Annotated in this window: 29 protein-coding genes (1 of these 29 running past the window's edge); 23 read left to right on the top strand and 6 right to left on the bottom strand. The window is 68.3% G+C overall.

Going from position 1 to position 41,085, the window contains the following annotated elements:
• On the bottom strand, positions 1 to 1,290 hold a 1,290-nt coding region (locus tag ACQ3HB_RS11930), incomplete at its 3' end, for a DEAD/DEAH box helicase (protein WP_430920273.1).
• A gap of 475 nt (positions 1,291 to 1,765) precedes the next feature.
• Here ACQ3HB_RS11930 and ACQ3HB_RS11925 point away from each other — a divergent pair.
• The 9 genes from ACQ3HB_RS11925 (at position 1,766) to ACQ3HB_RS11885 (ending at position 15,654) form a co-directional block, all read left to right on the top strand.
• Positions 1,766 to 2,872 carry a LacI family DNA-binding transcriptional regulator gene (locus tag ACQ3HB_RS11925; protein WP_430920272.1) on the top strand — a complete coding sequence of 369 codons (1,107 nt, stop codon included), beginning with the start codon at positions 1,766 to 1,768 and terminating at the stop codon, positions 2,870 to 2,872.
• Complete coding sequence (locus tag ACQ3HB_RS11920; protein WP_430920271.1) at positions 2,872 to 3,840, top strand: carbohydrate ABC transporter permease; 969 nt, start codon at positions 2,872 to 2,874, stop codon at positions 3,838 to 3,840. Before ACQ3HB_RS11925 ends, ACQ3HB_RS11920 begins: the two co-directional genes overlap by 1 nt.
• Positions 3,841 to 3,936: 96 nt before the next feature.
• Positions 3,937 to 4,851 carry a carbohydrate ABC transporter permease gene (locus tag ACQ3HB_RS11915; RefSeq protein ID WP_430920270.1) on the top strand — a complete coding sequence of 305 codons (915 nt, stop codon included), beginning with the start codon at positions 3,937 to 3,939 and terminating at the stop codon, positions 4,849 to 4,851.
• A gap of 124 nt (positions 4,852 to 4,975) precedes the next feature.
• Positions 4,976 to 6,265 (top strand): ABC transporter substrate-binding protein, encoded by a 1,290-nt coding sequence (locus tag ACQ3HB_RS11910; protein ID WP_430920269.1) that lies wholly within the window; start codon positions 4,976 to 4,978, stop codon positions 6,263 to 6,265.
• Positions 6,266 to 6,352: 87 nt separating this feature from the next.
• Complete coding sequence (locus ACQ3HB_RS11905) at positions 6,353 to 7,525, top strand: ADP-ribosylglycohydrolase family protein (protein ID WP_430920268.1); 1,173 nt, start codon at positions 6,353 to 6,355, stop codon at positions 7,523 to 7,525.
• Positions 7,522 to 10,992, top strand: coding sequence for an ADP-ribosylglycohydrolase family protein (locus tag ACQ3HB_RS11900; RefSeq protein WP_430920267.1), 3,471 nt, complete (start codon positions 7,522 to 7,524; stop codon positions 10,990 to 10,992). The genes ACQ3HB_RS11905 and ACQ3HB_RS11900 overlap by 4 nt, the downstream gene beginning before the upstream one ends.
• On the top strand, positions 10,989 to 12,203 hold the full coding sequence (locus ACQ3HB_RS11895) for a CaiB/BaiF CoA transferase family protein (protein ID WP_430920266.1): 1,215 nt from the start codon (positions 10,989 to 10,991) through the stop codon (positions 12,201 to 12,203). Before ACQ3HB_RS11900 ends, ACQ3HB_RS11895 begins: the two co-directional genes overlap by 4 nt.
• The gene (locus ACQ3HB_RS11890) at positions 12,200 to 13,075 is read left to right on the top strand and encodes an HpcH/HpaI aldolase/citrate lyase family protein (RefSeq protein WP_430920265.1); all 876 of its coding nucleotides are present in this window, start codon (positions 12,200 to 12,202) and stop codon (positions 13,073 to 13,075) included. Before ACQ3HB_RS11895 ends, ACQ3HB_RS11890 begins: the two co-directional genes overlap by 4 nt.
• 101 nt (positions 13,076 to 13,176) lie before the next feature.
• The gene (locus ACQ3HB_RS11885) at positions 13,177 to 15,654 is read left to right on the top strand and encodes an alpha/beta hydrolase (protein ID WP_430920264.1); all 2,478 of its coding nucleotides are present in this window, start codon (positions 13,177 to 13,179) and stop codon (positions 15,652 to 15,654) included.
• A 43-nt stretch (positions 15,655 to 15,697) separates the two neighbouring features.
• On the opposite strand, the gene ACQ3HB_RS11880 is transcribed toward ACQ3HB_RS11885, so the two are convergent.
• Positions 15,698 to 16,216 carry a hypothetical protein gene (locus ACQ3HB_RS11880; RefSeq protein WP_430920263.1) on the bottom strand — a complete coding sequence of 173 codons (519 nt, stop codon included), beginning with the start codon at positions 16,214 to 16,216 and terminating at the stop codon, positions 15,698 to 15,700.
• Positions 16,217 to 16,378: 162 nt separating this feature from the next.
• Between ACQ3HB_RS11880 and ACQ3HB_RS11875 the strand changes: the two genes are divergently transcribed.
• The 5 genes from ACQ3HB_RS11875 to ACQ3HB_RS11855 all read left to right on the top strand — a co-directional run bounded on the left by ACQ3HB_RS11875 (position 16,379) and on the right by ACQ3HB_RS11855 (position 18,910).
• Positions 16,379 to 16,858 (top strand): EVE domain-containing protein, encoded by a 480-nt coding sequence (locus ACQ3HB_RS11875; protein WP_430920262.1) that lies wholly within the window; start codon positions 16,379 to 16,381, stop codon positions 16,856 to 16,858.
• Between the two features lie 85 nt (positions 16,859 to 16,943).
• Positions 16,944 to 17,582 (top strand): 2-phosphosulfolactate phosphatase, encoded by a 639-nt coding sequence (locus tag ACQ3HB_RS11870; protein WP_430920261.1) that lies wholly within the window; start codon positions 16,944 to 16,946, stop codon positions 17,580 to 17,582.
• 9 nt (positions 17,583 to 17,591) lie between these two features.
• Entirely contained in the window at positions 17,592 to 17,894 is a 303-nt protein-coding gene (locus ACQ3HB_RS11865; protein WP_430920260.1) for a DUF427 domain-containing protein, read from the top strand.
• Positions 17,895 to 17,931: 37 nt separating this feature from the next.
• Positions 17,932 to 18,450 (top strand): DinB family protein, encoded by a 519-nt coding sequence (locus ACQ3HB_RS11860; RefSeq protein WP_430920259.1) that lies wholly within the window; start codon positions 17,932 to 17,934, stop codon positions 18,448 to 18,450.
• Positions 18,451 to 18,487: 37 nt separating this feature from the next.
• Complete coding sequence (locus ACQ3HB_RS11855; RefSeq protein ID WP_430920258.1) at positions 18,488 to 18,910, top strand: VOC family protein; 423 nt, start codon at positions 18,488 to 18,490, stop codon at positions 18,908 to 18,910.
• 40 nt (positions 18,911 to 18,950) lie between these two features.
• Here the strand turns inward: ACQ3HB_RS11855 and ACQ3HB_RS11850 are convergent, their stop codons facing one another.
• The 3 genes from ACQ3HB_RS11850 to ACQ3HB_RS11840 all read right to left on the bottom strand — a co-directional run bounded on the left by ACQ3HB_RS11850 (position 18,951) and on the right by ACQ3HB_RS11840 (position 21,020).
• Positions 18,951 to 19,481, bottom strand: coding sequence for a DUF1697 domain-containing protein (locus ACQ3HB_RS11850; RefSeq protein WP_430920257.1), 531 nt, complete (start codon positions 19,479 to 19,481; stop codon positions 18,951 to 18,953).
• A gap of 34 nt (positions 19,482 to 19,515) precedes the next feature.
• A complete protein-coding gene (locus tag ACQ3HB_RS11845; RefSeq protein ID WP_430920256.1) occupies positions 19,516 to 20,034 on the bottom strand; it encodes a SprT-like domain-containing protein in 519 nt (172 codons plus the stop codon).
• Between the two features lie 134 nt (positions 20,035 to 20,168).
• The gene (locus tag ACQ3HB_RS11840) at positions 20,169 to 21,020 is read right to left on the bottom strand and encodes a spermidine synthase (protein WP_430920255.1); all 852 of its coding nucleotides are present in this window, start codon (positions 21,018 to 21,020) and stop codon (positions 20,169 to 20,171) included.
• Between the two features lie 392 nt (positions 21,021 to 21,412).
• On the opposite strand from ACQ3HB_RS11840, the gene rpoB reads away from it, so the two are divergent.
• The 3 genes from rpoB to ACQ3HB_RS11825 all read left to right on the top strand — a co-directional run bounded on the left by rpoB (position 21,413) and on the right by ACQ3HB_RS11825 (position 29,757).
• Positions 21,413 to 24,904: a DNA-directed RNA polymerase subunit beta gene (gene rpoB, locus ACQ3HB_RS11835; protein WP_430920254.1), complete on the top strand. Its 3,492-nt coding sequence runs from the start codon at positions 21,413 to 21,415 to the stop codon at positions 24,902 to 24,904.
• Between the two features lie 45 nt (positions 24,905 to 24,949).
• Complete coding sequence (locus tag ACQ3HB_RS11830) at positions 24,950 to 28,831, top strand: DNA-directed RNA polymerase subunit beta' (protein ID WP_430920253.1); 3,882 nt, start codon at positions 24,950 to 24,952, stop codon at positions 28,829 to 28,831.
• Between the two features lie 137 nt (positions 28,832 to 28,968).
• Positions 28,969 to 29,757 carry a hypothetical protein gene (locus ACQ3HB_RS11825; RefSeq protein ID WP_430920252.1) on the top strand — a complete coding sequence of 263 codons (789 nt, stop codon included), beginning with the start codon at positions 28,969 to 28,971 and terminating at the stop codon, positions 29,755 to 29,757.
• Between the two features lie 63 nt (positions 29,758 to 29,820).
• Here the strand turns inward: ACQ3HB_RS11825 and ACQ3HB_RS11820 are convergent, their stop codons facing one another.
• On the bottom strand, positions 29,821 to 30,615 hold the full coding sequence (locus ACQ3HB_RS11820; RefSeq protein WP_430920251.1) for an amidase domain-containing protein: 795 nt from the start codon (positions 30,613 to 30,615) through the stop codon (positions 29,821 to 29,823).
• A gap of 277 nt (positions 30,616 to 30,892) precedes the next feature.
• On the opposite strand from ACQ3HB_RS11820, the gene ACQ3HB_RS11815 reads away from it, so the two are divergent.
• From ACQ3HB_RS11815 to ACQ3HB_RS11790, 6 genes are all read left to right on the top strand, one after another.
• Positions 30,893 to 31,984 (top strand): hypothetical protein, encoded by a 1,092-nt coding sequence (locus ACQ3HB_RS11815; protein WP_430920250.1) that lies wholly within the window; start codon positions 30,893 to 30,895, stop codon positions 31,982 to 31,984.
• A 1-nt stretch (position 31,985) separates the two neighbouring features.
• A complete protein-coding gene (locus tag ACQ3HB_RS11810) occupies positions 31,986 to 32,477 on the top strand; it encodes a DUF6121 family protein (protein WP_430920249.1) in 492 nt (163 codons plus the stop codon).
• A gap of 180 nt (positions 32,478 to 32,657) precedes the next feature.
• Positions 32,658 to 33,842 (top strand): FHA domain-containing protein, encoded by a 1,185-nt coding sequence (locus ACQ3HB_RS11805; RefSeq protein ID WP_430920248.1) that lies wholly within the window; start codon positions 32,658 to 32,660, stop codon positions 33,840 to 33,842.
• A gap of 193 nt (positions 33,843 to 34,035) precedes the next feature.
• Positions 34,036 to 38,559 carry an FtsK/SpoIIIE domain-containing protein gene (locus ACQ3HB_RS11800; protein ID WP_430920247.1) on the top strand — a complete coding sequence of 1,508 codons (4,524 nt, stop codon included), beginning with the start codon at positions 34,036 to 34,038 and terminating at the stop codon, positions 38,557 to 38,559.
• A gap of 502 nt (positions 38,560 to 39,061) precedes the next feature.
• Positions 39,062 to 40,531 (top strand): HNH endonuclease signature motif containing protein, encoded by a 1,470-nt coding sequence (locus ACQ3HB_RS11795; protein WP_430920246.1) that lies wholly within the window; start codon positions 39,062 to 39,064, stop codon positions 40,529 to 40,531.
• Positions 40,532 to 40,799: 268 nt separating this feature from the next.
• Positions 40,800 to 41,085, top strand: the 5' portion of a protein-coding gene (locus tag ACQ3HB_RS11790) for a WXG100 family type VII secretion target (RefSeq protein WP_430920245.1). 11 nt of this gene lie beyond the right edge of the window; the window shows 286 of its 297 coding nt (coding positions 1-286); its start codon is at positions 40,800 to 40,802; its stop codon lies beyond the right edge, outside the window.

Here is a 41,085-nt window from a genome sequence, read left to right as displayed (position 1 = left end):
GCCGCGACCGCCACCGGCGGAGTCGCCGCGTGCGGACCGCTTGCGCTGAGCGTTGGCGCCCTGCGAGCGTCCGCCGCCCTGCGGCTCGGCCTGGCGGGGAGCCGGCTTGACGTATGCGGCGACCTCGCCGATGAGCTCGACGACGGGAGCCGACGTCGCGGTCACGGCCTGCGGGGTCACGGTGATGTCGGCCTTGCGGAGGAGGGACTTGAGGTCGCTCATCTGCGCGGGGAGCGCGATCGTGACGACGTCGCCGGCGCTGCCTGCGCGAGCCGTGCGGCCCGAGCGGTGCAGGTACGCCTTGTGCTCGGTCGGCGGGTCGACGTGGATGACGAGCTCGACGTCGTCGACGTGGACGCCGCGGGCTGCGACGTCGGTGGCGACGAGGACCTTCGCGGTGCCAGCGCTGAACGCGGCGAGGTTGCGGTCACGGGCGACCTGCGAGAGGTTGCCGTGCAGGTCGACGGCGGGGATGCCGGAGTCGGTGAGCTTCTTCGCGAGCTTCTTGGCGTGGTGCTTCGTGCGCATGAAGAGGATGCGACGACCGCTGCCGGACGCGAGCGCCTGGATGAGGTCGTTCTTCGACTCGACGGACGGCGTCGTGAAGACGTGGTGCGTCATCGCGGCGACGGGGGAGTTGGCCTCGTCGACCGAGTGCAGGACCTCGTTCTGGAGGAACTTGCGGACGAGCTTGTCCACGCCGTTGTCGAGCGTCGCCGAGAACAGGAGGCGCTGGCCGCCGCGGGGCGTCTTGTCGAGGATGCGGGTGACGACGGGCAGGAAGCCGAGGTCGGCCATGTGGTCGGCTTCGTCGAGGACGGTGATCTCGACGGCGTCGAGGTTCACGAAGCCCTGCTTCATGAGGTCCTCGAGGCGGCCGGGGCACGCGATGACGATGTCGACGCCGGCGCGGAGGGCTTCCTCCTGGCGCTTCTGCGAGACGCCGCCGAAGATCGTGGTGGTCTTCAGGCCGTATGCGCCCGCGAGGGGCTGCATGACGGCTGCGATCTGGGTGGCGAGCTCACGGGTCGGTGCGAGGACGAGGCCGAGGGGACGGCCCGGGCGGCGCTTGCCGCCTGCGAGGGAGCCGCCGAGGCGCGCGACCATGGGGATGCTGAAGGCGAGGGTCTTACCGGAGCCGGTCTTGCCGCGGCCGAGGACGTCGCGTCCGCCGAGGGTGTCGGGGAGCGTGTCGATCTGAATGGGGAACGCGCTCGTCTTGCCGTCTTTTGCGAGGACGGCGACGATCGGCGCTGGGACGCCGAGGGCGTCGAAGGAGATTTCTGTCATGGTTGTGTCTTTCAGGCACGGCCACGCAGGCAGACGGGCGGACACCGGTGGCGTTCCGCCGGCGTCGTCGCTGGTGGGGATTGGCGAAGGCGCAGGGTCGCGCATCCGTTCGCCGTATGAAGTGTCATCGACCCGTGATCCGTGGCGCTGCTCGTGCTGTTCGCACTGGAGCCGGCCGTCGTTCCTCGGGGAGAGAGGGAGCGTTCTACGACGCAAGCGATGGATACGCCGAGTGGCGCGGAACATCCGCAAGTACTGACAGCCTAGCGCACGGGGCTGAGAATCGGCAGATTGGCGGCGGATGGCGGTCCGACGGCTGTCCGGTGACGAGGCCGCGAAGGTGATTCGAGGTTCCGCACTTGCATCCGATGGTCGCGACGGCTATCGTCTGTAAACGTTCTCGTAAACGTTTACAAATCTCGTGAACGTCTCCGGGACGACGCAGCCCCACCCCTCACCGCAGTGCAAGGAAGCCATGCCTCAGACGAAGAAGTCAACGCTCGTGCTCGTCGCCGAACGCGCCGGCGTCTCGATCGCATCCGTGTCCCGCGTCATGAACGGCCTGCCCGCTTCGGAGCAGCTCATCCAGAAGGTACGCCGGGCCGCCGACGAACTCGGCTACGTGCCCGACGCCACCGCCCGGTCGCTCAAGGCGGGCCGGACCGATCAGATCGCCCTCGCCGTCGCCGACGTCGGCAACCCGGTCTACGTCGCGATGATGCACGAGATCTCCCGCGTCGTCACGAAGGCCGGCTACCGTCTCGTCGTCTCCTCGACCGGCAGCGAAGCGGCCGAGCAGGTCGACTTCATCAACAGCCTCGACCGCGGATTCGCGGACGGACTCATCCTCAGCCCCCTGCGCGTCACGCCGGAACTCGTCGATCGTCTCCGTTCGAGCCGGCTCCCGATCGTCGTCATCGGTTCCCTCCCCGACGACGTCGAGCTCGACAACGTCCGCGCCGACTCCGCGCAGGGCGTCGGCCTCGCCGTGCACCACCTGGCCGAGCAGGGACGGCAGCGCATCGCGTTCCTCAACGGCCCCGTCGACACAGTCCCGGGCGCCGCGCGCCTCGGAGGGTACCTGCAGACGATGGCGGAGCTCGGTCTCCCCGTCACCGCCGACGCGCAGATCGCCGCCCGCGACTTCACCTTCAAGGCCGGTCTCAAAGCGACCGCGAAGCTGCTCGACCGCTCGACGCCGGACGCGATCGTCTGCGCGAACGACCTCCTCGCGATGGCAGCGCTCAAAGTGGCTTCGCGCCGCGGCATCCGCGTCCCGGAGGACCTCGCCGTGGTCGGCATGGATGACACCGATCTCGCGGAGCTCGCCAACCCGTCCGTGACGAGCGTCAACCTCGGCTCGGTCAAGCGTGCGAGGACTGCCGCCAAGCTCCTCATCCGCCGGCTCGAGGACCGGGACGCGAGCGTCGAACGCGTCGTCATCGAGCCGAGCCTCACGATCCGTGAGTCGTCGGCCCACACGGTCGTCCGCGATGGAGCCGCCCCTGTGCCCGCGGAGCCCCTCACGGCAACCCCGGACACCACCCCGACCCTCTCCCCGAATGGAAACCCGGCGTCCTGATGACCACCACCGCACACCCGGCAGCGTCGCCGGCAACGCACCAGACGCCGCCCCCGAATCGAACCGCCGTCCGTCGGCGCCGCGGCGGAGGAGCGCCCGGCGGCGGCAGCGGACGAGACGCCTGGCTGCTCGTCCTGCCTGCCCTCATCCCCGTCGTCCTCTTCAGCGTCTACCCGCTCGTTCAGGGCATCCTTCTCGGCTTCACCGATGCGAAGGCCGGCCTCGGCCAGGTCGTCTCGTTCAACGGCGTCGACAACTACACGAAGCTCGCGACGAACGAACTGTTCTGGAACTCGTTCCGCATCGGGCTCATCTGGGCGTTCAGCGTCACGATCCTCCAGTTCCTTGCATCGCTCGGCCTCGCGCTGCTGCTGAACCTCAACCTGCGGATGCGCTGGCTCGCGAGGACCCTCGCACTCGTCCCGTGGGCGATGCCGCCCGTCGTCATCGCGATCATGTGGCGCCTGATGCTCAACCCGAACTACGGCTCGGTCAACGGCGCGCTCGGCGCACTCGGGCTCCCCGACGACATCAACTGGCTGGGGAACTTCTCCACGGCGCTCCCGGCGGTCATCGTCGTCGGCGTCTGGGCCGGGATGCCGCAGACCACCGTGACGCTGCTCGCGGGTCTCCAGAACGTCCCGACCGACCTCCACGAGGCCGCATCGATCGACGGCGCCGGGACGTTCCGCCGCTTCTGGCATGTGACGCTTCCCGCGCTCCGGCCGATCATCGTGGCGATCACGACCCTCGACCTGATCTGGAATTTCAACTCCTTCGCACTCGTCTACGTCTTGACCGCCGGCGGTCCGGGCGGCCAGACGATGCTGCCGATGCTCTTCGCCTACAACGAGGCCTTCCGCTACGGGAACTTCGGGTACGCGGCAGCCATGGGCAACGTCATGGTCGTGGTCATCGCGGTCTTCCTCTTCCTCTATCTCCGTTCGCAGGCAAGGAGTCGGTCATAACCCAGTCGGCAGTCACCTACTTCCGTTCGCAGGCAAGGAGTCGGTCATGACCCAGTCGGCAGTCACCTACTTCCGTCCGCAGGCAAGGAGTCGGTCATGAGCCAGGCAGCACTCGCCCCCCGCCAGGCCGCTCCGCTCGGAGGCGTCGCCCGCACCCCGCGCGCGCCCATCGGCAACACCGCCCGTCGACGCATCTCGAGGCCGCTGCAGTACCTGGCGCTCCTCGCGTACATGGTCTTCCTCGGATTCCCGCTGCTGTTCCTCATCACGACGGCGTTCAAGACGCCGGCGGAACTGCAGTCGCCGACGCCGAGCCTGCTTCCGCACTCGCTCAACTTCGACAATTTCGCGGCGGCGATCGAGAAGGCGAATCTGGTCCAAGCGGCCGGGAACAGCCTCATCGTCGCGCTCTCGACGACCATCATCGTGACGCTCATCTCCCTGCCGGCCGCCTACGCGCTGGCGCGGTTCCGCACGAAACTGCGGGGGATCGCGACGGGCTGGATCCTGCTCAGCCAGGTGTTCCCGTTCATCCTGATCATCATCCCGCTCTTCCTCGTGCTGAAGCAGATCGGCCTGATCAACAGCCTCGCGGGCCTCATCCTCGTGTACTCCGTGTGGTCGCTGCCGTTCGCACTGTGGATGCTCCAGGGGTACGTCGCCGGGATCCCCGTTGAGCTGGAGGAGGCCGGGGCGATGGACGGCGGCTCGCGCATCCGCGTCCTCTGGTCGATCGTCCTCCCGCTCCTGGCCCCCGGTCTCGTGGCGACGAGCCTCTTCACGTTCATCTCGGGGTGGAACGAGTTCTTCTTCGCCCTCGTCCTCATCCAGGATCCGGCTCTGCAGACGCTGCCGCTCACGCTCGCCAGATTCGTCGGCGCGGAGGGACAGGTCCAGCTCGGGCAGCTCGCCGCCGCATCGCTGCTCGCCACCATCCCGAGCCTCGTCTTCTTCGCCATCCTGCAGCGCCGGCTCACATCCGGCCTGCTGAGCGGCGCAGTCAAGGGCTGACGCAGCGCACCCGGCCGTACCGCGAACCCGCACGGTACGGCGGTCCTGCACACCCTGCACACCCCGCATCACCCCACAACAGCACCACGGCATCCCCCAACCAGATCACGAAGGAGTGGACACAATGAGGAAACAGGTTCTCCTGACCATAGGAGCGGTCGCGATCAGCGGCCTGCTCGGCGGCTGCGCATTCGGCGGTTCCGGCGGCACCGCCGAGAGCTCGGACGGCCCCGTCGAACTCACCTTCCAGAGCCTCGCCTACCAGGACTCGACCGTCGCCGCGACGAAGGAGATCGTCGACGCCTGGAACGCGGCCAACCCGGACATCACGGTCAAGCTCACGCAGGGCAGCTGGGACAACGTCCACGACCAGCTCGTCACCCAGTTCCAGGGCGGCACCGCACCCGACATCATCCACGACGAGGCGAGCGACATCCTCGGCTTCGCGAACCAGGGCTACCTGGCCGACCTCTCCTCGACGCTGAGCGACGACGTCACGTCCTCCGTCAGCGACGACGTCTGGGACACCGTCACCACGGCCGACGGCAAGATCGTGGCCGCGCCGACGCTCATGCAGACCTATGTCGTCTTCGCCAACAAGACCGCGTTCGCGAACGCGGGCGTCGAGGTCCCGAGCGGCGACGACCTCAGCTGGGAGCAGCTCGCGAGCACCGCGAAGCAACTCACCGCCGGCGGGTCGTTCGGGGTCGGCTGGGGACTCAAGCAGCCTGCAGCCGCGGTCATGAACACCGCGATCGGCTTCGGCGGCACCTTCTTCGACGTCGCAGAGGACGGCAGCGCCACGATCTCGGTCGGCGCGGACGAACTCGCCGTCCCGAAGGCCGTGCACGACATGGCGTACACGGACGGATCGCTCGACCCGGTGACCCTCACGCAGAGTGGTTCCGATGTCCTCCCCGGCTTCCTGGGCGGTACGTACGCCATGTACATCGGCGGCAACTTCCTTGCACAGCAGATCACCGAATCGGCGCCGGAGGGCTTCGACTGGGCCGTCCTGCCGCCGCTCGCCGGTTCGAAGGGCGCGGTGCAGGCCGCCAACCCGCAGACGATGTCGGTGGCCGCGGAGAGCAAGCACCCGAAGGAAGCCGCGAAGTTCATCGACTTCTACATGGGCGCGGAGAACCAGGCGAAGCTCGCCCAGGGCGACTGGTTGATCCCGACGTCGTCGAAGGCGCGCGAGGTCGTCGCGAAGGACACCGCCGATCAGCGCGGCTGGAAGGAGATGCTCGCGACGGGTGAAGACCTCTCGGCGGCGCCGTTCCAGAAGGCGACGAGCTACCCGCAGTGGAAGGACCAGTACGCGACGCCGCTGCTCCAGCAGTACTTCGCCAACACCCTGACCGAGGACGAGCTGGCCAAACAGCTCGAGGCCGGTTGGTCATCCGTCGGCTGACGCACGACGACCAGGGCCGGCCCGTCGTGGCCGGCCCACCCACCGATGGCCCGCACGGGCCGGAGACACGATCGAGGAGACACGCAGATGGATCTGCTGGCAGACAAGGCGACGGGTGCCCTGGCGGGCGCGGCGGTCGGTGACGCATTGGGCGGAGCCGCGGAGGGCAACACCCCGGAGGCGATCCAGGAGCGCTACGACGGCTTCATCGAGGGCATCGTCCCTCCGTTCCTCCCGGACTGGCGGACCGCACGGCCGATCGCGCCGTACCACAAGGGCGATGGCCACATCACGGACGACACCCTCATGACGGCCGCGCTCGTGGAGGTCTATGACACCGTTCGCGACCACCTCGACGCGTACTCCGTCGCCGATCACCTCGTGCCGCTCCTCATCGGCGACCGGCGGTGGATCCCGGAACTCGAGACCGAGACGATCCTGCTCCACCGCATCTTCCTCGCAGAGAAGTGGCTCGTGGCCCGGTTGCATTACGGGCACATCGATCCGCGTGAGGCCGGCGTCGGCAACATCGTCAACTGCGGTGCCACGATGTACGCGGCGCCCATCGGCATCGTGAACGCGGGGGCACCGGACGGCGCGTACGCGGAGGCGATCGACATCGCCGGCGCACACCAGTCCAGCTACGGTCGCGAGGCCGCCGGCGTCTACGCCGCGTGCGTCGCCGAAGCGATGCGGCCAGGCGCCGATGTCGCGTCGGTCGTCGAGACGGCTCTGCGTCTCGCGAAGGACGGCACGCGGGACGCGATCGAAGCGGTCGCACTCGCCGCAGACGGACTCGACGGCTGGCGCAGCTCGCTGCCCGTGCTCCGCAGTGCGGTCGAGCCCTTCGACACGGTCGGCCCGCAGTACCGCGCCCCGGCGAAGGACGCACGCATCCCGAGCCGGACGAAGGCCATCGAGGAATTGCCGATCGCGATCGGCATGCTCGTCGCGACGGGCGGCGACTACCGCGAGAGCGTCCTCGGCGCAGTCAACTACGGACGCGACTCCGATTCCATCGCCGTCATGGCGGGGGCGATCGCCGGTGCCCTCGGCGGCACGGCCGTCGTCCCGGACGCGTGGGTCGATGAGGTGGGGGAGTCGAGCAAACTCGACCTCCGCTCCTTCGGACCGACGATGGCCGGTGTCGCGCGCGACGTGTGGGCGGCCGACCAGGCCCGGTTCGCCGCTCGCGCCGCCACGATGAGCGCACTCCGCTCGGAAGCGACGTCGGTCGCCGCCACGGAGGCTGCACGGTGATCAGGCTCAGTTGGTCGCAACCAGAGGACCTCCTGCCGCACGCGCTCGTCGCCGCGGAACTCGACGGCATCGACGTCACCGAGCAGCGGGCTCGATGGGAGGACGCAGGCGGATCGCCGACGGCTCCCGTGAGCGGCGCCACACCGCACCCGGCGGATGACGCGCTCCGCGCACTCGCCCGCGAACTGCTCGTCGAACTCGACGCGCTCGAGGCGCCGGACGCCCTACTCGCCGCGGAGCCGGACGGACTGGAAGCGATCCTCGCGCTCGCTGCATCTGCGGTCGGGCCCCGCGTCGTGACCGCTTCCGCCGCTGCCACGGCAGCTGCGCTGGAGGACCGGGTGCTGGGCGCCTGGCTCGGGCGTGCGGCCGGATGCCTCCTCGGCAAGCCGGTCGAGAAGATCCCACGGGACGGCATCCGCGCCATTGCACAATCGACGGGCAACTGGCCGATCAGTGGGTACTTCACCGAACGCGGACTCGATCCAGCCGTTGCGGAGCGGTATCCGTGGAATCGCCGCAGTCGGCCGACGAGCCTCGTCGAGAACATCGAGGGCATGCCGGAGGACGACGACCTCAACTTCCCGCTCGTCGCGCTCGGCCTCCTCGAAACGCACGGAGCGGACTTCACAACGGACGACGTGGCGCAGAGCTGGCTTGCGAACCTCCCCGGCGGACGCGTCTTCACGGCCGAACGCATCGTCTACCGCAATCTGCTGGAGGGCATCGAGCCCGAGGACGCGGCCTCCGTCATGAACCCGTTCCAGGACTGGATCGGAGCCCAGATCCGGACGGACGTGTACGGCTGGACGAACCCGGGCGATCCGGTCGCCGCGGCGCGCGCCGCCTGGACCGACGGCCGCCTGAGCCACCACCGCAGCGGGCTCTACGGGGCGATGTTCGCGGCCGCTGCATGCGCGACGGCGGTCGTGGCCGACTCCGTCGAGGAGGTCATCGCTGCTGGGCTCTCCGTCGTCCCGGCCGAGAGCCGTTTCGCGCAGGCGATCCGCTTCGGTGCATCGCTCGGGCGCAGCGAGCTGGGCGCCGAGGAGGCCATCGATGCGATCGTCGCCGAGTACGGACACCTCCACTGGGTCCACGTCCTCAACAACGCCGCACTCCTCGCGTTCGCACTCGTGCGCGGCGACGGCGACTTCCAGACGACCGTGACGACGGCCGTGAGCGGCGGCTGGGACACGGATTCGGTCGGGGCGACGGCGGGTTCCATCGCCGGAGCACTCACCGGGGCGGCCTCGTTGCCCCTCGCCTGGATCGACCCACTGCACAACCGACTCGCATCGAGCATCCCCGGCTTCGACGGGATCGGCTTCGACGAGTTGGCCAGGCGGACCGTCGCCGTCACCGAAGCAGTCCGAGGCGCCGTGGCATCCGACGCCACCCGGGACGCCCAGCACGGTTCGGACCTGCACCACGACCCGGACGAAGCGCCGACCAACACGCTCGATCCGCTCGTCCCCCGCCCCATCGATCGTCCGACCGAACTGCCGCTCGACGGCGCACTCGACCCGGAGATCGGCGACATCGCGAAGATCTTCGCCGCCCCTAGCGACCCCGCGGACTGGCCGGCCTGGCGGGCAGCGTTGCACGCCTGGAGGGACGAGGCCCGCGGACGGCTCGCATACAGCGGCTCCGCCTACGACGACGAACGCGCCGCCTGGGCCGCACGGACGTTCAGCGTCTCGCTGCTCTGGCTGTGGGACGAACGCCTCTTCGACCGAGCCGCCCAGCGCTTCGACGTCGACCGGTACCTCGCGGCGACGGCCCATCACGGCGGCTACGACGCCGTCGTCCTCTGGCACGCATACCCCGTCATCGGCATCGACGAGCGCAACCAGTTCGACTTCTACCGGGAGGTCCCAGGGCTCCCCGAGCTCGTCACAGCCTTCCACGAGCGCGGCGTCCGGGTCTTCATCGACTACAATCCCTGGGACACCGGCACACGCCGCGCGTCCGGGACCGACCCAGAGGAACTCGCCGCCGTGAGCCGTGAGCTCGGCGTCGACGGCGTCTTCCTCGACACGATGAAGGAGGGCGACAGCGCGCTCGTCACGACGCTCCGCTCCCTCGACCCGCCCATGCTCCTCGAGGGCGAATCGCGGGTCCCGAACCAGCGGGTGGAGGACCACCAGTCCAGCTGGGCGCAGTGGTTCGCCGACAGCGAGGCGCCCGGCGTCATGCGCGCCCACTGGTACGAACGCCGCCACATGATGCACTCCACCCGCCGATGGAACCGCGACCACAGCGACGAACTGCAGTCGAGCTGGATGAACGGCGCCGGGATGCTCGTCTGGGACGCCGTGTTCGGCGTCTGGGTGGGCTGGAACGCTCGCGACGCGTCGATCCTGCGCCGCATGGTCCGCGTGCAGCGCGCGCTCGCCGACGTCCTGATCGACGGTGAGTGGACGCCGCTCGTCGATGCGACCCCCGAAGCGATCGCCGCCGACGTCTACGCCTCGCGGTTCTCGCTCGGCGACGTGACGCTGTGGACGATCGTGAATCGCGGACGTGCAGCCGTCACGGGGTCCGTTCTCGAACCGCTCGCGTCCCGCACGGGCGGGTCGGTCCCCGGTGACGTCCGGTACTTCGACGTGACCGACGGACGCGAGCTCGCCGACGCAGACGCCACGATCACGGTACCCGCCCGCGGCATCGCCGGCGTCGTCGCCGTCACAGGTCAGGTGCCCGAAGCGATCCTGGACCTCGTCGCGGCGGCGGCTGCGGACCCCCGGAGCGATGACGTCACCTTCCCGACGCGCGTCGCCGAGCGCGTGCTCCCGCTCCGCACGACGCACGCACCCGCATCGATCTCATCGACTCGTCCCTCGGACGTCGTCGCCGTTCATGGAGGGCTGCACCGCCTGCCGTTCGAGTACCGCCGACGGGAGACCGGCACCTACCAGGGCGCGCCGTACGTGGAGGAATGGAAGCCGCTCCCGCCGCGTCTGCACGATCCGCGGTCCGAGACGATCGAGGTGGAAGTGGCCTCCGCGCTCGTCGCCGGAGAGGAAGTCACGACCGCGGAGTTCGAGCGGTTCGTGCGGGAGACCGGGTACGTCCCTGCGCATCCGGGCCGATTCCTCATCGGTGCCGGCGCTCCTGCCGCGCCAGCGGTCGGCGTCTCACTCGACGACGCGCGTGCCTACGCCGCCTGGGCCGGGGCGCGCCTGCCGACGGAGTTCGAATGGCAGCTCGCGGCCGAACAGCCGGGGTTCCGACGGCTCGAGCCGCTCGTCTGGAACTGGACGGAGAGCGAGCACAATGACGGGATCACCAGCTTCGTGATGCTCAAGGGCGGTTCGTCCCACGAAGCGACCGGTTCCGACTGGTACGTCGACGGCGGCTCGCGTCCGGCCGCGTTCTCGCTCAAGTTCCTGCTGCAGGGACTCGGCATGGAACGGTCACCGAACATCGGCTTCCGTCTCGCCTGGGATGTGGAGGCCTCATGAGCGACGAGCGGTTCGACGCCCACCAGCCGCTGCCCCTCGCGGGTGTGCGGGTGCTCGACATCTCCACACTCTTCGCGGGCCCTCTGGCCGCGACGTTCCTCGGCGACTACGGCGCCGACATCGTGAAGGTCGAGCACCCCACGAAGCCGGACGCGTCGCGCGGGCACGGACCGTCGAAGAACGGTGTGAACCTCTGGTGGAAGACGCTCGGCCGCAACAAGCGGACCGTCACACTCAACCTCGGTGTGCCGGAAGGGGCAGAGCTGCTGTTGCGGCTCGTGCGGGACGCCGACGTGCTCATCGAGAACTTCCGGCCGGGGACCCTCGAACGATGGGGGCTCGGTCCGGAACAGCTGCTCGAAGCGAATCCGACGTTGGTCATCGCCCGGGTGACCGCGTTCGGCCAGGTCGGCCCATACTCGGGCAGGCCAGGATTCGGGTCCCTCGCCGAAGCGATGAGCGGATTCGCCGCGCTCACGGGGCAACCGGACGGCCCGCCCACGCTTCCTCCGTTCGGACTCGCCGACGGCATCGCCGCGCTCTCCACGGCCTTCGCCGTGATGGTCGCGCTCCGGTCGGCTTCGGACACCGGGTGCGGTCAGGTGGTCGACCTCGCGATCATCGAACCGATCCTCATGCTCCTCGGCGGGCAGATCACCGCGTTCGACCAGCTGGGCCTCCTCCAGGAGCGCACGGGCAACCGCTCCGTCAACAACGCTCCGCGGAACGTGTACCGGACGGCCGACGACCAGTGGGTCGCCGTGTCGACGAGTTCGCAGTCGATCGCCGAGCGCGTGCTGCGGCTCGTCGGGCGTCCCGAACTCGTCGACGAGCCCTGGTTCGCGTCGGGCCACACCCGCGCGGAGCACGCCGATGAACTCGACGAAGCCGTCTCCGCGTGGATCGCTTCGAGGCCCACCGCGGAGGTCCTCGCGGAATTCGAGCGGGCACAGGCGGCCGTCGCCCCCGTGTACGACGTCCGCGGCGTGATCGACGACCCGCAGTACCGGGCGATCGGCACGGTGCAGACGATCGACGACGACGAACTCGGGCCGATCCGGATGCAGAACGTGCTCTTCCGCCTGTCCGACACCCCTGGCGCGATCCGGTGGACGGGTCGTCGTCACGGCGCCGACACGACGACTGTGCTCGGGGAGCTCGGTCTCGATGAGGCGGCAATCGATGCACTGCGGGATCGGGGCGTTGTATGACCGGCCCGCGCGACGAAGACGCTCGTCGCGAGCCGGTGACGGGCCTCTACGTGCCGGGGAGTCGACCTGACCGGTTCGGTGCCGCGGCATCGAGCGGCGCGGACCTCGTGATCCTGGACCTTGAGGACGCGGTCGCGCCGACCGACAAGGCGGTGGCCAGAGGGAACGTCGTCCGCTGGCTCGAAGCCCTTCCCGCCGATGATCCCGTGCTCGCGGCGTCGATCGTCCTCCAGGTCCGCGTGAACGTCGATCCTCGAGCCGACCTCGATTCGCTCGCGCACGTCGTCACCCCGTTCGAGATCAGGCTGCCGAAGGTCGAGAGCGTCGAGCAGCTCGATCGGGCGGCGGAACGTGCCGGCGGGCGGCCGATCACGGCGCTCCTCGAATCGGCTCTCGGGGTGGAGCGCGCCGTGGATATCGCCGCCCACCCGTCCGTGACGCGACTCGCGCTCGGCGAATCCGACCTGCGGAGCGAGCTCGGCACCGCCGCGCCCGAGGTCATCGACTACGCCCGCGTCCGCTTGCTGTATGCGGCCGTCGCCGCCGGCCTCCCCGCACCCATGCTGTCCGCGTATCCGGCCATCCGCGATGTCGACGGGCTGTTCGCCGACACCGTGCGCGGGCGCGGACTGGGCTGGTTCGGTCGGACGGCGATCCATCCGACCCAGCTCCCCGTCATCGCTCGCGCCTTCGCTCCCGACGCTGCGGAGCTCGTGTGGGCGGAGGCCGTGCTGGCTGCTCTGACCGACGGCGGTGTGGCAGTCCTGTCGACCGGCGAGATGGTCGATGCTGCGATGCTCGGCCGTGCGCGCTCCATCCTCCGTCGTTCCCCTCAGCCCCCTACCCCCACCCCGCCCCCGAACATCCGCTGAGGTGAGGCTTCCGGTCGTCCAGGCGCCCCCTGAACAGCCGGAAGCCTCACCTCGGCGCTCCGTCGAGAACGAACCCACCGCGAAACATGAGGAGTCCCACGATGAAGTGGAACACTGTCCGATCGTCCGAAGGCCGACGCGTCCCCACCGCGCCGATCGGCACCGACCCCGGCCGCCGACGGAGGCGACTCCTCGCGGGGGTCGTCGGGGTGGTGGCGTTGGCCGTGCCGTTCGCCGTTGGGCAGCCCGCCGTCGCAGCACCTGCAACGGCATCTGCACCCGTAAGAGCACTGGCCGAAGCCGCGGCACCTCCGGCCGGCCGGCTGGTCGCCAGGACCGCGCCGAGCGACGCGGTCGGCACGATCGACTACACCGTCTACCTCCCGCCCGGATACGACGCGTCGGGCTCCACGGAGTACCCGAGCCTGTACCTCCTGCACGGTCGGGGCGACACCCAGGCCGCCTGGCAGCAGATCGCTCCAGACCTCGATGCGCTGATCGCCGACGGCTCCATCCCGCCGCTCGTCGTCGTGATGCCGGATGCGCCGTGGTCGGATCGGGCCGGCTACTACGTCGACTCCGCCTATACGGGGACCGCCGCGCAGCCGGGAGCTCCCGTGGAGACCGCGTTCACACGGGACCTCCTCGCCGATGTCGACGGCTCGCTCCCCACGATCGACGACCGATCGGCTCGTGCGGTCGGCGGCTATTCGATGGGCGGAGCAGGCGCACTCCGCTACGTAACGGCCCATCAGGACCTCTTCTCCCAGGCGATCGTCTTGAGCCCAGCGGTGTATGTGCCGACTCCCCCGAAGGACTCCTCGGCACAGGAGTTCGGTGCCTTCGGCGCAGGAGAGCGCCTCTTCGATGAAGCGCGATACGAGGGCGCGAACTACCCGGCCACGTTCGCCGCGTTCGATCCGGCATCGCCCGTGCATCTGTTCATCGCCGTCGGAGACGACGAATGGGTGAACCCGTTGCCGGAGGACCGAACGCACGACCTCGACTACGAGGCGGCGACGCTGTACAACGCCGCCAAGCGCGTCGCAGGGATCAGTGCGGAGTTCCGCGTGCTCGACGGTGGGCATGACTGGGACGTGTGGCGTCCAGCCTTCATCGAAGGTCTGCGCGACATCGCCGTGCGTCTGCAGACGGAACCGACCGAGCCGTGGCAGGGCTCGCAGACGGGCACACCGGGCGACGACCGGGCGGGCGGGGTGCTCGCCTCGGCGGACGGCACGATCACGCAGGTGATCAACGCGGCCGGTGACCTCGGTGAGCACACGGGAGCCGGCGGGCTCGACATCGTCGTCGAACGTCGCGCCGCAGACGGCTCGCCCGTCTGGACGTCGAGCATCGCGACGGCGCTCAACGAGCGTGCGTACGGGATCGTCGACACGGGAGCTGGGACATCGATCATCGGTGGATACGCGCGGACCGATCACGATGCAGGACAGAACGACGACGCCCTCGCCGTCGGGCTCGGCGCGGACGGATCCGAACGGTGGCGGACGCTGTTCGGCAGCCCGTCGAGCGCTGATCGCGCATATGCCGTCGCCGGTCGCGACGACGGTGGCGCCTATTTGGCGGGATACACCTCCGGCGCGCTCGACGGCCAGACGTCGGGCGGCGACAAGGACGCCATGGTTGCGAGCGTCGCCTCCGACGGCACCGTCGACTGGGCCGTGCAGTTCGGCGGTTCCGGCGAGGACAAGGCCTACGCGGTCGCCACGGCACCGGACGGCGGGGCGTTCGTCGCTGGCGGTACCTCGGGCGCGATGCCGGGGACGACCGCGCTCGGCGGCGGCGACGGGTGGCTGGCGAGACTTGGCGCCGACGGCTCCGTCGTGTGGGTGCGGCAGCTCGGGACGGCAGAGGCGGACCAGCTCGCGGCCGTCGCCGTGGTCGATGGCGGCGTCGTCGTCGCCGGCTCGACCCGTGGTGTCCTCGGCGACGCGTCGGCGGGTGACCGGGACGCGTTCGTCGCTCGCTACGACGAGGCCGGGAACCGTGTCTGGACGAGCCAGTTCGGCTCTGAAGGTGACGATCGCGCGGCAGCGCTCCAGACGGGGACTGACGGCGGTGTGCTCGTCGTCGGACACACGAGTGGACGCATCGCCGCATCGGCAGGTGGCGTGGACGTCTTCACCGCGCAACTGGATGCCGGCGGCGTCGTCGGTGCGACCGGCCAGTTCGGATCGGCGGCTCGCGACGGCGCGGATGAGTTCGACGAGGCGAACCTGTTCGTTGCTCCCGGCGTCGAGGGGACGAGCCTGGTCCAGGGCCTCACCTACGGCGCTGTGGCCGGATCCGCCAACGCTGGAGCGGGAGACGTCTTCCTCTCCTCGATCGCATTCGACGGCGGTGGGCCCGGGACGGAGCCTGGAACCGGTCCGGGCACGGAGCCCGGCGCGGGCGGGGGAGCACCGAGCGGAGTCGGCGGGCTGTTCGGTGGCGACGGCCGGCTGCAGGTCACGGGGGCCGATGCGGGCCGCGTGGCCGCGCTCGCCGCGTTGCTCGTGTCGCTCGGCGCTGTGCTCGTGCTCCGTCGCAGGCGTGCGCAGGCGTTCGGCGACTGATCGGATCGGACCGCATCGGGAGGGCGGTGCCGCGGCCGTTGGATCAGCCCGCAGTGCCGTCCTCGTCGTCACCTGACGGGATCGGCGGATCGAACGCCCACGTCGGTGCGAGGGCCTTGATCCGAGAACCGCGCCATTGCCACGTGGCCCACAGCGGGTACCAGTAGAGCGGGGCGATCGACCCCTTGATGATGAGCCGGTCCCTGTAGAGGGTCTTGGACGGGTCGCCGGGCACTCGCGAAACAGCCATCTGATGGTCCCAGCCGGCGAGCTTGCTGAGCGGGCCCGTCTCGGGGCTGCCGGAATCGTGCAGGATGCGGACGCCGTCGCGACGCTCGATGAAACTGAGGTCGATGATCTGCTTGCCGATCGGAATCGCTCCCGCCGCCTGCACCCGCACCGGGTACGCGCCGGGCTCCCACACGGTGGGGAAGCCGTCGGGGGAGAGCGACTCGAGCATCATGAGGGGGCTGTACAGCTCCTGCAGGACGGTCGGCGAGCGCAGGGCGCGCCAGGCGGAGTCGACGTCGGTGTCGAGGACGAGCTTGAGCATCACGCGCATGCCCCCAGTGTGCCACGCGCGGCGTTTTCTGCGCTGAGATGAGGCTTCCGGTCGTTTCCGGAGCGTCTGAACGACCGGAAGCCTCACCTCGGCAGCCCCGCGGGGCGGCAGGTGGCGGGGCGGCAGGCGGGGAAGCGGCTTCCCATGCGCTAGACAGGAAGCATGGCGATCCGGTACTGGCTGGGCGTGGTCCACCGAGACCACGCGCTCATCGGCATGCGCCAGGGCTACGCGCAGATCAACCACGGCAACCGCGGCGGTTTGGAGCGGATGCACGAGTCAGACGGCATCGTCTATTACTCTCCCCGCGTCTCCACGCCGGACGGCGAACCACTGCGCGCGTTCACCGCCATCGGCCGGATCGCCGACGACACCGTGTACCAGGCGGAGACCGGCACGATGTCCGGACAGGACTGGAAACCGTGGCGACGACGGGTCGACTACTTCCCGGACGCCCGCGAGGCACCGATCCGACCCCTGCGGAGCCTCCTCGACTTCACGAGCCTCGACCCCAACTGGGGCTACCAGCTGCGTCGAGGACTCATCGAACTCTCCCGGCATGATTTCGATCTGATCCGCAACGAAATGCGTCCGAGGCATCCCGAGGAGCGCGAGTACCCCGAGGACCGACGGGACCGCTGAGCGCCTTTCGTCCTGGCGTGGCGACGCCGAGCGGCCGATCATGTGCCCGCCACGACCCGCACCGCGTCATCGATACGATGGACGGGTGACCCAGCCGATCCCCGTCCATCCGCCGTTCTCCCAGACGAAGTACCAGGTCCGGTTCGACTGGTCGTCCCGAGGCGCAGGGCGGATCGCTCCGGCCGACGTCGCCGTGGTCGTCGACGTGCTCTCCTACTCGACCTCCCTCGAGCTCGCAGCGACCGCCGGGGCGGCCACCGCGCTCGACGAGACGGGCGACCCGCACGCGGGTGCAGCGGTCGCGACGGCGCTCGCCGCGACGGGCGCCATGGTGGTCGCCGGCTGCCTCCGCAACCGCTCGGCCGTCGCCGACTGGATCATCGCGAAGCAGGCCGAGCTCGGTCGTCGGACCAGCATCGTCGTGGTCGCCGTCGGTGATGTCGATGAAGCAGGTTCCCCGCGATTCGCGGTCGAGGACTTCTTCGGCGCCGGAGCGATCATCGACGCCCTCGGCGCCCGCGGCATCGACTACACCTCCCCGGAGGCCGCCGCTGCGGCAGCCGCGTTCGACGGGCTCCGCAATGGCGTCGGCCATCTGCTTTCGGCATCGGGATCCGCGCAGCTCCTCGCGCAGACCGGCGACGCCGAGCTCGTGCAGGCGGCCCGGGAAGTCGACGTGTCGACGACCGTCCCCGTCCTGGACGGCGGCGAGTTCCGGGCGTAGGGTCGGACCATGCGTGCACTCCTGGGAGAAACCGTCGTCGCCGAGGCCCCTGAAGAGGACCTCATCAAGATCGAGGGGAACTGGTACTTCCCGCCGTCGAGCGTGACGAAGGGCCTCCTCGTCGAGAGCCCGACGCCCTACACCTGTCCGTGGAAGGGCGAGTGCCAGTACTTCAGCATCAAGCAGGGCGACGACGTCGCCGTCGACCAGGCGTGGAGCTACCCGAACCCGTACCCCACCGCGTTCGATCGCGTCGGCAAGGACTTCGCCGGCTACGTCGCGTTCGCGCCCGGCGTGACCGTCACCGACTGATCGCCCGCGTGAGCTGCCCGGACGCCGAGGCGACCCGATGAGCGACTCCGCCGAGCTCCGGCCCGACGACCGTCCGCGCGGGCCGGAGCGGGGCGACGAACGTCCCATGCTCGAAGCATTCCTCGACCATCAGCGCGCATCGGTCGTCTGGAAGGCGCGCGGGCTGAGCGATGCCGATGCGGCGAAGCGCCTGCTCCCGAGTCTCACGACGGTCTCCGGTCTCGTCCGACATCTCGCCGACGTCGAGCGCAGCTGGTTCCGCGAGGACATGGACGGGCAGGAGTTCGTTCCGGTCCACTACTCCGACGAGGATCCGGACGGTGAATTCCGGGTGACCGCCGAGGACTCGCTCGAGGAGATCATCGCCGATTACGAACTCGCGTGCGCAGAATCCCGCGAGGTCGCATCGAAGTACTCCCTCGACGACCTGAGCGCCGCGGGGGACGGCCGTTTCTCGCTGCGCTGGATCATCCTGCACCTCATCGAGGAGACGGCGCGCCACCTCGGGCACATCGACATCCTGCGCGAGCAGTTGGACGGGGTCACCGGCGAGTAGCCGTCGGCGCCGACGCACGTCACGACGAGGAGCACCGATGATCCAGGTCACGTTCGATACGGCTGATCCGCACGCGCAGGCCGCGTTCTGGGCTGCGCTCCTGCACTACGAGGTGGAGCGGCACGGGGCGTTCGTCGACCAACTCGTCGCGGACGGGCGGTTGCCGGAGAGCGGCAGGATCGTCATCGACGGGCAGAGCGCGTTCCGGGAAGTCGCTGCTGCGAGGGATCCAGCCGGTGTGGGCCCGCGCCTGTACTTCCAGCTCGTGCCGGAGGGGAAGTCCGCGAAGAACCGCGTCCACCTCGATCTGCCGGCCGGATCCGCCGGACTCGAAGTGGAGGTCGAGCGGGCCGAATCGCTCGGCGCGACGAGACTGTGGCGCACCGCGGATCGAGGGCCCGTCTCGCAGACGATGGCCGATCCGGAGGGCAACGAGTTCTGCATCGCCGGCGACGTGTGAGGCGTGGTGCCGACTGGCGGCATCGACCGGGCAGCGCTGCTCAGGGCAGCAGTTTGCGCAGCGTGCGCACGTTCCTCGTGGTCGTCGTCGCCTTGTAGCGTTTCTTGGCCGACTCCTTCGCGAACGCGGTGTCGACGCTCATGCCCTTCGGCACCTCCCAGTAGAGGACGCCGTGGCCTTCCTGCACACGGTCCGGTTGGTCGTCGAGCGTCTTCGTGAACGCGAGGAGCTCGTCGAGCGACGACTGCTCTGACCCGAACATGACGTATGGCTGCAGCTCCGGCGTCTCCTCCCACGGGTAGTCGTCGACGACCGTCTGGAGCGCTCCCTGGGAGCTCAGCACGATCCACGCCTCGTATCCGAAGGTGTCGGCAAGCGCCTGTTCGATGTCGCGTTTCAGTCCATTGGCGTCCGTTGCTGAACCGGGGGAGGTGCCGTCTGCGGTGAAGAGCACGTTGCCGCTCGCGAGCACGGTTTTCACGTCGGTGTATCCGAGGCCCGTCATCATCGTCGCGAGGTCCGCGGATCTGACGGTGATCCCGCCCACGTTGACGCCGCGCAGCAACGCCACCCATCGTTCCCTGGGCGTCGTCGTCGCGGCCACGTCAGGCGCCCGCGCGACCGGTGTCGGAGCCGTCCGATGCCGCGGCGCGGCGACGCATCGACGGCGTCACCTCGCGGTGCTCCCACGTGAGGAGGAACCGCGGGTCGAAGGACCGGGAGCACTTGCCGCACGACGTCGTGCGGGTGGGGCGTCGGTGGCGGTAGAGCAGGTGGCCTGCCGGGCAGGTGCCCACCCACGGCGCGAGCTCGTCGGCCGTCTCGCCGTCGTGCAGGCGTGAGCCCTCGTACCCGAGCTCTGCGGCGATGCGCTTCCACTTCACCCCGTGGCCCGCGCGGGGACCGGCGAGCGCGTGGGCGACCTCGTGCAGGAGGATCTGGTGGATCTCATCGTCCTCGTACCGCGCGGCGAGGTACCGGGAGACAGTGATGCGTTTGGTCGTGAAGTTGCAGAGGCCCGCGCGGCGCTTCGCGTTGTCGAAGCCGAACGTCCACACGGCAGGGTCGAGGTGCAGCGTGATGAGAGCCTGTGCCCATGCGGTGACCCGGCCGAGTTCTGCCATGTGGTCAGGGTACTCCCGGCCGCCGACATCGGTGTCCCGCGTCGCGTGTCGCGTTCCGATCGAGTCCGCTCCGTGACGGGGATGCGACCGGTCGGTGATCGCCGTGTCCGCCCCGCGCCGTCGACCCGCTCGGCTCACTTCGCTTGGAAGATCCCCTTGCCGGGACTCGGCGACGGGACCGCCGTCGCATCGGTCACCACGGAGGCGCCCGCGATGAAGTCGCGCAGTTCCCGGCCGGAGACCGACTTGGCCGGGTGCGGGCCGGCGGCCATGAGGCGCGGGAGGTAGTCGAGGGGGAGTTCGGTGTTGGAGCCGACGAGCACGACGTTGCCGAAGCGGCGGCCCTTGAGGACCTGCGTCTCCGCCAGGGCTGCGACGTGCGCGACCGAGTTCGCGAGCGTCGCGGCCTGACCGCGCGCGAAGGCGAGGCCCTGGCCATCGGCGACGTTCACGACGATGACGCCGCCCGGCGCGAGCAGGTCCACGGCCGACGCGTAGAACTCCGTGCTCGTGACGTGGGCCGGGGTGTTCGCTCCGCTGAAGACGTCGACGACGACGAGGTCGACGGTCCCGTGGAGTCCCGGCGGCAGCTTGGCGACGATCTCGCGCGCGTCGCCGTAGCGGACGCGGATCTGGGCGCGCTTGGGGAGGGGGAGGTGCTCGCGGACGAGTTCGACGAGTTCCCGTTCGAGTTCGACGACCTGCTGCCGTGATCCGGGCCGCGTCGCCTCGACGTAGCGGGGGAGCGTCAGTGCGCCGGCGCCGAGGTGGACGGCGGTGATCGGTCGTCCGGGCGTGCCGATCTGGTCGATGATGTGCCCGATCCGCTGCACGTACTCGAAGAACAACTCTTCCGGGTTGTCGAGGTTGACGTGCGACTGCGGTGTTCCGTCGACGACGAGCTGGAAGGTTCCGGGCACGAAGCGGTCGGCTTCGATCTTCGCCAGGTAGCCGCTGACCCCGAGTCGTACCTGTGGCTCGTCCATCCTCCAACTGTATGCCTCCGTGTCTGCCCGCCGCGCCGCCCTCCCATCGAGCACAACTCCTTCAATCCGGACTGCGGCTCGGTCCGCATCCCCGGAAACACGGGGATCCGCGGATCCGGACAGTCCGAATCGAAGGAGTTGCGGTGGCCTCAGTAGGGGAGGGGCAGGACGACAGCTGGACGTTATACCGGAGATGTGAAAACTCGTCAAGCAAAGACTGGACACGCCGGGATTTCCGGCCTATAGTTGTTCTTTGCGCTCCCAGATCTTTCCTGCCTTCATATTGCGGTCGGCTTCGCGTGTACGGTTCACTCCGTCACCGGCTCGAATCTGTGAGTAACTCCACTGACGACCAGTAACTCGGCCCCCAACAGGCCCCCGGAGGTTATCCCTTGGCTGCTGCGCGCAACGCATCCACCAACTCACCCAAGAACGGCCGCGGAGCATCCCGCCTCTCGTTCGCGAAGATCACCGACACGCTGACGGTTCCAGACCTTCTGGCTCTGCAGACCGAAAGCTTCGACTGGCTGGTCGGCAACGACGTGTGGAAGGCACGCGTCGCTGAAGCCACCCAGGCCGGCAGGCAGGACCTGCCGACGAAGAGCGGCCTCGACGAGATCTTCGAGGAGATCTCCCCCATCGAGGACCTCGGCGAGACGATGCAGCTCAGCTTCGCCAACCCGTACCTCGAGCCGGAGAAGTACTCGATCGACGAGTGCAAGGAGCGTGGCAAGACCTACGCTGCTCCGCTGTACGTCGAAGCAGAGTTCATGAACCACCTCACCGGTGAGATCAAGACGCAGACGGTCTTCATGGGCGACTTCCCGCTCATGACCGAGCGCGGAACGTTCATCATCAACGGCACCGAGCGCGTCGTCGTCTCCCAGCTGGTCCGCAGCCCGGGCGTCTACTTCGAGTCCGCTCAGGAGAAGACTTCCGACAAGGACATCTTCTCGGCTCGCATCATCCCGAGCCGTGGCGCATGGCTCGAGTTCGAGATCGACAAGCGCGACCAGGTCGGCGTCCGCATCGACCGCAAGCGCAAGCAGTCCGTCACCGTGTTCCTCAAGGCCCTCGGCCTGTCGAGCGAGGAGATCCTGCAGGAGTTCCAGGGCTACGAGTCGATCGAGCTCACGCTCGAGAAGGACACGATCCTCACCAAGGAAGACGCGCTGCGCGACATCTACCGCAAGCTCCGTCCGGGCGAGCAGGTCGCTGCCGAGGCCGCACGTGCGCTCCTCGACAACTTCTACTTCAACTCGAAGCGCTACGACCTCGCGAAGGTCGGTCGCTACAAGATCAACAACAAGCTGGGCCTCGACAAGCAGCTCAGCGACTCGGTCCTGACCGTCGACGACATCGTCGCCACGATCAAGTACCTCGTCGCCCTGCACCGCGGCACCACCACGCTGCCCGGCGTGCGCAACGGCAAGCCCGTCGACCTCCGTCTCGACACGGACGACATCGACAACTTCGGCAACCGTCGCATCCGCGCCGTCGGCGAGCTCATCCAGAACCAGGTCCGCACGGGTCTGTCCCGGATGGAGCGCGTCGTCCGCGAGCGCATGACCACGCAGGACATCGAGGCGATCACGCCGCAGACCCTGATCAACGTGCGACCCGTCGTCGCCGCGATCAAGGAGTTCTTCGGAACGTCGCAGCTCTCGCAGTTCATGGACCAGAACAACCCGCTCGCGGGCCTGACCCACAAGCGTCGTCTGTCTGCCCTCGGACCCGGTGGTCTGTCCCGTGAGCGCGCAGGCGTCGAGGTGCGAGACGTTCACCCGTCCCACTACGGCCGCATGTGCCCCATCGAGACCCCTGAAGGCCCGAACATCGGTCTGATCGGTTCGCTCGCATCCTTCGCGCGCATCAACTCGTTCGGTTTCATCGAGACCCCGTACCGTCGCGTCGTCGCCGGTCGAGTGACCGATGACATCGACTACCTGACCGCCATGGAAGAGGACGACTACATCGTCGCCCAGGCCAACGCTCCGCTGAAGGCGGACGGCCACTTCCAGGAGGACCGCGTGCTCGCCCGCAAGAAGGGCGGCGAGGTCGACCTCTTCCCCGCAGACGGCATCGGCTACATGGACGTGTCGCCTCGTCAGATGGTCTCCGTCGCGACGTCGCTCATCCCGTTCCTCGAGCACGACGATGCGAACCGCGCCCTCATGGGTGCGAACATGCAGCGTCAGGCCGTTCCGCTGCTCCGTTCCGACTCGCCGCTCGTCGGCACCGGTATGGAGGGCTACGCAGCCATCGACGCCGGCGATGTCGTCACCGCCGACAAGGCCGGCGTCATCCAGGAGGTGTCGGCGGAATCCGTCACCATCCAGCTCGACGAGGGTGGAACGCAGACCTACTACCTGCGCAAGTTCGACCGCTCCAACCAGGGCACGAGCTACAACAACCGCGTCATCGTCTCGGAAGGCGACCGCATCGAAGCCGGTGAGGTCATCGCAGACGGCCCCGCGACGGAGAACGGCGAGCTCGCGCTCGGCAAGAACCTCCTCGTGGCGTTCATGACGTGGGAGGGTCACAACTTCGAGGACGCGATCATCCTCAGCCAGAACCTGGTGAAGGACGACGTCCTCTCCTCGATCCACATCGAAGAGTACGAAGTCGACGCTCGCGACACGAAGCTCGGCAAGGAGGAGATCACCCGTGACCTCCCCAACGTCAGCCCGGAGCTCCTGAAGGACCTGGACGAGCGCGGCATCATCCGCATCGGTGCAGAGGTTCGCCCCGGCGACATTCTCGTGGGCAAGGTCACGCCGAAGGGTGAGACCGAACTCTCCGCCGAAGAGCGTCTGCTCCGCGCGATCTTCAATGAGAAGAGCCGCGAAGTGCGCGACACCTCGCTCAAGGTTCCCCACGGTGAAGCCGGCACGATCATCGCCGTCAAGGTGTTCGACGCACAGGACGGCGACGACGAGCTCGGCTCAGGCGTCAACCAGCGTGTGGTCGTCTACATCGCCCAGAAGCGCAAGATCACCGAGGGCGACAAGCTCGCCGGCCGTCACGGCAACAAGGGTGTCATCGCGAAGATCCTGCCGGTCGAGGACATGCCGTTCCTCGAGGACGGGACCCCTGTCGACATCATCCTCAACCCGCTCGGCATCCCCGGTCGAATGAACTTCGGCCAGGTGCTCGAACTGCACCTCGGTTGGATCGCCAAGCAGGGCTGGAACGTCGAGGGCAAGCCGGCCTGGGCCAAGAAGCTCCCTGCCGCGGCGCACTCGGCCGAGCCGAACACGAAGGTCGCGACCCCCGTGTTCGACGGCGCGTCGGAGGAGGAGATCGCTGGTCTCCTCGACTCGACGAACGTCACGCGCGACGGTGACCGTCTGATCGGTTCCAGCGGAAAGACCCGTCTGTTCGACGGTCGTTCCGGTGAGCCGTTCCCCGCACCGGTGTCGGTCGGCTACATGTACATCCTGAAGCTGCACCACCTCGTCGACGACAAGATCCACGCACGCTCCACGGGTCCCTACTCGATGATCACGCAGCAGCCGCTGGGTGGTAAGGCGCAGTTCGGTGGACAGCGCTTCGGTGAGATGGAGGTGTGGGCCCTCGAGGCCTATGGCGCCGCCTACGCACTGCAGGAGCTCCTCACGATCAAGTCCGACGACATCCTCGGCCGCGTCAAGGTGTACGAAGCGATCGTCAAGGGCGAGAACATCCAGGAGCCCGGTATCCCCGAGAGCTTCAAGGTGCTGATCAAGGAAATGCAGTCGCTGTGCTTGAACGTCGAGGTCCTCTCGGCCGACGGCACCGCAGTGAGCCTGCGCGACACCGACGACGACGCGTTCCGCGCCGCCGAGGAGCTCGGCATCAACATTTCCTCCAGGTTCGAGTCCTCGTCGATCGACGAGATCTAAGCCTGACCACTGTAGAGACTGACGAAACCTTTCATAGGAGATACATTGCTCGACGTCACAACTTTTGACGAGCTTCGCATTGGTCTGGCCACCGCAGACGACATCCGTGCCTGGTCGCACGGTGAGGTCAAGAAGCCCGAGACCATCAACTACCGCACCCTCAAGCCCGAGAAGGACGGTCTGTTCGGTGAACAGATCTTCGGACCTTCCCGTGACTGGGAGTGCGCCTGCGGCAAGTACAAGCGTGTCCGCTTCAAGGGCATCGTCTGTGAGCGCTGCGGTGTCGAGGTCACGAAGTCGTCTGTGCGCCGTGAGCGCATGGGCCACATCGAACTGGCCGCGCCCGTCACGCACATCTGGTACTTCAAGGGTGTTCCCTCGCGTCTCGGCTACCTGCTGGACATGGCGCCGAAGGACCTCGAGAAGGTCATCTACTTCGCGGCCTACATGGTCATCGATGTGGACGAGGACGCACGTCACCAGGACATGCCCGGCCTTGAGAACGAGCTCCGTCTCGAGATCAAGACCCTCGGCGACCAGCGCGACTCGCGCATCGCGGACCGCCTGAAGAAGCTCGAAGACGACCTCGTCGTCCTCGAGGCCGAAGGTGCCAAGAGCGAGCAGAAGCGTCGCACCAAGGACGCCGCTGAGAAGGAGATGGGTCAGACCCGCAAGTCGTACGACGAGCAGATCGCCCACCTCGAGCGCGTCTGGGAGGACTTCCGCAACCTGAAGGTCGGCGACCTGAAGCCGGAAGACGCCGTGTTCCACGAGCTGCAGGACCGTTTCGGCCTGTACTTCGAGGCGTACATGGGTGCAGAGGCCGTCAAGAAGCGCCTGCTGTCCTTCGACCTCGCTGCCGAGTCCGAGCTGCTCCACCACCAGATCGCGGAAGGCAAGGGTCAGAAGAAGATCCGCGCCATCAAGCGTCTGCGCGTGGTCAACTCGTTCCTCATCACCGGCAACTCGCCGGCCGCGATGGTCCTCGACGTCGTCCCGGTGATCCCGCCGGAACTGCGCCCGATGGTCCAGCTGGACGGTGGCCGCTTCGCGACCTCCGACCTCAACGACCTCTACCGTCGTGTGATCAACCGCAACAACCGTCTGCGTCGTCTGCTCGACCTCGGTGCGCCCGAGATCATCGTGAACAACGAGAAGCGGATGCTGCAGGAGGCCGTTGACGCACTGTTCGACAACGGTCGTCGTGGTCGTCCGGTGACCGGTACGGGTAACCGTGCGCTCAAGTCCCTCAGCGACATGCTGAAGGGGAAGCAGGGTCGGTTCCGTCAGAACCTCCTCGGCAAGCGCGTCGACTACTCCGGCCGTTCGGTCATCATCGTCGGCCCGCAGCTGAAGCTGCACCAGTGTGGTCTGCCCAAGCAGATGGCTCTGGAGCTCTTCAAGCCGTTCGTCATCAAGCGTCTGATCGACCTGAGCCACGCTCAGAACATCAAGGCCGCGAAGCGCATGGTCGAGCGCAGCCGTCCCGAGGTCTGGGACGTGCTCGAGGAGATCATCCGCGAGCGTCCGGTGCTGCTCAACCGCGCACCGACGCTGCACCGTCTCGGCATCCAGGCGTTCGAGCCTCAGCTCGTCGAGGGCAAGGCCATCCAGCTGCACCCGCTCGTGTGTGCTGCGTTCAACGCAGACTTCGACGGCGACCAGATGGCTGTCCACCTGCCCCTGTCGGTCGAGGCCCAGGCCGAAGCTCGCATCCTGATGCTCGCTTCGAACAACATCCTGAAGCCGTCCGACGGACGCCCGGTCACCCTGCCCACGCAGGACATGATCGTCGGTCTGCACCACCTGACCACGCTCAAGAGCGGTGTCGAGGGTGAAGGCCGTGCGTTCTCGTCCGTCGCCGAGGCGATCCTCGCCAAGGACCAGGGCTCGCTCGACCTCAACGCCAAGGTGCGGATCCGCCTGCACGACATCACCTTCGCCGAGGGCGCTGCGCCCGAGGGCTACAAGGGCAGCGGTGTGGCGCTCGTCACGACCACGCTCGGTCGCGCACTCTTCAACGAGGCGCTCCCGGATGACTACCCGTACTTCGAGGACATCGCGGACAAGGGCAACCTGTCGTCGATCGTCAACGACCTCGCGGAGCGTTACCCGAAGACCGTCGTCGCGGCGACCCTTGACAACATCAAGGACGCCGGCTTCCACTGGGCCACCCGTTCCGGTGTGACCGTCGCGCTCAGCGACGTCCTCACGCCGCCGAACAAGCGCGAGATCGTCGCGGGCTACGAGAAGCAGGCCGCGAAGGTCCAGAGCCAGTTCGACAAGGGTCTGACCACCGACACGGAGCGTCGTCAGGAGCTCATCAAGATCTGGACGGAAGCCACCGAGAAGGTCGCTGAAGCCATGCGCGCGAACTTCCCGGAAGACAACACCATCAACCGCATGGTGTCGTCGGGTGCTCGTGGTAACTGGCTGCAGATCCGCAACATCGCGGGTATGCGAGGCCTGGTGAACAACCCGAAGGGTGAGATCATCCCTCGCCCGATCATCTCCTCCTACCGTGAGGGCCTGTCGGTCGCGGAGTACTTCATCGCGACCCACGGTGCTCGAAAGGGTCTGGCCGACACGGCTCTCCGTACGGCCGACTCCGGGTACCTCACGCGTCGTCTCGTCGACGTCTCGCAGGATGTCATCATCCGCGAAGACGACTGCGGTACGTCGAAGGGTCTCGAGCTCGCCATCGCGAACGTCGACAGCCAGGGCAACCTGGTGCGCGACCCGAACGTGGAGAACTCCGTGTTCGCCCGTTCGCTCGCCGCTGCCGCCGTGGACCCCAAGGGGACCGTCGTCGCCGAGGCCGGCGAGGACGTCGGTGACGTGCTCATCGACAAGCTCGTGACCGCCGGTGTGGAGAACATCAAGGTCCGTTCGGTCCTGACGTGCGAGTCCACCGTCGGTGTGTGTGCAGCCTGCTACGGCCGCTCGCTCGCCACGGGCAAGCTCGTCGACATCGGTGAGGCCGTCGGCATCATCGCCGCACAGTCGATCGGTGAGCCGGGAACCCAGCTCACGATGCGTACCTTCCACACGGGTGGTTCTGCATCGGCCGACGACATCACGCAGGGTCTGCCCCGCGTGCAGGAGCTGTTCGAGGCTCGTACCCCCAAGGGTGCGACTCCGATCGCCGAAGCCGCTGGTCGCATCACGATCGACGAGAACGACAAGGCCCGCAAGGTCATCCTGACGCCGGACAACGGCGACGAGCCGGTCATCTACCCGGTGCTGAAGCGTGCGGTCCTCCTCGTCGAGGATGGACAGCACGTCGAGCTGGGTCAGAAGATCCACGTCGGCGCCGTCGACCCGAAGGAAGTCCTGCGCGTGCAGGGCGTCCGTGAGGTGCAGAAGCACCTCGTCGGTGGTGTGCAGGGCGTCTACCGTTCGCAGGGCGTCCCGATCCACGACAAGCACATCGAGGTCATCGTGCGCCAGATGCTGCGGAAGGTGACCGTCGTCGACCACGGCGACACCGACCTGCTGCCTGGTGAGCTCGTCGACCGGCTGCGCTACGCCGAGCTCAACCGCTCGGCCGTGTCCGAGGGTCGCCGTACGGCATCGGCTCGTCAGGAAGTCATGGGTATCACCAAGGCCTCCCTCGCGACCGAGTCGTGGCTGTCGGCCGCTTCCTTCCAGGAGACCACGCGTGTGCTCACGCAGGCCGCCATGGAAGGCAAGAGCGACCCGCTGGTCGGCCTCAAGGAGAACGTCATCATCGGTAAGCTCATCCCGGCCGGTACCGGTCTGCCGCGCTACCGCAACGTGATCGTCGAGGCGACGGAAGAAGCCAAGGCGGAGCGTTACCCGAACCGGATCTTCGGTGAGGACGGCGCGTTCAACGAGTCCGATCTGAGCTTCGTCGACTTCGACAGCTTCAGCTCCGACGACTTCACCCCGGGGAACTACAACTAGGGTTCGGTCGCACGTCGTGAGGGCCCGTCTGCTTCGGCAGGCGGGCCCTTCGGCGTACCCGGCGCCGGGTCCATACCACCGCGATGTCAGGGGTGGCCCGGGTTGCATGGCAGTCCGGGCTCAGACATCCTGGTCGGATGACTGATCACGACGGCGAGCAGCGACCAGCCGAACCGCACCACCAGCCGGAGCACGTTCCCCACCAGCCGGCGGGCGCCCCCGTCGTGTCCGCTGATGAGCCGGTCGCGCGCCCCAAGCGGAACCGAGGTGTGATCATCCTCGGCGTCGCGGCGGGTGCTCTGACGGTCGCGCTCGTCGTGATGGTCGGTCTCATCGTGTTCGGGCAGTTGGGCGGTGCGCCGGCGGCGACGCCGAGCCTGCCCTCGAGCAGCACTCCCGTCGCCGATCCCACGGACATACCGACCACGGAGCCGTCGAATCCGCCCGTCGCCGGCGGCCCGGTCATCCCCGCCACCTGTCCGGAGCTCTTTCCGGCCGGGTACATCGAGGACCTCACGAAGGACGGGTTCCTCGCGCTCAATCCGGCCTGGACGAACGACACGATCGACACCGAATTCATCGGCTCGAACGATGCTGCGCTGCAGGACCTCCTCTCGACGACGTCCGGCCGATTGAACTGCACCTTGACGAAGGCGAGTGGTGGCGGAGAGGTGTTCACCCTCACGAACATCGCGGCCGTGGCGGCTGAGCGCCAGGCCGCAGCACTCGCCCGCATGAACGAAGCGGGCTTCACGTGCACCGAGGAGCACGGAGGCACAACGTGCTCCATCGAGCAGAGCGGTGACGGTGCCGACGTGGGCGAGCGTCACTTCCTGAGGGACGGCACGTGGGTCGCGACCCGCTGGGCGAACATCGCGCTCACCGGCTGGACCGACACGATCGTGAAGTCGCTCTTCCCCTCCTGATCCGCGGCAGGATCTTCGTCAGCGCACGCGAGCCGATCTGCGGCCGGGAGCAGGGGAACAGCGCTAGGCGATGCTCCAGTAGTACACGGCGCCACCGGGGTGGTACTCGGTGATCGCCCAGTCGACGGAACGGTCGACGGTGTCGTCGGTGTGCCCCGCATAGCGGATGTCGATGCCCGTGGCCGTGGGGACCACAGCGGTCACGATGCCGGTGTGGTCGCGGTCGCCGCTCCTGTCCCAGTCGAACTGGACGATGTCGCCGACCTTCACCTGCGCACGCTGCGTGTCGTCGAGCGCCGTCGCGAGCTCGGGGTGGTCCTCCGCGTAGTACATGAAGTACGTCGAGCTGACCCAGGCCTTCGAGAAGTCGAAGTCGTCCGCCGACCCCTCGGCCCACCAGTCCTCCGACATGGTCCAGCCGCGGGCCAGGAGACTCTGGCTCGCGAAGTTCGCGCAATCCGTGTCGGGGAGCGAGCCGTAGTGGGCGAGGTTGTAGCTGTTCCAGTGGGCCGCGACGTACGCCATCTGCGTCCGGACGGCTTCGGGGAGGGCCGGATCGAACGCCGGTGTGATGCCGGTGCCGGCGGGGTCGGCGGTGGTCCCGGCGGCCGCGGGCACTGCATCGGTCGACGGGGCTGGCGTCGCGGACGGGGGCACGAGCTCGGATGCGCCCGCCGTCCGTTGGACGCCTGAAGCGCCGGACGTCGCGCGCTGGACGTCGGCGACGCCGAAGGCGACGCACGCCGCGAACCCGGTCACGGCGAGAGCCGACACCACGATCGTCCGCCGGCTCACGCGGGACCGCTGCGCGCCGGAATCGGTGTCAGAGGGGTGGTTCGCGGAATGGCGAGGCGTCATGCGGTGGGGCTCCGAGGCGTGGGGAAGAGGCGTGGGGCGAAGAGGCGTGCCGACCGGCACGGGGGAGGAGCCGGTCGAACACGTGCCTCCATCAGAGCAATCCGAGCTATGCCGACGATTGCCGTTCGGCCTGAATTCGGCCTGAATCGGGCTCGGAGCCTTGCGAGGGCTGCGATGTCAAGTCCCCAGCCGCCCAGCGCGGTTCCCCGGCATCGGCCCGCACCGTTGCTACAGTGGCGGACGAGGTGCCGCCACGGCGCCGATGAAGGAGCGAGTCATGAGCAACCCGACCCCCGCATCAGGTCCGTCGGATCGTGCCGAGGCGGATGCCGTCGCGCGTGATGCCGCCGCGCGTGACGCCGTCGACGCCGCCGATGCCGGAGCGGACGAGACCGTCGCATCCGACTCGGCGCGCTCGCATGAGGAAGCCGGCCACACCGCGGTGATCCCACCGTCCGAGTTGCCTGCAGAGCGCTCCGATGACGCCCAGGCCGACGCCCGCGCCGCAGAGCCCGTCGTCGTCCCGCCGATCCTCGACGAGCCGGATCTCAGCAGCCCAGCCGTCTCCGAGCCCGTCGTCATCGTGCCTGAGACCGCGCCCTCTGCTCCCGCCGCCCGCGAACCGCTGCCCGTCCGTCAGGCCTGGTCCGAACCGTCGGACCGACAGGTCGATGACGAAGGAACACCGACGGTGGCGAGCACCGTCGTCGACGACGAGCAGCACCCCTACCCGGCGGCGGCGTACGCGCCGGTCCCGGAGGCCGGCTCACAGCCGCTCACTCCTGCGCAGCAGCAGTTCCCGCTCTTCGTGCAGGCGCCGGAAGCACCGCGGGACCGAGGCAACCGCGGTTTCGGCATCCTCATCGGCCTGCTCGGCACAATCGTCTTCGCAGCGATCTACGCAGCAGCGGTGACGGGCCTGCAGCTCGTCTACCCCAACGCCACCGTGCGCGCGGGCGGCGACTTCGTCGACATCCTCCTCTCCCTCGTGACGAGCTGGGTCTTCATCGTCCCCGTCGTCGTGTTCTTCTTCGCCTGGATGATCACCGCGGTCATCATCAACCGGGCCGGCTGGGTCCACTGGGTCCTCGGCGGGTTCGTCATCGGCCTCGTGACCTACCTGTCCTGGTTCGGCGGCTTCCTGCTGCAGGAGCAGGCGTGGAAGCTCGGCGGCACCGCATCGCTGAAGCTCGTCCTCGACAACGCGTTCGCATTCGGCCCGGTCATCGCGTTCGTCGTCGCCCGCGAGATCCCCGTGTGGCTCGGCGGGTGGATCGGCGCCCACGGACGCAGGGTCCGCGCGCAGAACCTCGAAGCCCAGCGCGAGTACGAGCAGGTGCTCGACGCGGGTCCCACCGTCGCACGCTGACATGTCCGACCGCCCGAGCTCGTCGCGAGGGCCCTGGTGGGTCGCGCCGTTCGCCGTCGTCACGTATGTGGCGCTCGTCGTGTGCGCGTTCGGCTTCATCAGCCTCCTGACCAACCTCGAGGTGATCGAAGAGGTCGGCACCAATCCACTCGTCGGCCCGATCATGGTGGTCGTCCCGACCGTGTTCCTCTTCGTGATGATCCTGCGTGAGTCGCGCAGGGTGCCGCCGCGCGTTGAGGTGTGGTTCGCACTCGTCTGCGGCGTCGTCGCGTGGTTCCTCTACGCGTTCACGGGAGGCGTCCTCGAGTGGCTGGGGTCTGGCGACGGTGCGCACGCCGTCATCCTGTTCGCCTCAACGATGGTCAGGCCGTTCGCGATCGCGGTCGGCGTCATCGCGGTCGTGACCGTCCTCGCGGCGGCCGCCGTCGCAGCGAACGCCGCCGGGCATCCGCCGAGGCCGCGCTGGCCCTGGGAACGGCGCGACACCCCGTGAGCTGCCATAGACCTGACATGGACCTGCCGTGGACCTGCCGTGGACCTGCCGTGGGAGAGTCGGTGCGTGCGATGCCGTGCGGCATAATCGTGCACGGGCGACGGCACCGCACGGGTGACGGCGCCGTACTGTTGACCGCACCGCACCGGTGACGGCACCGTACTCGGGGAGGACGAACGCATGAAGCCGCAGGAGCTCGCGAGGACCGGCATCGACGTGGACGCCGCCGTCGCACCCGACGGAATCGTCGCACTCGTGCAGGCCGCCGTGGCCGAGTCCGGGGCGGACGCCCAGTCCACGAGGCGATGGGTGGCGATCGACGGCGGGACGAGCGCGGACATCCGCCTGAGCGTCGCTTCCGCGGACGAACCTGCGCCGCTCATGACGTTCGCCATCACGACCGGTCGGTCGCAGCGGGGGACCGCGGCCTCCTCCTACGTGCTCGATCACACGATCGCGAAGGTCAAGCGGGTGCGGTCGCTCGCCGGTCAGGAGACGTACCTCGCCTTCCTCCGAGGGCTCGCACGGCTGGCCGTCGAAGCCGATCCGGGCGCGACGGTGTCGATGCGCGTGGGAGCGGAAACGCACGTGGTGCAGGCTCCGCCGAGGGGCCGTGCTCCTGAAGCGCCCATGGTGCAGGACACACCCGCCGTGCACGATCCGATCGTCGTGCCAGAGGAGACGACGACCGTTCCCGATTCGGTTCCGGCTTCGGTGCCCGCTCCCGTCTCGGCTGCTGCCCCGGCTGCCGTCCGGGCTGCAGTCTCGGCTGCTTCGCCCGGCATCCCCATCGCGCCTGCGCAACCGCCGGAATCATCTGACGTCGTGCCTCCTCGCATCGAGGTCCCGCCCGGCCTCATTCAGGTGCCGGCCGGTCTTCTGCCCGGCGCCCCGCGTGCGGCGCCCGACGTGCAGGTTCTACCGGTCGTCGTTGCGGCGCCAACTCCGCCTGTTGCGCCCGTCGTGCCCGTGCCCGTCGTGCCCGTGCCCGTCGCAGCCGCGATCGACGAAGCCACTGTCGTCTCGCCTGTCGCCGGCGGCTTCATCCTGGAACTCCCCAACGGGGACCCCGTCGCGCTCGACTCGAGCGTGCTCATCGGGCGGAACCCGGCCGCGCAACCCGAGTACGCGGGCGCCAGGCTCGTCGCCGTCCTCGACCCCCGCATGTCGGTGTCGAAGACACACACGGCCATCACCGTCGGACGCCGCGCGCTCCGGGTGACGGATCTGCACTCGACGAACGGCACGACCGTCACCGATGCGTCCGGCGCCGTCGTCGTGTGCAGCCCTGGAACGACCGTGACGGCGGAGCCCGGATCGACGATCACCGTCGGCGAGTTCGCGATCGTCGTTCGGCGGGGCTGAGTAGATTCGGGTCTCGATGGGGAGCGCTCCCCATCGAATCGGCACGGCTCCGCGGCTACGCTGAACGATGCCTCACAGGCCGATCTGCGCGCGGAGTTCTCCACAGCGGCCACGCCGCGGACGTCCTGTTCGGGGCTGTCGATAGTCTGATCGAGGCTCGGCACTGCGACCGCGAGCCGACAGGGGATCACCGATGCGCATCAAGCTCACGCTCACGAGACCGACGGGGACCGTCGACGACATCGTCGTGACCACGGACGCCGCCGCAAGCATCGCGGAGGTCGCGAGCACGATCGCGCGAGTGGACCCGCAGGGCCCCGACTCCGCCTCGGCAGAGTTCACCCTCCACGCGCGGTTGCCCGGATCCAGCGAAACACTCCCGCTCCCTCCCGAGGCCGCCATCGGGGAGGCCTGGGTCGGCTCCGGCGCCGTCATCGAACTCGCGGACGCCGGCGTGTACTACGCCTCCGCGCGCACCGGCCATGCCCCGACGATCGCCGTGCTCCGTGTCCTCGACGGCCCGGACGCCGGACGCGAGTTCACGCTCCCGGCCGGCAGTTGGACGATCGGTCGGGACCCGTCGTGCGACGTCGTGCTCAGCGATCCACTCGTCTCGAAGCGTCACGCGCGGGTCGAGATCGGTGCCGAGCTGGAAGTCATCGACCTCGGCGCGGCCAACGGCATCGTCGTGGACGGCGGCATCGTGCAGCGCCTGCGAGTCACCGACCGCGAGCGGATGCTCATCGGCGACTCCGAGGTCGAGCTCGCCTACTCGGACACGGTCGCCAGGTCCGGAGTCGTTCCGAAGGCCGGGCCGTTGTTCTTCAACCGCTCGCCTCGCGTTGAGCACCGCTACGCAGGCCAGGAGTTCCCGGCACCGGAGCCGCCCACGGAGCGCGAGAGTCAGCCGTTCCCGCTCCTCGCCATGGTCGCGCCCATCCTCGTCGGCGGGGCGATGTTCATCATCACGAAGAGCGCCATCTCGCTCCTCTTCATCGCCATGACCCCGCTCATGCTCGTCGGCAACTACTTCACGGGGCGCGGGCGCAACAAGCGCCAGCTCAAGAAGCAGATCGCGATCTTCGACGAACGGCTCGCCTCGCTCAAGGAGCAGTTGGCGGAGGAACGCGTGATCGAGCACGACGTCCGGATGCGCGAGGCGCCGTCCACATCGGAAGCGCTCACGGAGGCCCTCACACGCGGGCCCCTGCTGTGGACGCGGCGTCCGGAGCACTGGGCCTTCCTCAACGTCCGGCTGGGAGTCGGCACGATGCCCTCGCGCAACGAGATCTCCGGCAAAGCACGCGACGGCTATCTCCCCGAGTTCCAGAAGCGCCTGGAGGCCGTCAAAGAGGAGTTCGGGATGGTCGCGGACGTCCCGATCATCGACAACCTGTACGACGCGGGAGCCCTCGGCATCGCCGGTTCGCCGGAGACCGCTGGCGGCGCCGTCAATGCCGTGCTCGTGCAGCTGACGGCGTTGCACTCGCCCGCAGAGCTCGTCGTCTCGGCGATCGTCTCACCCTCGTGGTCGTCGTCGCTCTCCTGGGTCAAATGGCTCCCGCACGCCTCGTCCCCCCACAGCCCGCTCGAGGCCAACCACCTCGCGGACAGCGTGTCGAGCGGCAACCTGCTGTTGTCGGCGATCGAGGAGCTGGTGGCGACTCGGCTCAAGGACGCGCGCGCCGAGGCGTCACGACGCGGCGCCCTCGACGACAAGCACGCGGCACAGGAACGTGGCGCAGACGTGGGCACGAAGGGCGGCGGCGACACCGGAACGAAGTCACCCGTCCCATCGGTCGTCCTCCTCGTCTCGGACGACGCCGGCGTCGATCGTGCGCGGCTCGTCCAGCTGGCCGAGATCGCAGCCGATGCAGGTGTCTTCCCCATCTGGATCGGGCCGGACGTCCAGTCCCTCCCCGCGGCGTGCCGCACATTCCTTCGTGTCCCCGAGGCGGGCTCCGGCGTCGACGCCCCGGCGAGCGTCGGGCTCGTGCGACTCGGCTACACGATCGAGGACGCTCGGCCGGAGTACGTCGATCCGCAGACCGCACTCGACTACGCGCGCCGCATGGCTTCGGTCATCGATGCCGGAGCGCTCGTGGAGGACTCGAGCGACCTGCCGCGCTCGGTCTCGATGGTGACGCTCCTCGGATCCGACCTCGCGTCATCGAGCGACGCCGTCGTGGACCGCTGGCGGCAGAACTCCTCCATCCACGACCGGACGCCGGGCGCAGTCCCGAGGCCCCGTCGCGCCGGAGGCCTCCGTGCCACGGTCGGCTCGTCCGGCGTCGACGCGATGCACCTCGACCTCCGCGCGCAGGGTCCGCACGCCCTCGTCGGCGGCACCACGGGGGCCGGCAAGAGCGAGTTCCTGCAGGCGTGGGTGCTCGGCATGGCCGCCGAGTACAGCCCCGACCGCGTCTCATTCCTCTTCGTCGACTACAAGGGCGGCTCGGCCTTCGCCGATTGCGTCACGCTGCCGCACTGCGTCGGCCTCGTCACCGACCTCAGCCCGCACCTCGTCCGACGCGCGCTCACGAGCCTCCGCGCTGAACTGCACTTCCGGGAGCATCTCCTCAACCGCAAGAAGGCGAAGGACCTCCTCGAACTCGAGAAGCGCGGCGACCCAGACAGCCCGCCGGCGCTCGTCCTCGTGATCGACGAGTTCGCCGCCCTCGTCGGTGAGGTGCCGGAGTTCGTGGACGGCGTCGTCGACATCGCACAGCGGGGCCGGTCGCTCGGGATCCACCTCATCATGGCTACACAGCGCCCGGCCGGTGTCATCAAGGACAACCTGCGAGCCAACACGAACCTCCGAGTGGCGCTGCGAATGGCCGACGAATCGGACAGCCAGGACGTCGTCGGCGTCAAGGACGCCGCACACTTCGACCCGGGCGTCCCCGGCCGCGGCATCGCGAAGACCGGTCCGGGTCGACTCACCGCGTTCCAGTCCGGATACGCGGGCGGCTGGACCAACGACGAACCGAAGCGGTCCGACATCGAGGTCCGTGAGCTCCGGTTCGGCGGCGAGACGCGCTGGGAGGAACCGCGCGGGGCCGAAGCCGACGAGGACCGCGACCTCGGACCGACGGACCAGCAGCGGATCGTGTCGCAGATCATCGAAGCGGCGACCGAGGCCGCCATCCCGCCTCCGCGTCGACCTTGGCTCGACGAACTCGCGAGCGTCTACGACCTCGGTCGGCTGCGCCAGCGCACCGACGCCGAACTCCTCATCGGCGTCGCAGACCTCCCGGATTCGCAAGAGCAGAAGCCCGTGTACTTCCGGCCAGACGTCGACGGACACATCGCGGTCTTCGGCACGGGCGGTTCCGGCAAGAGCACGGCGCTCCGGACCCTCGCGACGGCCGCCGGCATCACACCTCGCGGCGGACCGGTGGAGGTGTACGGGCTCGATTTCGGCGCAGGCAGCCTGCGGATGCTCGAAGCGCTCCCGCATGTCGGCTCGATCATCCCGGGCGACGACCAGGAACGGGTCATCCGGCTCCTTCGCTTCCTGAAGGAGCAGATCGACGACCGCAGCCTCCGCTACGCCGAGGCGAACGCCTCCTCCATCACCGACTACCGGCGCGTGACGGGACGCCACGACGAACGCCGGATCCTCCTCGTGGTCGACGGCTTCCAAGCCTTCCGGCAGGAGTTCGAGACGACGCTCGGCCTGTCCACCTGGTACGCGCTCTTCCAACAGTTCATCACCGACGGGCGTCAGCTCGGCATCAACGTCGCCTTCAGCGCAGACCGCCCCGGTTCCGTACCCACGAACATCAGCTCCGGTGTGCAGCGCAAGATCGTGCTGCGCCTCGCGGACGAGACCGGGTACCAGATCCTCGGTGTGCCGAAGGACATCCTGAGCGCAGAATCCGTACCGGGGCGGGCGATCGTCGACGGCCTCGAGACGCAGGTCGCGATTCTCGGCGGTTCTCCCGTGCTCGCCGATCAGTCGGCGGCCACCGTCCGGCTGGCCGAAGCGATGGTGCGCAGCGGCAATACGATCACGACACCACCGATCGGCTCGCTCCCCAAGGAACTGCCTGCTGAGGCGCTGCCCGCCCTCGTCGCCGGCCAGCCCGTCCTCGGCATCGGCGACACGGACCTCGCGCCCATCGGCTTCGACCCGACCGGTGCGTTCCTCGTCGGAGGCCCGCCCGGGAGCGGGCGGACGAACACCGTCGCCGCGTTGCTCGCCGCAGTTCGTCGGTTCGACCCGTCGTCCCGCTTCGTGTACTTCGGCAGCCGCCGGTCCGAGCTCCTGCGCACGCTCGACTGGGACGACTCCGCGGTGACTCCGGAGGCGATCGCGGAGCAGGCAAAGATGCTGTCGGCAGCGATCGCTGCGGAGACCACGACCCAGCGGACGGTCGTGGTGATCGAGACGATCTCCGACTACCTCAACGGCATCGCGGACCCGCCGCTCGTCGAACTCATCAAGACCATCAAGCGGAGCGACCACCTTGTGATCGCCGAGAACGAGGTGTCCGGCTGGGCGTCGTCGTGGCCGCTCATGGGCGAGATCAAGAGTGCTCGTCGTGGCATCCTGTTGCAGCCGGAGCAGATGGAGGGCGATCTCGTCCTCCGCACGACGTTCCCACGGCTCGCCCGTCGGGACTTCCCGCCGGGCCGTGGCATGTACGCGTCGCGTGGTGCGCTCGTGCGGGTGCAGGTGCCGCTCGCTGATGCCTTCGTCCCCGTCGACTGAGCTCCGGAATCGTCCGCCCCGTCGCTGAGAACTCCGGAGGCGTCCGCTCCGGTCGCTGGGCTCCGGAGGCGTCCGCGTCGGTCGCTGAGCTTGTCGAAGCGCCTCCCAGAGCCCGGAGCCCGTCCGGGTGGTGATCTCGCTGGTTGCACGGGCGATCGCCCTTCGACAGGCCCAGTTCCCGGAGCCCGGAGCCCGACCCGGTCGCTGAGCCCGGCGAAGTGCTGTGGTCGTCCGTCTCTCCGCACTCCATCCGTTCCGTTCACTGAGCTTGTCGAGGTGCGTTGCCCTCGCAATGCCGCCGCGCTTCTCGCTCCGGTCACTGAGCTTGTCGAAGTGCGTTGCCCTCACGATGCCCCGCGCCTCTCAGCCCCGGTCACTGAGCTTGTCGAAGTGTGGTCCCGGTCACTGAGCTTGTAGAAGTGTGGGGTCCAGGTGCGCAGAAGTTCTCCACAATCCCTTCGAACGCCTGTTCTAGAACACGGGTCCTTGGTATTCTTGATGAGTGGACATACCTTCGACTCCGGACGCGATCGCCGCTCGTCTCACGAGCCTCGGCGAGCAGATCGTCGCGGAAGACGTCTGTATCGCCACAGCCGAAGCACGCAGGGCAAATCTCTTCGCTGAGGCCGCCCGTCTCTCCGATCTCACCGCGTTGACGCTCGCTCCACCCGGCACGACCCCGGCCCGGGCGAAGGACCTCGCCCGCCTCTCCCTGCACCTGGAACTCTCGGCGATGACGAGGGTTCCGGAGCGCACGATCCAACATCGCATCGCGGAGTCCGGAGTCCTCGTCGACCACCTCCCTGCCACGCTTGCTGCGCTCTCCGGGGGTTCGATCTCGGTCGGGCATGCCCGGGTGATCGTGGAGCAGCTCGCGGATGTCGACCCTGCGGACCGTATCGAGTTCGAGACCCGGATCCTGCCCCTCGCACAGACCCGCACCGCCGCCCAGCTGAAGCAGTACGCCCGGCAGCTGCGGGAGAAGCTCCACCCGGAAACCATCGGTACCCGGCATCACCGGGCCAGGCAGGACCGCCACGTGACCCTGTCCCCGGCACCGGACGGGATGTCGTGGCTGTCGATCCTCACCACGGCGACCATCGCGACCGCCGCCTACAACCGCCTCGCCGACCTCACCGCGAACACGCAACGCCGCGGTGACCCGCGGACGCGTGCGCAGTTGATGGTCGACAACGCCCAGAGCCTGCTCCTCTACGGTGTCACGGCGTCCTCCGGCCCTCCAGCCACGGTCGCGGCGCCCGAAACTACTCACCCCAGGGTCGAGGACGACGAGGTCCCGACCTGGGCGGCACGGTCAGTACCAGCGCGCCCCGCCGCGTCCATGGACGACACGGCGGTCACACCAACACGGAACGTGGCTGTCCTTGACCGTGACGAGCGCCGTCCGAGCGTAGAGCCCGCTCTGGGTGTCGGCCCGCTCCCGAGCATCGAGGACATCACGGAAGGCATCATCCCCACCGTGCATGTGACGGTCCCGGTGCTGACGATCCTTGGCCACGAGCACCAACCAGGTTCCCTCGAAGGCTACGGTCCCATCGATCCGGAGACTGCGGTCCGGCTGAGCGTGCACGCGAAGTCCTTCACCCGGATCCTGACGCATCCCGAGACCGGGACGGTCCTCTCGGTCAGTCGAGAACGATACGTCCCACCCGTCGACATGAAACGAGCCCTCGCGATCCGAGACACGCACTGCCGAGCACCGGGCTGCAACCGCCTCGCGAAGGGGTGCGAACTGGATCACACGGTGCCGTGGTCGGAGGGAGGTGAAACGAACGTGGGCAACCTTGCGCACCTGTGTCCGAAGCATCACCACCTCAAGCACGAAACCAACTGGTCCCTCAAGCCGGGCCCAGACGGGGTGCTGCATTGGATCAGTCCGAGTGGTCAGGTGTTCACCACGGAACCGGATCCTCCGGACTGGTACCCCCTCGAACCACTCCCCGACACATGACCACATCAACCCGGTCACTGAGCCTGTCGAAGTGTGGACGCTTCGGATCGGTGGACCCTTCCTTTCGAGAGGCTCAGGGACCGACCCTGCACCCGGTCACTGAGCCTGTCGAAGTGGGGACGCTTCGGATCGGTGGGCCCTTCCCTTCGACAGGCTCAGCAACCACCAGGAGCGGCATGGGGAGTGGTGCCCATTGGGTGAACCACGGGTGTGTGTTTACATGATGAAGGCACCGCGGACGTCGGTGACGACAACGAAGGAGCAACTCATGGCGAACATCAATGTCAACTACAGCGAGATCAAGCAGGCCGCCCTCAACCTCACGACCGGCAAGGCCGAAGTCGAGTCGACGCTCAACCGTCTGCAGACCCTCATCAACAACCTCGTGACCTCCGGCTTCCAGACCGACACCGCCTCCGGCACGTTCAACGAGACCTACACGGCCTTCACGCAGAGCGCGACGACCACGATCGGTCACCTCGACAAGCTCTCCGGCTACCTCAACAACGCGGTCTCCACGCTCGAGCAGACCGACGCAGCCCTCGCAGCCGGCG

The sequence above is a fragment of the Plantibacter lichenum genome (genome assembly GCF_050587525.1).
Taxonomy (GTDB): Bacteria; Actinomycetota; Actinomycetes; order Actinomycetales; family Microbacteriaceae; genus Plantibacter.
This window is presented reverse-complemented; position numbering and strand designations above follow the sequence as displayed.

Coding starts and splice junctions, on each gene's coding strand:
- ACQ3HB_RS11855 (WP_430920258.1), top strand. CDS start 18,488: ATGATCCAGGTCACGTTCGATACGGCTGATCCGCACGCGCAGGCCGCG.
- ACQ3HB_RS11845 (WP_430920256.1), bottom strand. CDS start 20,034: ATGGCAGAACTCGGCCGGGTCACCGCATGGGCACAGGCTCTCATCACG.
- ACQ3HB_RS11810 (WP_430920249.1), top strand. CDS start 31,986: ATGTCCGACCGCCCGAGCTCGTCGCGAGGGCCCTGGTGGGTCGCGCCG.
- ACQ3HB_RS11825 (WP_430920252.1), top strand. CDS start 28,969: ATGACTGATCACGACGGCGAGCAGCGACCAGCCGAACCGCACCACCAG.
- ACQ3HB_RS11815 (WP_430920250.1), top strand. CDS start 30,893: ATGAGCAACCCGACCCCCGCATCAGGTCCGTCGGATCGTGCCGAGGCG.
- ACQ3HB_RS11895 (WP_430920266.1), top strand. CDS start 10,989: ATGAGCGACGAGCGGTTCGACGCCCACCAGCCGCTGCCCCTCGCGGGT.
- ACQ3HB_RS11925 (WP_430920272.1), top strand. CDS start 1,766: ATGCCTCAGACGAAGAAGTCAACGCTCGTGCTCGTCGCCGAACGCGCC.
- ACQ3HB_RS11915 (WP_430920270.1), top strand. CDS start 3,937: ATGAGCCAGGCAGCACTCGCCCCCCGCCAGGCCGCTCCGCTCGGAGGC.
- ACQ3HB_RS11920 (WP_430920271.1), top strand. CDS start 2,872: ATGACCACCACCGCACACCCGGCAGCGTCGCCGGCAACGCACCAGACG.
- ACQ3HB_RS11885 (WP_430920264.1), top strand. CDS start 13,177: ATGAAGTGGAACACTGTCCGATCGTCCGAAGGCCGACGCGTCCCCACC.
- ACQ3HB_RS11910 (WP_430920269.1), top strand. CDS start 4,976: ATGAGGAAACAGGTTCTCCTGACCATAGGAGCGGTCGCGATCAGCGGC.
- ACQ3HB_RS11800 (WP_430920247.1), top strand. CDS start 34,036: ATGCGCATCAAGCTCACGCTCACGAGACCGACGGGGACCGTCGACGAC.
- ACQ3HB_RS11875 (WP_430920262.1), top strand. CDS start 16,379: ATGGCGATCCGGTACTGGCTGGGCGTGGTCCACCGAGACCACGCGCTC.
- ACQ3HB_RS11880 (WP_430920263.1), bottom strand. CDS start 16,216: ATGCGCGTGATGCTCAAGCTCGTCCTCGACACCGACGTCGACTCCGCC.
- ACQ3HB_RS11820 (WP_430920251.1), bottom strand. CDS start 30,615: ATGACGCCTCGCCATTCCGCGAACCACCCCTCTGACACCGATTCCGGC.
- ACQ3HB_RS11865 (WP_430920260.1), top strand. CDS start 17,592: ATGCGTGCACTCCTGGGAGAAACCGTCGTCGCCGAGGCCCCTGAAGAG.
- ACQ3HB_RS11905 (WP_430920268.1), top strand. CDS start 6,353: ATGGATCTGCTGGCAGACAAGGCGACGGGTGCCCTGGCGGGCGCGGCG.
- ACQ3HB_RS11840 (WP_430920255.1), bottom strand. CDS start 21,020: ATGGACGAGCCACAGGTACGACTCGGGGTCAGCGGCTACCTGGCGAAG.
- ACQ3HB_RS11805 (WP_430920248.1), top strand. CDS start 32,658: ATGAAGCCGCAGGAGCTCGCGAGGACCGGCATCGACGTGGACGCCGCC.
- ACQ3HB_RS11860 (WP_430920259.1), top strand. CDS start 17,932: ATGAGCGACTCCGCCGAGCTCCGGCCCGACGACCGTCCGCGCGGGCCG.
- ACQ3HB_RS11890 (WP_430920265.1), top strand. CDS start 12,200: ATGACCGGCCCGCGCGACGAAGACGCTCGTCGCGAGCCGGTGACGGGC.